The organism is Streptomyces sp. NPDC041068, from assembly GCF_040647455.1.
Lineage (GTDB): Bacteria > Actinomycetota > Actinomycetes > Streptomycetales > Streptomycetaceae > Streptomyces.
This window is the reverse complement of record NZ_JBEZCG010000001.1, coordinates 858,730-916,400: the sequence shown is the minus strand read 5'-3', so window position 1 is coordinate 916,400 and position 57,671 is coordinate 858,730. Positions and strand designations below refer to the sequence as shown.

The following is a 57,671-nucleotide window of genomic DNA, read 5'->3' as shown; positions in this document are numbered from 1 at the left end:
CGGATGCGTCAGGCGGGCCAGCAGGTCGTCGAGGGTGACCATTCCGGTGAGGCGCCCCGTGTCGTCGCAGACCACGGCGAGCGAGGCGCGCCGCTGACGCAGTTGCTCGATGGCGTGGCCGACTGTGTCGTGCGCGGCCAGTTCCGGTGCGGGGCGCGCGAGTTCGCGTGCGGTGACCGTCGCCCGGCCGCGGGCGCGGGCGATCAGCGCGTCGCGCGCGTGCACGGAGCCGACGACCAGAGCGCCTTCGAACACCAGCAGACGGCTGCGGTCGTGCGCGGCCGCCGTGGCGAGGATGTCCTCGATGCCCGCCCCCGCCGTGACCGAGGTGATCCGGTCTGCGGGCGTCTGGAGGTCGCCGACCGGCATGTGCGGCTCGGTGAGCGAGTTGGTGATCAGCTCGGAGTCGGCCTCGCTGATCAGTCCGAGGCGCTCGGACTCCTCGACGAGATGGGTCAGTTGCTCGCGGTTGTGCACCGAGGCGAGCTCGTCGCGCGGGGTGACCCTGCACAGGCGTACGAGTCCGTTGCTGACCTTGTTGAGCACCCAGATCACCGGGCGCACGACCTTCACCACCGCGCGGAAGGGCGGTGAGAGCAGCATCGCCGAGCGCTCCGGGTGGGCGATGGCCCAGGACTTGGGCGCCATCTCACCGACCACCATGTGCAGGAACACCACCACGATCATCGCGAAGGCGAAGGCGACGCCGTAGCTCAGCCCGCTGGGCAGGCCCCACTGGTGCAGCAGGGGGTCGAGTTCGTGCGAGATCGCGGGCTTGGAGATCGAGCCGAGGCCCAGGGTGCAGACGGTGATGCCGAGTTGGGCGCCCGCGAGCATCAGCGACAGCTCGCGCATGCCGGCAAGCGCCGCCTTGGCGCCGCGCTGTCCGTCGGCCGCAGCCTTCTCCATGCGATGCCGCTTGGCGGCGACCAGTGCGAACTCGGCGGCCACGAAGAATCCACTGCCGATCAGCAGCAGGACGGTGACGAAGAGCGCCATCGGGAAGCTCATGAGCTGGACTCCTCGTGCGGGTTGTCGACGCCCGGGGTGACGGCGCTCGGGGTGACGGTGCCCGGAGTGGCGGCACCCGGGGTGGCGGCACCCGGGGTGGCGGCACCCGGGGTGGCGGCGTCCGGGGTGGCGGCGTCCGGGTCATCGGCGTCAGAAAGCCGCTCCAGGCGCACGCGCTCCGCGACATGGCGCTCCAGAGTGCGTACGTCGATGACCGCGCCGCTCCCGTCGGACAGCCGGATCGTGACGCGGTCACCCACGGTGGGGAAGCGGCCGAGCCGGTCGACGATCAGGCCGGAGACGGTGTCGTAGTCGTCCTCCTCGGGCAGCTCGATGCCGGTGGCCTCGGCCACCTCGTCCAGGCGCCGGCCCGCGTCCACGAGCCATCCCCTGCCGTCGGCGACGGCCAGTTCGACGACGGTGTCGCTCTCGTCGGCGATGTCCCCGACCAGTTCCTCTGCGATGTCCTCGTACGTGACGACACCCGCCACCCCGCCGTGCTCGTCGAGGACCACCGCGAACTCGTCGTCCCTCTCCCGCATACGCGCCACGGCGTCCGGCAGTTCCAGGGTGTCGGGCAACAGCAGGGGCTGCCGTGCGACCGCGCCGGCCGTCGCTCCGGCCAGGCGCTCCGCGGGCAGCCTCATCAGCTCGCGGACGCCCAGCACACCTCCGATGTCGTCGGGGTGATCGCCCAGGACGGGGTAGTTCGAGTGACCGTGCTTCGCGATCAGCTCGATGGCGTCGGCCGCGCTCGCTTCCTTGCGGACGAACACGGCGTCGGCCCGCGGCACCATCACCTCGTCCAGCGTGCGCTCGGAGAATTCGAGGGCGTGGTCGAGGAGGGCGGCGGTGTCCTTGGGGAGCTCGCCCTGTTCGTGGGACTCGCCGATGAGGTGGCCGAGCTCCTCCAGGGTCGCGCCGTGGTGCAGTTCCTCGACCGGCTCGATGCCGACGCGGCGCAGCAGCCGGTTGGCGGCGCTGTCGAAGATCCGTACGACGGGGCCGACGACCTTGAGGTACGCGAGCGTGGAGGCCGCCAGGGACTTGGCGAGCCGCTCGGGCACGGCGAGCGCGAGGTTCTTCGGCGCCAGCTCGCCCAGGACCATCTGGACGACCGTGGCGAGCACGAAGGCGAGGACGACGGAGATGCCGCTCACGGCGCCGTCCGGGATGCCCATGCCGTTCAGCGCGGGCCTGAGCAGGGCGGACACGGACGGCTCCGCGATGAAGCCCACGACCAGGCCGGTCACGGTGATGCCGAGCTGCGCGCCCGACAGCATGAAGGACAGCCGCTCGAGGACCTTCAGGGCCCGGGCGGCACGCTTGTCGCCCGCTTCGGCCTCGCGGGCCAGGGCGAGGCGGTCCACGGAGACGTACGCGAATTCCTGGGCGACGAAATAGCCGGTGCCCGCGGTCAGGACGAAGACGGCGAGCAGCCCCAGTGCGGCACTCATCCGACACCACCCCGCCGCGTGCCGCGATCAGCCGGACCGTCCAGGGTCTGGCGGGGTGGTCGGGGACTGTGCCCCGGGGGGTCCGTCGGTCTGGCGGACAATGCGCTGCTCCTCATTCCGTGTGTTTCAGGACAACGGCCGTGGCAAGTGTCGAGTTCCCGTTCCCACAGGTCAGGGCACCATGTGCGGGCATCGGTCGCCACTGGGCGGGAAGTCGATCTCGGTCTCCTCCACCATGGCGGCGAAGAAGAGCCGCCCCTCGGACGACTGGCGTGAGGTGGACCAGGTGTACCCCGTGCAGGGGGCCAGGACCGTGTGGACGGCGTGCCGGCCGAGTCCCTGGCCCTGCCAGTGCGTGGCGACGGCGATGTTGCCGATGTAGCCGCGCCGGCAGAGATGGCACACCTGGTACTCCAGGCAGCCGACCGGCCGGTCGCAGGGGTCCAGCATCGTGAGGGCCTGGCGGCCCGCGGGCAGCGTCTCGGCGGCGCGCTCGAAGTGGACGGCGGGCGGCCGGGCCGGAGGGGTCACTCGGATCTGCCGCCTTGTCAGCCTTCGCCTTGCCCGGCCCGACCGGCCTCACTGCGCCGGGCGCCCTGTCCGGCCCGACCGGCCTCCCTGCCTCGGGCGCCCTGTCCGGCCCGGCCGCGGCCCTTGGCCAGGGCGGTCGTGTCCTGCTTGAAGGCTCACTCCATTTTCGGCTCCATCGCGAAGCGGAACACGCGTTGCACCGGTGGCGTGCACAGGAGGGTGATCACCGCTCCGGCAACGAGGGTGACCGTGATCGCGCCGAGCGGCCGGTGGACCCAGTCGTGCTCGTACCAGTCCCAGAAGCGGGATCCCTTGGCGAGGAAGCCGTGCAGGAGGTAGCCGTAGAGGGTGCCGGCGCCCAGCGCCGTGAACCACAGTTTGCGCCCCGGCACCCAGGCGAAGAAGCAGGCCACGAGGACGAGGGAGCAGCCGAACATCGCCACCGTCATGACGCCGCCCGCCCAGCCGGGCGCGGCCAGTTCCTGGGCGCTGTCACGGCGGTAGAACCAGGCCGCGTTCATCCGCGGGGCCGCCCAGTACGCGAAGAGCAGGGCCGCAGCGACGACCGGCAGGGCAAGGAGACGCGCCTCCTTGCGGCGTACCAGCTGGAAGTGCTCGGGCTTCAGGACGAGTCCGAGGACGAAGAAGGGCAGGAACTGCAGGACGCGCTGCAGGTCGAGGTCGTCGCCGATGTCGGGTGACACGGAGGCCAGGACCGCGATGGCGAGTGCGAGCGGCAGCGGCCGGCGCACGATCTTCCACAGCGGGGTGGTCAGCCGCCAGATGAACAGGGCGGCCAGGAACCAGGTCAGGTACCAGGGGTCAAGGAGGCTGATGGGGTAGGTCAGGTCGTCGTCCGCCCACCGCTTGAACAAGGTGTACGCGACTTCGAAGATCACGTACGGCACGGCGACGCCGGTGACCAGGCGTTTGATCCGGTTCGGGCTCGCGTCGAAGCTGCGGGAGAAATAGCCGGAGATCACGATGAACGCCGGCATGTGGAAGGTGTAGACGGTGATGTACAGCGCGGCGGCGGCCCTGCTGTCGCCGCGCAGCGGCTCCCATGCGTGGCCCATGGCCACCAGCACGATCGCCAGGTACTTGGCGTTGTCGAAGAACGAGTCCCGCTTCTTGACCGGCCGCGCGGTCCGGGCCGCTTCCCCGCCCTGGGACGCCCCGCGCCCGGAGGCACTCCCGGCCCCGTTCTCGGTCCCACTCCCGGCCCCGATCCCGGGGGCGCTCTCGCGGGCGCCGGAGGGTCGCTGGGGCGGGAGCGGCATCGCGCGGCGACCCGTCGGCCGCACCGTCTCGCTCAACATGCCTCCCGCAGTGAACCCAAGCCTGCGAAATCGCGTCTTAGCTCCAATGCGAGTACCACGCCGTCGCAGAACATTCCGGCACCCTAGCCACACATCTACAGTGGTGTAAAACCCCACTGGTGACGGGCTCGACGGCCGCGCCCCCGCATCAGCGCAGGCCGTCGTAGTCCTTGCCGACGACCAGAGTCACGGTGCCGCTCGCCGCGGCGGCGTCCTGTTCGGCCCGGACTCCGGGCAGCCGGGAGGCCAGCACCTTGCCCTGCCGGTCCTGCCCCTGGGCGTAGGTGACCTCGGTGGTCCGCTGCTCATCGGGGGCGTTGCCCGTCCCCACGACGATGTAGCCCTCGGCACGCAGTTCTTCGGCGACGGCCGCGGCCCGCCCGGTGACACCGGATCCGTTGAGGACCTGAACGCGCACCTTCGACGCGTACACCGGGTCCTTGACGCTCGCCTCCAGCTCCTTCTTGTCGACCTCCTTGTCCCTGGCCAGTGCGGAGAACAGGTCGGCCGCCTGCGGGAACTGCCACACCACGTTGGCCTTGTCGGTAGGAACGTCGGCCTCGCGCGGGTAGTTCGGCACGGTCAGGAAGCCGAGGCGGTCGCTCGGGATGCCCTTGAGCTCGGATGCGAGGTCGTACAGCGGCTTGATCCCCGCCAACTCCTCGTCCGTGGTCAGCGACTTGGTGGCCGACTGCAGGAATCCGTACAGCGACTTGGGGCTGGTGAGCTTGGAGTGCGCCTTCTCCGTCAGCGCCTCCATGAACTCCTGCTGCCGCCCGATGCGTCCGATGTCGGAGCCGTCGCCGACGCTGTAGCGGGTGCGTACGTAGCCGAGCGCCTTCTCCCCCTTGACCGTCTGGCAGCCGGCCTCCATGTCGAGATGGGCCTTCTTGTCGTGGATCGCGGACTTCGGGCAGACCTCGATGCCGTCCAGGGCGTCGACCATGCCTTTGAAGCCCTGGAAGTCGACGGACATGAAGTGATCGATGCGCAGCCCGGTGTTCGCCTCGATCGTCCTGATGGTGCAGGCCGCGGCTCCGGCGACCTCGCCGCTCGTGCCGCCGATCGCGAACGCCTCGTTGATCTTGAAGTGGTGCGCGGAGGACTTGGTGCCGTCCCCCTTGTCGCAGGCCGGGATCTCCACCCGGGAGTCGCGCGGGAAGGAGACGACCGAGGCCCATTTCCGGTCGGCGGCGACGTGCACCACCATCAGCGTGTCCGACTGCATCGTCGTCAGGCCCTTGCCGTACTCGGCGTTGGCGCCGTCCCGGCTGTCCGAACCGACGACGAGGATGTTCTGCGAACCCGGGCTGAGGTTGGCGGGACGGTCCCCGCCCAACTTGTCGTCGACGTCCGCCCCGTGGATGTTCCCGTTCAGGTCGGTGTAGACCCACGCACCGACTCCGGCCACCGCGAGGATGAGGGCGGAGAACGTACCCGCGATCCAGAGCAGGACCCTGCCCCGCCTGGTCAGCCTGGTCGCTTTGCCGGCCGCCCCGCCGCGCCCTCGCCTTCTCGTACCGCTCACCGGCGCTCGCTCCTCCGCCCGCATGGTCATGAAATGGGTCACGAATGCGTGAACTCTACAGCCATGTAGAAGAAGTGCGCCCGCAGGGAACGATCTCGGTCAGGAGGGAAAGATTCCGGTCAGCGGCGGCCGGGCCTGACGCCGGCCGGAGAAACATGGCGGCGGCCGCCCCTGTGTTGGCCGGGACGGCCGCCGCGTCCTCCCCCGTTCCCCCCCGTTTCCCCCGTGCTCCCCGTTCCCACGTTCCCCCGTGCTCCCCCGTTTCCCCCGTCCTCCCCCGGCCCGTGGTCATGCCGCGGGAAGTTATGTGGAGGGCAGAACTCCCAGACCCGCTTCAGGACTTGGTCGCGTCGCCCTCGGTGCAGTGGTAGAGCGTCGGTACCGCGGCCCTCTTACCTCCCTTGCCTCCCTCGCCCCTCTTACCTCCCTTACCTTCCTTACCTCCCTCGTCTCCGCCACGTCGGTCACTCTCGGCATCGGGCCCGGAACCGGCACCGTAGACCCCTGGATCGACCTTGGCGCAGGCCGACTTCACCCAGGCGCTTATCTCCGACTTCCTGAACTCCACCTTGGTGACCAGCGCGAACCTGACGTCACCGGATGCGACGAGCTCCCGGTACTCGGTGAGACTCCTTCCTGTGAGCGGAAGGACGGGCAGGGCCTCGGCGTATATGTACGGGGCCAGGTCCATCCACGTCTCGGCGGACATCGCGTACTTGGCGGAGCCGTTGCGCTTCTGGACGTAGGCGAGGAGCTTGCTCTGGTCGGCGGTCATCGAAGTGTCGGCATTCCGGGCGACGCGGCCCGCAACCCCTGCGGGAGCCGGGCCCGCAGACGCATCGAACGCCGATCCTCCGTGCCGCTCGTCCAGCACGGACAGAGACCACGCCGTAGGTGCGGCGAACATCGCGAGGCATCCGGCGAGCAGCCCGACCAGCCCGAGGCGCCGTGCGGGGAGGCTGGGGCGTGAGGTCGCCGAACGCATGACGAACACGGCGATTGCCACGAGCGCCGTCACGACGACCACGGGGACGAGCCAGGGCGCGAATGCCGTGTAATCGGAGGCGAGATGGACCGTCCAGCCCGCCTCGACGGCGATGACGGCGGGCAGCCCCCAGGCCCGCCAACCACCGGTCGCGGCGCGGTGGGCACGCCACAGGGCGACGGTCCCCGCGGCGGACAGTGCGGCGAGCGGAGGAGCGAGGGAAGCCACATAGGCGGTATGCGGGATGAATACGGCGCTGAGCACACCGGCCGCCGAGGCCAGCCATACGCCCCACATCAGATAGCCGGTGCGGGCCTGGTCGGTGCGAGGGCCTGCACGGTGCCGTACGAGGCCGAAGGCCAGGGCGAACAGCGCGAGGGGGTACAGCCAGCCGATCTGCGGGGTGAACCTGGAGTCGAGGAGGAGCTTGAACCAGTCCGAGGAGCCGGGCTTCCCTGGCGGCTGTTGACCACCGTCCGGCCCGTACCAGCCCGGTTTATCGGCCTCTCCCTTGTCCTGGCCTTCGGAGGCCGTGCTCTCGGCTCGGCCGGGAGACGTGCCGGACGGTCGGTCTGCCGTCGGCTGCCGTCCGGCACCTCCCTTCTCGGCGGCCCTCGTCTCCTGACCGCTCCCGAGCTGCCCCGGCCCGCTGCTCCCGGGCGGGGCCGTCGGCGCGCTCCGTGCGCCGTCCTTGTTTTCGCTTCCGTGCGTGTTCTTGCGCGCCTTCCCCTTCCCGCCTCCGTCACCGGGAGGGAACCCCCCACCGTCGATCAGACCGGGAAGCAGGCGGTCGAAGCCGTTGTACCCGAAGACCATGGAGAAGGCGCTGTTGTTGGTCGAAGCATCGACGTAGGGACGGTCGTCCTTCGGAGTGAAGGTGAGCAGGGCCACCCATGACAGCGACACCGAGAAGAGCACCACGCCCGCCACCGCGAGCTGACCGAGGCGCTTCCGCAGCCGGACCGGAGCCGCCACGAGATAGCCGACGGCAAGGGCGGGGACGATGACCCAGGCCTGCATCATCTTCATCTGGAAGCCGACACCGATCCACAGGGCGCTCAGCAGCAGCGCCCGCAGTCGGGCGCTGCCGACTGCCTTCTGGTACTGGTCAGCAGCCAGCACGAGGCACATGGTGAGCGAGCCGTCCATCATCGAGTGGCCGAACGCCGAGGCCGCGATGGGCGTGACCGTCAGCAGACCCGCGGCGAGCAGCCCGGCGGCGGGCCCCTGCCAGCGGCGCACCACCCGGTACATCACCAGGACGGAGATCACGCCCATCACGCACTGCGGCAGGGTCAACGACCAGTCGTGGAAGCCGAAGACGCGCGCCGACAGGGCCTGCGGCCACAGAAAGCCGCCGATCTTGTCCAGGGTGAGGGTGGCCGACGGGTCGACGGTGGTGAACAGGAACGCCTTCCAGCTCTCCGTCATGCTGCGGGCGGCCACCGAGTAGTACGGGGCGAACCCGCTGCTGGTGATGTTCCAGGCATAGAGCAGGGCGGCGAGGCCCGCGATCCCCAGGAGCGAGGGCCTCGCCCAGCGCGGCTGGTCGTCCGGGGAACGCCAGAACTCCCTGCGGCGCCGCGGCCGTCGGACCTCCGCGGGCACGGCCGTACTGGAAGTGCTGGACGTGCTGGTCAGAGACGTCATGATCGCAGCAGGCTCCTTGTCCCCGGATGGTGCCCGGACACGGTCGCCAAGTGGTCGACACCTCGCTTCTACCGGTCCTTGGTTGTCCGGCGCCGATGCCCCGGCGCCGGACAACAACCTCCGGACAACGCACTCCGGACAACAAACCCGGACAACAGCCTCCGACAACAACCCCCGGACGACGTCTCACGAGGGATGCGTCAGCGCGCGCATGCCCGCCGGGGTGACTGCTGGTACGGGTCGTGCAGATACCGGGCGCGTTCCTGCGGACTGAGGTCCCTGCGCAGCGACCGGCAGATCCTGCTGATCGCCTCGTCGGCGCTGAGGAGCACGTTCCACAGCCGCAGCGAGCCGTCGTCGCCGCCACCGGCGAGGGTGCGCCCGTCCGGGCTGAACGCCACCGACCACACGGGGCCTTCCCTGCCGGGCAGCACAGCCTTCTGCAGACCTGTGGCCACGTCCCACAGGCGTACCGCACTCTCACGCCCGCCCCCGGCCAGCGTCCGTCCGTCGGGGCTGAAGGCCACCGACTGCGCACCGCGTCGGCCTGCGGTCAGCACTCCTCGGGACCGCCCCATGTCGGTGTCCCACAGCCGCACCGTCTCGTCGTCGCCACCACCGGCGACGGTCTTCCCGTCCGGGGCGAACGCCACCGAGCGGACAGGGGACTTGGCGCCCGTGCGGACGGTCCGCGCCTTGCCGGTGGTCGTGTCCCACAGGCGCACCGTGCCGTCGTGTCCGCCACTGGCGAGGATGCGCCCGTCGGGGCTGAAGGCCACCGAGTACACGCTGCCCCGATGCCCCTTCAGTACGTCCCGCTGCTTGCCGCTGTCCGGGTCCCACAGGCGTACGGTGCCGTCATGCCCGGCACTCGCGACCGTGCGGCCGTCCGGGCCGAACGCCACCGAGTGCACGCTTCCCTGATGCTCGGTCAGTACGGCCCGCTGCTCGCCCGTGGCCGCGTTCCACAGGCGCACGGTGTCGTCCTCCCCGCCGCTCACGACCGTGCGGCCGTCCGGAGCGAACGCCACCGAGTTCACGGCCCCCTTGTGTCCCTTCAGCGTGGTCCGCGTCCTGCCGGTGACCGCGTCCCGTACCCGTACCGTTCCGTCCTTCGCCGCGCTGGCGACCGTGCGGCCGTCCGGGCCGAACGCCACGGACAGCACGGCTTCTCGATGCCCGGCCGCCGTGATGCGCGCCTTGCCGGTGGCCACGGACCACAGCCGTACGGTGCCGTCGCGTCCGCCGCTGACCACCGTGTTGCCGTCCCGGCTGAACGCCACGGACCACACGGCGCTCCCGTGCCCGCTCAGCACGGCACGCCGCGCCCCGCCGTCCGTGTCCCACAGCCGCACCGTCCCGTCCCGGGCGCCGCTGACCACCATGCCGCCGTCGGGGCTGAACGCCACCGACTCCACGTCACTCCGGTGTTCGGTGAGCGTGATGCGCTCCTTGCCTGTGGCCGCGTTCCACAGACGTACGGTGCCGTCCTTGCCCCCGCTGACAGCCATGCGGCCGTCCGGGCTGAACGCGACCGAGTTCACGGCCCCTTCGTGTCCTTCGAGCGTGGTGCGTTCCTTGCCGGTCACCGCGTCACGTACCCGTACCGTTCCGTCCTCGCCCGCGCTCGCGAGCGTACGGCCGTCGGGGCTGAACGCGACCGACCGCACCGCACCCCGGTGCCCGCTCAGCGCGCGCCGCTGCTTGCCGGTGCCCGTGTTCCACAGACGTACGGTGCCGTCGTGGCCGCCGCTCGCGACCGTGCGGCCGTCGGGGCTCAACACCGCTGAATTCACCGGGCCCTGATGCCCCTTCAGCACGCTCTGCCGCTTGCCGGTTGCCGTGTTCCACAGGCGCACCGTGCCGTCGTGCCCGGCGCTCACGACCGAGCGCCCGTCCGGGCTGAACGCCACGGCGTTCACCGCACCCCGATGTCCCTTCAGCGCGCGCCTCTGTTTGTCGGTCGCCGCTTCCCACAGCCGTACGGTGCCGTCGTGGCCCGCGCCCGCGACAAGCCGTCCGTCCGGGCTGATGGCCACCGATTCCACTTCCCCCGCGTGTCCGGTGAGCCGCTGCTGGAGAGGGCGCGAGGCCGCGGCCAGGAGGCTGGCGGTGGCCTCGGGGGTGGGGAGGACCCGGTAGGCGTAGACGGCGAGGAGCAGGGCCAGGTCGGACTCGTCGGCAAGGAGGTTGGCCGCCTGCGCGGCGAGTTGCCGGGACAGGGTGCCGCGCTGCTCGGCCACGGCCTCGCGCCGACGGCTCTCGCTGGTCTGGTACTGGTCCCACGCGATCAGCCCCAGCAGGAGGGCGACCACCAGCAGCACGGACAGGGTGACGGTGAACCGTCGCAGGCGCCGTGTCGTGCGGACGGAGGTGCGCCGCTCGCGGTCCCTGGCGGCGGTGCTCGCGGTCAGGAAGTCCCGTTCCAGCGGGGTCAGAGCGCTGTCGGGGGCGGCGAAGGACTCCTCGGCCGCCGCGAGGCGCGTGCCGCGGTAGAGCGCCCCCGGGTCGCGGCGCTCGCGGTCCCAGGCCGTGGCCGCCTCGCTCAGCCGCTGGTGCAGCAGCAGCCCCACCCGGTCCTCGTCGATCCACTGCCGCAGCCGTGGCCAGGCGTGCAGGAGCGCCTCGTGGGTGAGTTCGACGGTGTCGGTGTCCAGGGTGATGAGCCGGGCGCCGGCCAGTGCGTCCAGGACCGCCCCGATGCCTGCCCGGTCCTCGCTCAGGGAGTCCAGGTCGGCGCGGGCCAGGCGGCGTCGGGTGGCGTCCGTCCCGTCGTTGATCGCGACAAGGCGCAGCAGGACGGTGCGGGCCAGGTCGCGCTGCCCGCCGGCGAGCCCCGCGTAGACGGCCTCGGCGGTCTGGGCCAGGGCGTGGTGGATGCCGCCCGCGGCCTCGTAACCGGACAGGGTGAGGGCGCTGCCGCTGCGACGCCGCCAGGTCTCGCGCAGCGCGTGGGAGACGAGTGGCAGCACCGTGGCCCTGCCGGTGGCGTCGGCGATCACACGGGCGAGGAGCGCCCCCTCCACGGTGCAGGCGGCGCGGGCGGCGGGCCTGCTGATCGCGCGGCGCAGTTCGTCGGTGGTCATCGGCCCGACGAGGAACTGGGCGTCGCGCAGCGCCTCGACGAGATCGGGGTGCTGCGCGCACCGCGCGTAGAAGTCGGCCCGCACGCCGAGGACGGCCCTCGTCCTGCTGTTGGCGGCCCCGGCGGCGGTGAGCAGCGCGGTGATGAACCGTGTGCGCTCCTCGGCGTCGGAGCAGAGGGCGAACACCTCCTCGAACTGGTCGACCACCAGGAGGAGTTCGGCGTCCGGCGGCTGGTCGACGAGGGCCTTGAGCACGGTGAGGTGCAGGGCCCGGGGGTCCGTCGCGAGGTCCCTGCGCAGGGCGGTGGCCGAGCCGCCGCTGACGGCGGCAAGCCGCGCCGCGCACTCCTCCAGGGGATGCGCGCCCGGCGCAAACAGGACGGTGAGCCCCTTGGCGTCGGGCGCGTCGTGGACACGCGGCAGCAGACCGGCCCGCAGCAGCGAGGACTTTCCCGATCCGGAGGCGCCGAAGACGGCGAGGAAGCGGCGGGCGCGCACCCGGTGGACCAGGTCGTCGGTGAGCTGCTCCCGCCCGAAGAACCAGGCCGAGTCCTCCGGTTGGAACGCGGCGAGTCCCACGTAGGGTCCACGCTCCTCGGGCTCCTCGACACCGGCGCTCTCCTCGGCGGCTTCGCTGGCGGCGAGTCGGGCGCTGAGCGTACGCCATCGCTCCTCCCACGAGGTCACGTCCCCACCGCAGGCCCGCACATAGGCGAGCGTGACCGGCAGGCTCGGCAGCCTGCGGCCGCCCGCCGCGTCGGCCAGCGTCGTCGACGAGTAGTGGGCGTCACGCGCCAGCTGCCGGTACGGCGGGCTGCCCGCCTTCTCCCTCAACTGCCGCAGATCGCCTGCGAACTCGGTGAGCACGCCACCGTCGTCCTCAAGCGGACGCTCGCCCCGTGGCACCACTACCACCCCCGGCCCACCGATGCCCCGGGAGTCATTGTCCAATCCGTTCGTCCGGAGTTCAGCCACCGGTTCCGGACAACCGGATTCCGCCCCGCGCCACCGCATCGGCGAAGTCCCGCCGCTCGCGGTGGCCCGGCTGGTGTTCTGGTTCCTGCGCGGATGAGGGTGGACGCGTCCACGAAGCCGAGGGGCGGGCCCGGCGCCGCCCCGACCGGCCGGTACCGACGATGGCCGGTGCCGCCGCGGTCGGGGCGTTCGCGTGTCAGTCGGACCTCACTTCAGGTGGCGGGTGAAGAACTGGGCCGCCGCTTCCCCCGCGGACTGCGGGACCCCGGTGTGCCCGCCCATGTTGGCGTGCAGGGTCTTCTCCTTGGAGCCGAAGGTGTCGAACAGGTCCAGAGCCGCCTGCCGGTCGTTCCCTTCGTCGTCCCACTGCAGCAGGACGTGCAGCGGAATGGTGACCCGGCGGGCCTCCTCGAACATGGCGCGAGGCACGAAGCTCCCGGCGAAGAGACCGGCGGCCACGATGCGGGGCTCGACCACCGCGAGGCGGATGCCGATGGAGATCACTCCCCCCGAGTACCCGACCGGGCCGCCGATCCCGGGCAGCGACAGGAGGGCGTCCAGGGTGGCCTGCCATTCCGGGACCGCCCTGTCGACCAGCGGGAGGACGACGGCGTCGACGATCTCGTCGCTCACCGGCTCGCCGGCCTCCAGCACCCGCCGCAGATCGGCGCGGGCCTGCTCGGCGGCGGCCCAGCGGGGCCGGTCGCCGCTTCCGGGGAGCTCGATGGTGGCCGTGGCGAAGCCCTCCGCCGCGGAGTGCCGGGCCCGCTCCTCCAGCCGGGGGTACATCTTGCGCAGCCCGAGGGGAGGGTGGCCGAGCAGGATCAGTGGTACCGGTGCGGATGCGGATGCGGGCGTCCACAGGATGCCGGGAATCTCGCCGAGGGTGAATGCGCGCTCGATGACGTTGCCGTCGAGGCGCTGTTCGGAAGTGAAGTGCATGGTCGTGCCTTTCGGGAGTGCGCTCGAACGGCGCTCCCGGGCGACCTATCGCCCGACCGTGACCCCGGAGGGGAGCACCCATGTCGATACTGCGTTCACGGGTACCACCTCCTCGTTCTCTCGCACGGCCTCCGGGACATTAGCAGTGGCCGCCACCTCCACCCAACGGGTTTTCGCCCGGCCACGGCGGGACGATCGCCGCCCTCAGGGGTGCGAGGAGTCGGTTGGCTTCCGTGACGCCCGCGGGTGAGCCCAGGTCCGGTATGCCGCCGCCCCGCTCCTCCGCCAGGGCGTCCTCGGCGCAGCGGTCACCGAAGAGCACCAGGGCGAGACGTGGCCGGTTGCGCCGGGACTGCCAGATGAGGCCCGCGGTGTCGGGGGCCTGGACACGGATCTCGCTGGCCCAGCGGCGGGTCTTCGCGTAGCGCTCCCCCTCCGCCTCCAGGAGCCAGGAATCCTGGCAGACGGCTGCCAGATCCGCCTCGGTGGTGAGGGAGACCAGGGTCAGCTCGCAGCGCGTCCGCAGCAGGCTCAGCGACTTGTCCTTCACGGCGGCGTAGGGGATCAGACGCATCCCGGTCCCGACGTCGAACTCCAGGGAGCGCAGCAGCGTTTCGGCGAGTGCGGTGGCGGCGTCGTCGGCGACGTACAGATACGGGTACGGGTCGTAGGACGTGCCGTCGAAGCGGTTGCCGCCGAAGTGCGGGTCCACGGACACCGGGTTGAACTGCCCGGGCCGCCGCTTCGCCTTGTGCGTCCGCCACAGCCGCGTCCCCCTCGGAAGCGCCTGGCGGCGCGGCGTCATCTCGTACGAGGAAGGCGGCACGGTGCCGGTCATCCGTCCCCCTCCACCAGTGCGCGGGCCGCGCCGGTCAACCGCTCGTCCGGAAGTCGGCCGAGGAAGGAGGCGGGCGGGCCGCCGAGCCAGGTGTTGCCGGTGAGCCACCATTCGGCGGCGCCCCAGGGGTCGATGTCCGCGAGGAGGAGGCGGTTGACCTCGAGGACGACGGCGTACGGGCTGCCGTCGCGGACGAACTGAAACTCGGGGTAGCGCGGGCCCCGTTCGGGGTCCTGGAGGCGGATCAGTTCGGACGGCACGGGGTCTCCGCAGCGGGTGCGTGCCTCGTCCTGCGAGAGGGAGGGGGACGTGAGCAGTCTGCGCCGCGCGGAGGTGACGATCGTCGTCCAGTCGTCGGGGGCGGGTGGCGGGTCCGCGAGCCGGACGAGGAGCGTGTGCGCCTCCGCCACCACGGGCGGCCCGAGCGGCGCCCCCGCCAGACGCTCGGAGTCGAGGGCGAGCCGCACCGGATGGTCGAAGGGCAGCGGGAGCAGTGCGAGCCGGACGCCCTGAAAGGCCCTGCGTACGGCCTTGTTGTCGTCCTGTGGCGTATCGGCGAGGACGCGCACCCGAGCGACCAGCAGCTCGTGCTGTGTGTCGTCGAGGCATGCGCGGATGCTCTCGCGGTGCTCGCCGACCAGGTCGAGGAGCCTCTCTTCGGGATTCACACCGCCTCCGTTCCCTGGCCCGGATGCCCCTGGTGGATGAACGCCGCCCAGACCGGCAGCCGGTCCAGGCCCGGCCGCCCCATCTCGCGCAGGAGCTCGCCGCTCAGCGAACCCGGGTTCTCGCGGTCGGGGTCGAGCATCCACATCTGGGCCGCCCTGAGCGCGTCGGCCGGGCTGTGCCTCTCGACGCTGAGGTAGTGGTGGAACACGGCCATCATCAGCGCCGACGCGCCGTCCTGGGTGGTCCACCGCGATCCGACCACGTCGCGCGCGCCACCGGACACGAACGCCGTGGTGAGGGTCAGTGCCTCGTCGTGGTCGCGGGTGCTCAGGTCGGTCTCGCAGGCGCTGAGGACCACCAACGGGCCGTCCGGGGCGGCCTGTTCACCGTTGGCTCCGTCGAGCAACCGGGCCACCGTCAGCATGCCGAGATCCGCTGCGGCGCCAGGGCCGCCCTCTTCGGCGGGCAGGGCGTCGCTGCCGTCGGGGAAGGCGAGGTGCAGGGCCGAGACGGTGGGGCGGATTCCGGCCGAACCGTGGGAGGCCACGTGGAGCAGGGCCGGGGACTCCCCCAGGAACGCGAGGAGTTCGTCCGGCGTGCCGGTGGCCTCCGGCTCGGCGGGCGGTTCGTAGAACTCCCCGTACAGGCGCGCCTGCGGGTAGTACGCCTCGTACAGGGCGGTGGCCTCCTGCTCGGCGCGGGTCAGGTCCTGACGCGGGTCCGCCACGAGCGCGGTCGGCGCGGTGGCGGGGTCGCGCCGTGCCCTGCGGACGGTGCGCAGGAACTGGCCGCCGCACGCCGCATAGCTGATGACCATGATCTGGCAGGCGTGGTCGGCGGGCGAGGCGGCGGGCAGGCGCGCGGCATGCCAGGGGACTGCGCCGAGACGGCCGCACGGGACGAACACGATGCGGGGCGGCCCCGGCCGGTCCTTGCGGCGGTCCTCGTCGGCGGCGAGCCGTTCGGTGACGCCGGTCAGTACGGGGGTGAGCACCGCGCGGAACGCCCAGTCGCACAGCTCCGAGAGGGCTTCCTCCCAGGCCTTGGTGGCGGCGGGGTCGCGCGGGTGCTCGGACCGCGCGGCGGCCGCGCCGAAGTAGTGCTCCAAGGGCCCGCTCTCGGTCTCGGAGAGGAGCGGCAGCGCGCGGACCCCGGTGCCGGTGTCCGGCCCCACGATGATCGCCATGCCGGGGGTCTCGCCCTCGCCGGCCAGCAGATACACCAGGGCGTCCGCGTCGCCCTCGCGGACACCTGCCTGCAGCTCGCTGACGGTGGGTGTGGTGAACAGGCCCTGTTGCCGGTACCCGAGTGCCTCCAGGGCGCGGCGACGAAGGGTGCTGGGCAACTCCGCCGGGAGGGAGCCTAGTTCGGTGTCCGTGGCGCGCGAGGTCCGCCATGCCTCCGCGAGCTCGTGGTGTCCACGGGCCGCCAGGAGTTCCGGTACGGCGCGGGACGCGGAAGCCGCCTGGAGCACCAGGGCCCGGCCCAGCTCCAGCGCGGCCACCGCCTCCTCGACCTGTCCGCGCGATGCGGCCCAGATGGCGGCCTGCACACCGCGCGTCGCGCCGGAGCGTGCCGCCACCAGGCCGTGCTCGGCGCCCAGTTGGAGCACCACGTCTGCGGCAAGCGCCTGCAGGGCCTCCGTGGCGGCGGCCGTGGCCGCGGTGAGGTCCGCCGCGTTCTCGCTGCGGGACCAGCGGGTCCGGTAGCCCTCCGCCAGCTTCCACAGGGCGTCGGCCGCGAAGTGCGGGATGTCACCCCTTCGTACGCCGTCGCGGACCCGCTCCAACTCGGCGAGGGCGGTGTCCAGATCGGCGGGGTTCCGAGTCAGGCCGTAGCGTGTGACCAGCGACAGTGCGAACGTCCAGTGGTCGCCCGTCGCGGCGTCCGGCGGCGGAGGGCTGTCCTGGATGAGGGACGGGTCCTCGGCGAGGGCGGCCCGGATGGCGGTGCAGCTCGTGCTGAGCGAGGTGAGCCACTCCTTGGCGAACGAGGCGCCGGTGCCGCCCGTCGCCACGGCCTGTTCCTGGTGGGCGACGCCGCGCAGCAGCATGTCCTCGTCGCCGGTGAGCCTGCCGAGTGTCGTGCACGCCTGGCCGACGGCCAGCAGGAGTTGGAACCGGAAGTCGTGATCGGGCGGGGTGGTCGCGACGAGCGCTTCGAGTTCGTCGACGAGTTCACGCGCCCGTGCGGCGTCGCCCGCCTCGTCCGCCTGCCGCACCTGGTCGAGGAGCCCGAACAGGTCGGTCATCAGGCCGAATTCGGCGGTCGCGGGGTCGGGGTCCGGCGAGTCGGTGAGGGCGGCGAGCTTCCCGGCCATGTCCTGTGTGTAGGCGCGGGCCACGGTCTGGTCCTGCAGGTTGCCGCCGACCCCCTGTGCCAGGTGCAGCAGAGAGCCGATGAGAGCCTCCGAGAGGGCGGCCATCTCGTGGTCCCGCGGCAGCCGTTGACGGGCGGCACGCAGGCGTGCGATGGCCTGGTTGAGGATCTCGGGGTCGCCGCCTCGGGCGGCCTCCATGGCGGAGAACGCGGCGGGCAGGATGGCGTTGAGGGCGGCGGAGACGGCGGCGCCTTCGGTGTCATCGGCGGCTTCGGTGTCATCAGCGGCTTCGGCGTCGTCAGCTTCCGGGGCGAGGGCGGCTTCGGTCCGGGCAGGGGTGGGGGCGGGCACCGAAGCAGTTCCCGCCGCACCACTTGCTCCGGCGACCCCGGCACCCCCTGCGACCCCGGCGGCCTCGCCAGGCCCACCAGGCCCACCAGGCCCACCAGGCCCACCAGGCCCACCAGGCCCACCAGGCCCCGACATCATGCTCATCATCATCCGCATCTCGTCCATGTACGGAAAACCGTCCGGAAGGCTGTCGACGAGACGGCTCATCCCGGCAGGTGTCTCGTTGCCGGAGAAGGCGGACATCAACCCGCCCACCTGCTGGATCTGCCGCGTCATCTCCGGCGGCAGGGGCAGCCCGGCGACCTCGGCCGTGAGCTCCCGCATCTCCACGGCGGCGTCGGCGATGCCGACCGGACCCTGCCGTGTGTTCCAGTCGAACACGGTGGAGAAAGCGGGCGCCTTGTTGATCCCGCCGCCCATCTCGCGTACGGGTATGACCAGCAGCAACAGGAAGAGCGCGGCCCACTGCCGGTCCTCGGGCCCTGTCCCCGCCCCGACGGCGGTGCCCTGATCCCGCGCTCCCCGCAGCAGCAGCTGCGCGCGCTGCCTGTCCTCGGTCGCGCCGTCCCCCGCGAGATACCGCATGGTCAACACGGAGCCGAGCCGCACGGTCACCGCGCCGCGCAATGCCGGATCATGGCCCAACAGCTCGACCAGTGCGGTCAGTTCTGCCACGGAGCTGTCGTAATCCGCGGGGGCCGCCGCAGACCCTTCCGTGAACGGGAACAGCCGTACCGCCCGCTCCGTCGCGGCGGCCACCCAGGCACGCAGCCCGAGGATGCCCCCGCTCTCCCCACACTCCGCGTCGCTCACGCATCCCCCTCGGACCTTCATGCGCCTCGCAGGCCCCAACTACACCTGGACGGATTCATGATGACGTTCCATCAGAGAATTCGGAGGGCGAAGGACGCCGAAATCCAGTCAACGCCCGGGATCCGCCCTGGACGCGCCCAGATCGGCCCGCGAGGCCGGGCCTCTGCCTTCGGCAGCGTCGCGCCAGCAGACCTCCCCAGCAGACACGCAGGTCCGAGTCATGGATCACCCCGAGCGGCGAACCGGACCGCCCTCCCACCTGCGCCCCACGTTCCGCCTTCTCGACCGGCCCTGCCGACACTCCTGAAGAAAACCTGACGGCACTTGTCAAGTTATGGCGTGATGCTCTCTCCGGAAACGCGGATCACCCATCGCAGGACCGCCGAACCCCTGAATCGCCGCACCACCGCACCACCGCACCGCCGAACCACCGATGAACCGATTGAGGAGCCACCCCACATGACCACCACCGCCACGGACCCCCGCCCCCTGCTGCGCCGCACCGCCGATCAGTTCGCCGCGCTCGTCGCCACCGTCGAACCCGAGCGGCTCGGCGACCCCACCCCCTGCAGCGAGTTCGACGTCCGCGCTCTCATCAGTCATGTCCTGGGCAACACCCTCGCCTACGCGATCATCACCGAAGGCGGCCCCCTGGAGCAGGCGACGGGCGGGGCGGGCGAGATCGCGGACGAGGGCTGGGCCGCGGCCTACGCCGCTGCCGCGGAGCGTCTCGTCGCCGCCGGGGAAGGACTCGACGATCCCGCCCTTGAGCACGTGGTCGATCTCGGATTCGCGAAGATGCCGCTGCGTGGCACCCTGAGCGCCGTCGTCATGGAAATCGCCGCGCACTCCTGGGACTTGCGGACCGCTCTCGACAGTGCGATCGAACTCGCCCCCGACGTCGCCGAGTTCTCCCTGGCGTTCGCGCGGCAGGCCATCGCGCAGGATCGGCGTGGCGGGCCCGTCCCCTTCGCGCCGGTCCGGCCCGCCCCCGAAGGAGCGGACGCGTACGGGCAGTTGGCCGCCTGGCTGGGGCGCGAGGTGCCTTCCGCGTCCTGATGGAACCGCTCGGGACCGCTCGGGCCGACCACCGGGGTACGCCCGGCAGCCATGCGGAAGAATCTCCTCCATGCATGTTGTGATCTTGTGCGGTGGAGAGAGCCCCGAGCGGGACGTCTCGCTGGCCTCGGGGCGGTCGGTCACCCAGGCCCTGCTGGAGCGGGGCCACGAGGTGGTGCTGGTCGATCCTGCCGCGGTGGTGCCGGTCCTCGCAGGACCGCTGCGCCCCGGCGACACGGTCGAGGCGCTCGGCGTCGCGAAGGCACCCCCTTCCCTCGCCGATCAACAGCAGTGGCGGCGGCGCATGTACGCGGCCCTGACCGGCGGCCCGGTCCTCGACCACCTGCGCGCCGCCGAGGTCGTGTTCCTCGCCCTGCACGGCGGCTGGGGCGAGGACGGGCACGTCCAGGCGCTCCTTGAGATGGCGGGCATCCCGTTCACCGGGGCGGGCAGCGCGCCGTGCGCCGCGGCCTGGCACAAGGGACGGACCCAGGCGGTGCTCGCCGCGGCGGGGCTGCCGGTCGTCGAGCGGGCCTTGTGGCGCCCCGGGATCGTCGACGTACCCGAGAGCGTGAAACGGCTGCTCGCCGCGGGCCCGGTGGTGGCGAAGCCCGCGGCGGACGGGTCGAGAGTGTCGGTCCACCGGGTCGACTCGCTGCCGCGGCTGGCCCAGGTCGCCGCGGAGGTGCACTCGGGCGGCGTCGAGCTCATGGTGGAACCGTTCCTGCCGGGGCGCGAGTTCACCGTGGCCGTCCTCGGCGACCAGGTGCTTCCGGTGGTCGAGATCGAGCTGACGACACCGGTCTTCGACTACGCGGCCAAGTACCAGCCCGGAGCCACCAGCGAGGTGTGCCCCGCACGCGTCCCGGACGACTTCGCCTCCCGGCTGCAGGAGTCGGCCCTCCACGCGCACCGTGCGCTGGGCTTCGGCAGCGACTCCTACTCGCGCACCGACTTCCGTTGCGACGCGGACGGCGAGCCGATGTGCATCGAGGTGAACGCGCTGCCGGGCATGACGGCCACGAGCCTGTTGCCGCTCGCGGCGTCCGGAGCGGGCTGGACCTACCCCGACCTGGTCCAGCGCATTCTCGACCTCGCAGGGAGCTAGGAGGCGGGCACGCGCCGGGCCAGCACCTGTCCCGGCCACCCGTCCTCGACGAAACGGTCGGTGGGGACGAAGCCGTTGCGCTCGTAGAACGCGACCAGTTCGCCCCCGCCGCCCGCCCAGCAGTCGACCCGCAGCAGCTCCACCCCGGCCCGCCGCGTCTCCTCGACGGCATGGGCCAGCAGCGCCGCTCCGATGCCCCGGCCCGCGTATGTCCGGTCGGTGACCAGCAGCCGCACATACCGCTCGGGTTCCTCGGCCTCGGGGATCGGCATCTGCGGGCTCGGTCCGTCGTCCAGCACCAGGGCCCCGACGGGCGTTCCGGCCAACTCCGCGATGTACGGGGTGTTCTCGATCGTGTACCGCTCGACCCGCTCCACCCGGTCGGGCCGCTGCGAGAACGGTGTCGTGCCCCACTGCTCGGTGTTGCCGCGGGCGTTCATCCAGGCGACCGCCGAGTCGAGCATGCCCAGCACGGCGGGCGCGTCCTGCGGGCTGCCCGGTCTGATCCGGATGGTCTTGACGGTGCCGGTGATGTCGTTCATCGCAGCAGCCTAGAACTCGAGGCTCACGTTCCCCTACTTGTACGCCTCCTGACGTATGCAGCTCCGCGAGATCAGCTAGTAAAAGGTAGAGGGGGACAAAGCAGAGGGGACAAAGGGGGCCGCCGGCACCCGCCGTACCTTCCGGAGGGGTCAGCCATGGCGCTCTCTCACGTGTCGGCCGCCGCCCGGCCCGGTCCCGACTGGGCCGAGCAGGACAGCTGGTCGTACCACGATCTCGAACAGGCTCCGCTGTCCGGCGAGTGCCGCGACGAACTCGAGACGCTGCGGGCCCTGGCGAGCGGCCGGCAACCGGCGGGTGGCTGGCCACCGGGGTGGCCGGCGCCGCCCTCGGACGTACGGAACGTCCTCTTCCAGTGCCTGTTCCGTGCCGCCCTGGCCCGGGGCGAGGGCCGGTACGGGTGGTTCGTCTGGCAGGACCTCGACAGTGAACTGGGCATCCACCACCGCGAGAGTCGCACGGCACTCCTGGAAGGCGTCGTCCTGGTGGGGCTGCGCACGCAATGCGACCAGATCTCCGGCAGTGACGCGGAACAGGTGGAGCTCGTCGTTCCGATGGCCGTGGGCACTCCGCAGGCACCGGCCGGCCTGGTCGTGGCGGCCGAGACGACCGCGCGGGGACCCCAGCTCCTCGTGGACGTCTGGGGCGAGACCGCCGTGGCGGCGAGCTGGCAGGCACTGATCGCGGTGTGCCGCTACGTCGCTTCGCTGGCCGGTGAGGACCAGCACTGCCGGCCGCTCGTCCCCGGGGCCGTCCACGCCTCCGACGGCGTCCTCACCGTCGTGCCCCAGGCCCTGCACGCCATCGACCCTCCGAGGCGGCGATGACTCTTCCGAGCCTGCCCGTGGAACTGCTGCGCCTCGCCGTCGCGCTCGGGGTCCTCAAGGGCGATCCGGAAAGCGGCGCGGCGAGCGGCCTCGAGGTGAACGAGGACTTCTTCAAGGATCCCGCCGAGCAGTTGTCCGGCGTACTCCGGAATCCGGTACGGCGTGCGGCCGCGCTGAAACTCGCCACCGCGCTGCTCGGCAGCGCGAAGAGCGCCGCCCTCGAAACGGAGGGCGCGGAACCCGGCAGGACCTGGATCCCCCTGCCCACGGGCAGCGGCGCCGGGGCGGGGCGCCTGTTTCTGGTGGTGGACGAATCCGGCGACGCGGTGACGCTGTCGCTGGCCGCCCGCGCCACACTGCGGGTCGCCGAGGTGGAGTGCGCCGCCTCGCTCGTCGTACCGATCCTGGGGACCGGTCCCGAGGGCACGCAGTTCCTGCCGGGCACGGCGGAGGGCGACATCCGTGTCGCGGTGAACCTCCAACTCCCGCCCGCACCGGGTGACTTCGGTCTGGGGCGCCTGCGTGTGGGAGCGGACGTCCCGACCCACTCCGACAGCCGCCCCCGGCTGCGGCTCGGCCTGATGGGTCTGCGGATACCGGGCAGGCCTCCGCGCGATCTGGACATCGACGACGGGTCGCTGCCCGATGAGTTGGGTGAACTGATTCCCCTGCTCACCGACCTGCTGACCCAACTGCTCCGGTCGCGGGGGGCGATCGACCCCGACAGCGCCGACCGGATGTGGCTGCTGCTCACACTGTTCGGGCTGGGTGACACCTCCGTCATTCCGCCGCTCCCGCTGGCCGAACTCCCGGCCTCCGGACCGCTGGTGCTCGCCGACTGGGTCCGTGCGGTGTTCCTCCCCAGGCCGGGCCAACCGGTGCCGCCGCCTGCGGCGCGGGCGTGGCTTGAGACGCTCGCCGAGCTGATCGGGCTCTCACCGGAGCTCCCTGTGCGGGGCGACGGGACCAAGTCATCTCCGTATCTGCTCTGCGTCAGTCCGCTGCCCGGCGTGCTGGTCTGCGTACGGCTCGTCGCCCAAGCGGCGGACGACGGGCTGGAGTTCAAGCTGGGACTGGCGGCCGCCGCCGAGTGGGGCGAGGCGGTCTCCGCCCATGCCTCGGCGGATCTGCTGGCCGTGCGGCTCGGCGGCGGGGCCGATGTGCTCTGGCTGCCCGAAGTACGCGTACACGTCGAGGTCTCCGGCGCCGATGGGCACCTGGTACGCCGCCCCGCCCCTCCCGAGGAGGCCGTCCTGAGCGTGGGGACGCTGTCGGCGGGCTTCTCGGTCGGCGTGGACCGCGACGTGCGGCTGTTGTTGGAGGCGGTCGACGTCGTCCTCGACGGGCATCCGTACGCACGTCTGGACCTCTCCAGCGTCGAGGCGCTGGCCGAGGCCGCCGCTCGGATGGGCGTGGACGCCCTGGCCGACGCGCTGGAAACCCTGTTCTCCGACGACGAGGACGGCGGCGCCCGGCGTGCCACGGCCCTGCTCGTGCTGCTGGCCCTGCGCGAACCGACGGCCGACTGGCCGGTGGAGCTGCCGCCCCTCACCGAGATCGTCGGCGACCCGGCGGGCGCCCTGTTGCGCTATCACGCGCGGGTCCTCGCCGGTGCCCCGGGCCGATGGGGCGCGATCGCGGAGCAGTTGACCGTGCTCGTGCGCGCTCCCGCCCCGACCGGCGCGGGCAGCGCCGAAGACCCCTGGGTCGTTCCCGTGGACGGCCCAGGACTCCCCGTCCGCATGTCCGTGCTGTTGTGGCAGGACGAGGCCGGCGCCTCCCCCCGGCTGACCGTCGGGATCAGGATGGACGCGGCGCCGCTGCCCGTCGCGGGCGGAGCGGTGCGGGTGTCCGCCGCCCTGGAGGCCGTACGGCTGACGCTGCCCCTTGCGGCCCCGCCCTCCGTCGTCGCGCTGATCGCCGCCGAGGTGCGTCTTGCCTGGGGGGACGATCTCGTGTTCGACGCCGGGCCCGTGCGGCTCAAGGCGCGCTCAATCCTGCTGGCGGGCGGGTGGCGGCAGGGGGCCGGCTGGGTGGCCGGCGCCCGGATCTCCGGGGCCTCGGTCCTGGTCGGCGAGGACGAGGTGGCACTGCCTGATCCGCTCGAACTCGCCACGGGCGCCGAGCCGTTGCCGCCCGGTACCGGCTCGGAGCTGTGGCCCGCGCTCACGCGGCTCGCCGGTCTCGCACTGCTGCGCACGACGCCGCCGGACGGACTCGACCCCCGGGAGGTCATGGCCGCGCTGCTCGGCTGGCTGCCCGCACGCGGACGACTGCGGGTGCCCGGCGAGGAGGACTCGGGCCTCGACCTGGGCGAGCTGCTCACCGACTGGCCCCCACTGCCACTGGAGGGGCTGGTCGCCGACCCGGTGGACGCGCTCCGCTCCTGGCTCGGCGACGTCCTGGCGGGCGCCGGGGGGACGGATCGCAGCGTGGCCGCCGTGGCGCTGGTCCGCGAACTCCTCTCCCGGGGCGGGCCGGAGCAGGTCCGCGAGGTGGCGGTCGCGGGAGACGGGACGTACGACCGACCCTGGCGGCTCCCGCTCGGCGCCTCGCGGAGCGAACACGCCTCGCGGAACGAACCGGCCTCAGGGTCCGATTCAGCTTCGCGGCGCGAGCCGGCCTCGGGCCCCGAACTCCTCGTATGGCTCGATCCTGACGGTCCCGGGCTGCAGGGTCTCGGCGACGTGCTCGACCAGCTCGTCCCCGCCGATCTCACCGCGGCGCTGGACCGCACGGCCCCGCTCCCCGGCATCGACCGGCTCACGTCGGTCCTCGCCGGAGCCGCCCGCTTCGACGACCCCCTGGCCGAACTCCTCGACGGCCGACCGGACTTGGCGTCCGGCCTGGCGACGCTGCTGGAGAACGCCGCGGGCAGCGACGGACTGCTGCCCTCCTCCGCGCAGGTACTGTCCGGAGCGACGCTCGCCACCACCGCGGTGCCGCACGGTCACCTCTGCGCGCCGGAGACGTACAAGCTGACCGACCATCTGCCCGCCGCCGACGCCTCCCGCACGGTGTACGTCTCCAGCGACCTGCCCGGCATACGGCCCTGGCCCGGCCAGCCGGGGGCACCCGGTGCCCGCCTGATCGATCTGCGGACGCCCGGCCTCGCGGCCGAGTCCTTCGACCTCGGCGGGCTCGCCGCGAGCGGCCCGTGGTACGTGCTGCTTCCGCCGACGCAGGAGTCGACGGCGCGTCTGCGCAGGGTCGTTGCCGAACTCCGGCGCCTGGCCGGGGCCCCTGTCGTGCTCGTCGCGCATTCCCTGGCGGCCCGTCCCGCCGCCCAGGTCTGGTCGGAGGGCGGCCTCGCGCACCTCGTCACGCTGGGCGGGGCACTGTCCGACACCGCACGGCCGGGCCCCCTGGACGGGCTCGAACTGCCGGGCGTACGCGATGCCTTCCGGCTGCTCCAGTCCCTGGTGGACCTGCTGCCCGCGGGGCTTCCGGCCAGTGCCGCACCGCTGGCCGAACTCCTGGCCACCTGGGCCGCCGTGAGCGGGGACGCGCCCGCGGGCCGGCGCTCCCTGCCGTTCCCGGTGTCGGCGTTCACGCCCATGGCCATGCCGTCGCAGGCGCCCGCTCCCCTGTTGAACGTCGTCACGGAGTTCACCCTGGAGGAACTGCACGGCGCGCTCACCGCCCTCGTCACCGAGGTGGCGGCGCAGGTCCGTCGACGGCTGCCCGGCGGCGGGGCCGCACAGAGCCGCGCCCGCGCCACCCATCTCGGCCTAGGCCTGGCCTTCCGCACGGAGGCGACCACGGCAGGAGGCCTCACCTGCCGCGGTGAACTGCGCCTGGACGCATGGCGTTTGGCGCTGACCACCACACAGGGACAGGCGGCGCGGACCACGCCCCGGCTGCGGGTGCGGGTGACGCTGCGGCGGCCCGGCGGCTGGCTCGTCGAGGGGCCGCCGCAGGCCGGTGCGCAGGCGGGGCCGCCGCCGCGACTGCGCGGCGCGGAGCTCCTGGTCGCCGTCGGCCCGCGCCTCGCGGACTCCTCGGTGTCGGCCGTGCTCCATGACGCGGCGCTCGACGGAGTGGGGCACGGCCGGCTGGCGATCACCCCGCACACCCTGGACGCGGCGGCCCGCCGGCTCCTGGGGCTGCTGGCGGACCAGTTGTCGCCGCGACCGTCGGCCGGGCCCGTCCGTGACCTCGTGGACCTCCTCGTACGCACGGATGTGGCCGCCCTGACGACCGACGAGCGGGTGGAGATCCGGCCGGACGCCCTGGAGCGCGTGATCGCCGATCCCGCAGGGCTCATACGGGTCGTCCTGTCGGACCCCGCTGTGCTCGACACACTGCGCCGACTGACCGGACTGCCGGACGGCGGCGCGGAGTCGCCCTCCACCGGCGGCCTGGTCGTGACCGTCGGCCCCGATGGCGTGATCACGGTCAGCACGCCGTCGCGCGGGCTGCCGCTCGCCGACGTCGCGACCCTGCACGGCACGCTCGTCACCGCTCCGCGGCGCGCCCCGGCCCTCACCCTCGGGCTGCGCTCCGGAGACGCCGAGGCAGCCCTTCTTCCCGAACCCGATCTGCCGGCGCTGGCCCGTCTGCTGATGCTCACCACCGGCGGTGAGTTCGTCCGCCGGGCGCTGCAGTCCCTGCGCGAGCGAGGCATCGTCCTCGACCCGCTCCTCGATGTGCTCGGCCTCCTGGCGCACGATCCTCGGCGCCCCGAAGCTCCGTCGTCGGTCCGCTCCCCCGTTCCTCTCCTCACCGCGCCCGCGCGACAGTTCGCGGAGGTCCTCGGCGCGGACCGGCAGCCGGGCGAGCCCTTCCGGCTCGCGCCGGGGCGCATGGTGCGGCTGTTGGACGCGGTGGCCCAACTGATCGGCGTACCCGGTGGGTTGACTGTCCTGCCGCTGCCGGGGCGGGGTTCGATCGGCGTCGCCGAGGTCGGCGCGGACCTGGAGATCACTCTGCGGCTGCGGGACGGGGCCGGGCCCTCGGCTCTGGAGTCCGCGGTGCGCTGGCGGGTGCGGCCGGGTCCCGTCGTCACCGCCTGGCTGACGCTGTCAGCCGAGCGGTCCGGGCCCGATGGGTTCGCCGTCGGTCTGGAGCTGGAGGCCGGGCCCGAGGTGCGGGTGTCCGCCCGGCTCACGCCACGGGCCGGGGCGCCCCGGATCGACATACCGCTGTATCCGCAGACGCCGGGGCTCGGCGCGCTCGCGGAGCTCGGCGAGCAGGCGGCGCGGTACGCCCTTCCGATGCTTCTGGACGCGCTGCGGGACCTGGCACGACCGGGCGAACCGGGTGAACCGGGCGGCCCGGTCGATCCGCGGCTCGCGCGCATCGCCACGGCGCTCGCCGAGCTCCTGTCGGCCCTGGGGCTGACCGAGACCGACGGCTCGGCCTCGACAGACCAGTTGAAGCTGCTGGCGTCCGCTCCCGCCGACGAGCTCGGTGCGCGGTTCCGGCGGCGCCCGGCCGAGGTGACGGGAGCCTTGAAGGGGCTCGCCCGCGCCCTGATCGGGGATGCGTCCGAGGACCCGCCCGTTCTGTGGCGCAGTCCCGGCGGTCGCCTCGTCGTCGACCTGGACACGGCGCCCGGCGGCGAGCCGCGCCTCACCGTCTCAGCGGGCGGGCTGCGCCCCGTGCCCGGCACGGACGCCGAGGTGTCGTTCACCGCCACGACGGCCGGGCTCGGCCCCTGCCATGTGTCGTGGTCCGTCGTCGATCCCGACGCCCTGTTCCCGGGCCCGGTCGACCTCATGCCGTTCGTGCGGATCGCGCTGGACGGTGTCGAGGGCCGATTCGAAACGGGGCTGTGGCTTGATCCGCCCGCAACGACGGACCGCGAGGCGCTGGTCGTACGCGTGCCGGGCAGCCCTCTGCTCGTACACCGTCGTGGAGGCGACGACTCCGCCGATGTCGCGGGAGCCGTGCCCAAGCTGATGCGCCGTGTGGCCGTGCCCCTGGCCGCCGATCTGGCCCTCACCCCGGACCCCGTCACGGAGTTGCTCAAGACTCCCGTGGGCAGCGAAACCGTGGGGGAGATCCTGCACACCGCGCAGGTCCTGAGCGGAACCGGCAGCCCGCCCGGCGCGCCGTGGCGGCTGGCCGACGGGCTGCTCGACACACCGACCCCGCGTGTGCTGAGCGCTCTGGCGGGCTTCCTGCTCGCGGTGACGCCACGGCTCGGGCCGGTGCGGCTGTCCGTGCTCAGGGCCGAGGAGGGACAGGGGGCGAGCCGGTACGGCCTCGGTCTCGAACTCGTCGAAACGCCTTATCCGCTCCTTGAGTTGGGGGATGTCGTCATCGCCCTCTCCGCCGACGGTTCCTGGGAGCCACCGGCCGCCGGGGCGGGCTCGGCGCACGTGGAGCTGTGGCTCGCCAGCCTGCCGGACGCGCTGCCGGGACCTGACCCGCGGTTCTCCCCCGCGCTGCGGGTGCGCGGGCTCGGGTTCACGGCGGGCGGCGCGAAGGGCCCGTTGCTCGACCAGGGGCTGCGGATCGACGCCCTGGAGCTGCACGGCTCGTACGCGCACGACACGGCGGGATTCCGCCACGCGGGTGCGCGCCTTGCGCTGAAGGGAATGGCCGTGCCGCTCGGCTCCGCCGGGGGCGGCACCAATCCGGTCGCCGCGAAGATCCTGCAGCCGGATGCCGCGGGCGGCGACGCCACCCCGGCCGCGCCCGGCTTCCATCCGGCGCTCGCCCTGTGGAAGCAGGGTCAGGAGGCCGTGACGCTGCGGCTGAGCGCGGGCGAGGGTTCCGGCCCGTGGTGGCTGGTGGTGGAGAAGCAGCTCGGCCCGATCCACCTCGCGCAGGTCGGCCTCGACATCACCTACGAGGGCGAAGAGCCGCGGAAGGTCGGCGTGCTCGTCGACGGCGGCGTGGCGCTCGGCGGCCTTGCCGTCGACGTCGACGACCTCGGGCTCTACATCCCCTGGGCGACACCGGCCGATCCGAGGACCTGGAGCCTCGGCCTCGCCGGTCTCGCCGTCTCCTACGACGGCCCGAGCGTCAAGGTGGCCGGCGGGCTGCGCAAGCGCGAACGCGACGGCGGGGTGGAGTACGCGGGCATGCTCAAGGTCGAGGCGGCGGGCTTCGGTCTCACCGCCGTCGGCGCGTACGGCACCTACCCCGTCGCCGGCTCGGCCGAGCGCTACACCTCGATGTTCGGCATCGCCGCGATCGCCGCGCCGATCGGCGGACCGCCCGCGTTCTTCATCACGGGCATCGGTGCCGGACTCGGCCTCAACCGGGGACTCGAACTCCCCGCGAAGGTGACCGACGTCGGGCAGTTCCCGCTCGTGGCGGCCATGGATCCGGGCAGCGAGGTGGTCCGCGAGCCGATGAAGGCACTGGACTCGATGGGCCGTACGTTCCCGCCGCGGCGCGGGGCGTTCTGGCTGGCCGCGGGGGTCCGGTTCACCAGCTTCACCGTCGTGGAGTCCGTGGCCGTGCTGGCCGTGGCCTTCGACAAGGACGTCGAGGTGGTCCTGCTCGGGCTGTCCCGGATGGGGCTGCCCAACCCCGCCGAACCCATCGCCTCCATCGAACTGGCCCTGCGCGCCCGCTTCTCCACGCGCGAGGCACTCCTGTCCGTCGAGGCCCAACTGACCGACAACTCCTGGCTGCTGAGCCGCGACTGCCGGCTCAGCGGCGGATTCGCCATGGTGATCTGGTTCCGCACCGGCGAGTTCCTCCTGTCCCTGGGCGGCTACCATCCGCGTTTCGCGAAACCCGCCCACTATCCCGACGTGCCCCGTCTGGGCATCCACTGGCGGGTCAGCGAGGCCATCGCGATCAAGGGCGAGTCCTACTTCACGCTCACCTCCAGCTGTGTCATGGCCGGCGCCCGTGTGGAGGCGGCCTTCGACGGCGGCTTCGTCCAGGCGTCGTTCGCCGCGGGCCTGGACGCGCTGGTCTCCTGGGATCCCTTCTTCTACGACGTCGGGGTGTTCGTCCGGGTCAGCGCCCGCCTGGAGATCGACATCCGGGTCTGGTTCGTCCACATCCGGATCACGATCGGCTTCTCCCTCTCGGCGGAACTCATCGTGCAGGGCCCGGACCTGCGCGGGGTGGCTCTCCTGGACCTCGACGTGGCCAAGGTCGAGGTCGCCTTCGGCGCCGTCGGCACACCCGACTCCCCGCCGCCCCTGGGCTGGGCCGCGTTCCACGACAAGTACCTGGTCGCAGGCGACCCGCACGGCGAGACGATGAGTCTCACCGTACGAGCAGGTGGCGTGGCCCTCGATCCGGGCAGCCCGAGCGGCACCCCGGAGGACGGCAGCCTGGCGCACCCACTGCGGCTCACCTCGGAGTTCACCCTCGTCTCCACCACGCGTACGGCGAGCAACCGGGCCGGGGACGCGGTCCTTGGCGGGGCCGCGCTCGACCTCGGCCCGATGAAACACCTCGACGTGGTCTCCGAGCACCGCGTGGAGATGGTCCGCCTCGACGCGGGCGGCACTCCGGTGGGCACCGCGGTGGCACTGGCGACGACGCCCGTGCGCGGCAATGTCCCGGACGGCGTGTGGCGTTGCTTCGACGACGTGGAGCTGGACGAGGGCGGCGTGCGCGAGGCGTTCACCGGGCTCGTCCTCGCCGCGGTCACCCGCCTCGGCGGAGGACTCGCCACCGGCACCGTCGACGAGGTCGAACCCGGTGTGCGCAAGTCCTTGCCGCTGAGCGAGGACCGCGATCCGGCGGGCGCCTGGTCCGCAGCGATGGAGGCCGCCGTGCGGTGGTCACGCGCGCAGTCCGGCTCCGACACGCTGGCCAGGACGGCCGAGTTCCTGGCGCGCGGCGCGGGGCTCGCGGCGTTCGGCCGGTGTCTGAGGGGCAGTCCAAACAGGCCGAGCGGCTTCGCCCTCGCGCTGCTGGCCGCCGACCGGATCTCGCCTCCCCGGCTGTCAAGGGTCACGGAGGGTCTGGTGGCTCCGGTCCTGCCGCCGCTGCAGCTCGTCCCGCGGCGGCCGCCGCAGAAGCCGGACCCCCAGCCGCCGTACGTCGCGCCTCCGGTGCTCCTCGCGTCCCTGCGGCCGCCGGTCGGCCCGGTCCGTCGTGACGGGCGCACCACCGTGCGGACACGGGAGTGGCCGCGCCGGGCCGCGCCCACCCTGGCCGAGGCCCGTGTGCAGGCGCTGCCCACGGCCGCCCGGCTGCACACCGTGCCCGCACTCGCGGATGCCGTCGCTACCACCGGGGCGACCGCGCGCGACCGCGGGCGGCGCTTCTCGCGCGGCGGCGAGGAACGGGAGGTGCTGCGCGGCCTGTTGAGCGTGGACCACTCGGCTCCGTGGCTGCGTTCGGGGCAGCGGGACATCGTGGACGGCACGGTGCAGCTCGGCGCGGGTCAGGTCCAGGTGTGGCGGCTGCTCCGCGCCGCCGACGACGTGCGCACCGAGCGGCCGCGCCTCGCCCTCACCGGCGATCAGCGGGTCCGGGTCGTGGCGCTCGACCGGGCGGGGGCCGCTCTCCTGGACGCCGAGGTGGCGGCCACGACGGAGCTGCCGGTTCCCCGGGGCGCGCACATCCTCGCCCTGATCGGGCTGGGGACGACGCCGGCGGCGAACCGGCCCCGGCGCGCCGGTCTCTCCGGCTGGCATCCGTCGACGTTCGGGGCGCAGGTGCGGCCCGGCACCGTGCTCGTGCCCGGCGCCCGGGTCAACACTCACGCGCCCGGCGCCAAGCGCGGGCTGCGTCCGGCGCGGGTCGCCCTCGTCACGGGCGGCGAACTGGTCGGCCGGCAGGGCCTGATCACCACTGAACTGCCCGCCTCCACGCGGTGCGTCGTCCTCGTGGTGTCCGCCGCGGAACCCGTCAAGGACACCGACGGACTGCTCCTCGGCCTCGACGGCGCCCAGCGGGTCCGCGGCGCCACGGAGCCGACGCCTCCGCTCGCGGTCGAGCAGGGCGGACAGAGCCTGCTGCTCTACCCGGTGACGCCGACAGGGGGAACCTCGGTGTCGGTCACCACCGGGTACGACGAACGGTGGTGCCCCGCAGGGGTGTTGGGCAGCGCGCAGCCCGCGGAGCGGGTGGCCCGCGCGATCCTCCGGTACGGCCTGCCCGCCCTCGCGGGTGATCTGGCGGGCGAGGGCTCGGGACAGTCGGCCGTGACATGGATCGGAGTGGCGCGATGAGTGATCTCGGCCCGGGGCAGTACCGTCTGCACGGCTTCGCCCGCCCACCGGTGACGGCGGGGCCGCACCTGGTCCGCATGACGCAGACGATCGCCCCGGACGGCCCCCTTGCCCCCTCGATCACCCCGGTGGAGCGTCACGCACTCGTCACCGCTCCCCAATTCGCCCTGACTCCCGGCGAGTTGCGCAGCGTCTTCCCTCCCCCGGAGGCGGTCGGCTCCTTCGACACCCGCTTCGCCCAGGTCGTGCTGCGCCGCCGCACCCTGCCCTGGGAACGGCTGGTCACCGTCGACGCGGATCCGCAGCGTCGGCCGTGGCTCGCCCTCGTCCTGCTCACCGAGAGCGAGGGCGCCGTCGCCCTCGACAAGCCGGTGAGCACCGCCGTCCCCGCCGCCCTGCACGGCGCGCTCGGCATCACCGGGGCCTCGGGCACCTGCGACCGTCTGGACACCACCCTCGACGTCGTCCACGCCCTGTTCCCGCGCCCCGACGAGCTGGAACTGCTGTGCCACGTACGGGAGGTGTCGCTCGGCGACTCGGAGCTCTCACTCGGCGACGACGACGGATTCCTGGCGGTCGTCATCTGCGCCCGGCTGCCGCGCCCGGGGCTCGCGTACCAGGCGTGTCTGGTCTCCCTGGAGGGCCGGATCTCCGAACTGCCCACCGCCACCGGCGCTCCGGGCGGCAGTCCCGGCGGCGCGGAGGCCGCGCCCGGCGGCCCGGCCGTCAGTTTCCCGGTCCTCACCCACTGGCGGTTCCGCTGCGCCCCGGAGGCCGGCGACTTCGGCTCCCTCATGAAGCACCTCCACGTGGGAGCGCTCGGCACCGTGCGGGACAAGTGCCCTGCCGTCGCGCCCAGCGGGCACACCGTCATCGGTCACACGACGCGGCGCGGCGAGGAGACGGCCGCCTGGTACCGCGGGCCGCTGACGCCGCGCGAGGTGCCACGACGTACGGCGGGCTCCCCGTTCCTGACGGCGGACCAGGGGCGTGCCGTCGCCACCGACGGCCTGGAAGACCTCAGCCTGGCCGCCGCGCACGAGGTCGGCCGGCTGCTCGCCCTGTCGTCCCCACGCTTCCTGGCCTCGCTGCGCGACTGGCGCAGGCGCACCCTGGCTCTCGACCTCACCGCCGCGGCCCTCGAACTCGTACCGGAGGTACGGGACTTGGGGCTCACCCGGCTCACGGTCGGCCAGGGGCTCGGCCTGGCCCTGATCGGCACGCTCGTCGACGGCCGCGATCCACTGGGCGCACCGGTGCCGCTCGCCGACGCGGTGTGGGCGCTGCCGCGGTTCCCGACCGATCTCATCGTCTCCGGCACGGGACTGCGGCCGGAGGTCGTACGGCACATCCTCGGGGACCTGCCGGTGAGCACCGACACCGACCCCGCGCCGCCCGCCACACCGCTCCTCCAGACCTTCGACGGGCTGCGGGACGACCCCGGCCACCTCGACCCGCTCCGCCACGCCCTGCACGAGCGGGTGCGCGAGATCGCCCGGCAGGCCGGGCTCGACCCCGATGCCACGCTGTTCGACCCCAACCACGCGCCGACCACGCTGGAGGAGCTCTTCCCATGAGCGCCCGATACCGCTCCGAGGCCGCCGTCGAGCAGGTGCTCACCGCCGCCGCAGGCAAGGTCAGCGCGGCGCAGCCGCCCCCGGACGACGTCCTGGACTGGCTCGCCCGGCTGCGTCTGCTGGAGGGGGTCCCCTTCACCTATCTCGTCACCGACGAACGGCTCCTGCCGCTGGAATCCGCGCGGTTCTTCTTCCTCGACCGGAACTGGACGGACGCGGCCGTGGACGGCGCGCTCTCGGCGGGGGCCTCCACCACGCGGGACCGGGCCCATCTCGTGGCCAGGCACCAGCGGATCCGCGACGCCGTGGACGCCACCGAACGCAATGTGTGGATCAAGGCGGCGGAGCCCGGTCTGTCCTACGACGCGGAACCGGTCGGCACGGTCACGGGTTTCCTGCTCCGTTCCCGTGCCGTCTCGGGCTGGCCGGGGCTGCGCGCGCAGGCCTTCCACGACGGGCAGCCGCTGCGGCCGCTGCGCATCGAACGCCTGGCGCCCGCCGTGCTGTTGGCGCTCTTCGACGGCCCGGCCACGCGTGTCCTGATCGAGGAGCCGCACCAGGGGCTGCAGTTCGGTGTGGAGGCGCCGGACGGCGGCGGGTTCACCGTCGCGCGCCGCCCGCCGCTGCCCGTCGGCACCACCACCGTCCTGTTCCGTTCCACGGGCGCCGGCGTCGTCGACGTACGCAGACTCCACACCGACCTCGGGCACACGGACTCCGACGGCTCGGCGGGCCTGGCGCTGCAGCTCGTACAGAACCCGTTCCAGCAGGAGTTCTCCGGAACGGAAGGGGGACCGCTGTTCAGCCCGTCCATCTCCCTGGAGGACCTCGCCGAGGTGTTCGAGGAACCGTCGGACGACGCGATTGATCCGTCATGAGCGAGGCCTTCGAGGAGCCGTCATGAGCGAGCCCTTTCCCCTGCACCCCGCGTTCGCGGTCACCGCGCGCACCGGACTGACCGCCGCGGCCTCCCGCTCCTGGTCGGCAGGGCTGCACCGCGGGCCCCGGCTCCTGGTGCCGGTCGACGTGCAGGCCCTGGTCGTGCACGAGGGCGTCGAGGAGGCCAGGGCCGATGTCGCGCTGCGGCTGTTCGACGGTCTTGCCCGGGACCCGTCCGCGCCGGGACCGTACGCGCCCGATCCCTTCACCCCGGCCGCGCCGCTGCCCCCTGGCGTCCATCTGCACTGGGCGCTGCCCGACGCACTGACCCACGCGGTCGCGGACGGGCCGGGTGCGGAGCCGGTCTGGCCCGCGCTGCCCGACCGCTGGGTGGTGGTCCGGCTCGACCACAGCACGGGCACGCCCCGCACCCTGCAGGCGTGGGCTCTGGAGGCCGAGAAGGGCGGCAGTGCGGAGCTCGACGGCTGGCGGCCGGGCGGCGCCCGCGCCTATCGGACCCCGCTGCTGCGCCCGGACCAACTCACCGCGGTCTGCGGCGGAGACCCTGCCTGGGCCGCCTCCTACGACAACGTCGCCGAGCGGTTCGCCCACCACGACGACTGGTCGACGGTTCCCGCCCAGCACCGCACCGCGCTGGCGTACGTCGTTGTCGGCTGGTACTCCCGCCCCGAACTCGACCCGCTCGCGGCGGCCGACACACCCGGCGCGTTCCATGCCGCCCTGGACCGGCTCGGCTGGCAGGTGGACACCGCCCGGCTGGTCCGCGCGCAGGCCGATGCCGAACGCTCCGCCGCCGGGGCCGAGGCGCTCGGCCGGGGTTCGGCCGACCTGCCGCCCCCGGCCTCCGTTCCCCTCGCCGGGCTCTTCGGGGCGGGGCGGCCCGCAGCCGACCCGCAGGCCTGGTGGCCACGGCAGTCCTTCTTCCACGGAGTGGTGTACGGGGTGCACGCGGACCCCAGGACGACCGAGGACCCGCGGCCCGAGCCCGGTACACCGCGGGTGGCGATCGGGGCGACCTCGGCGGAGGCGCTCGCCGCGCTGGTCGCCGGCGAACTGCGGCAGCCGGACGCCGAGATCCTGTACCAGGCCTTCGCGCACGGGCTCGCCACGGCGCTGGGCGAGCCCGACGGCCTCGCGCGGATCGAGGAGGAGTCGCACGCCAGGAGCTTCGTCGCCCGCCCCGGAGCGAGCCGCGTGGAACGCGTCGCCACCGGGGACCCGTTTACCGATCTCAGGCCCACCACGCCGCCGACCCCTGCCCTGGACCGGATCCGCAGGGACACCGCGGCCGGTGTCCCCGACTTCGCGGTGGGCCGCGACACCCTCGCGGACCTGCACCTGCTCAGGACCCGGCCCGAGCACGTGGCGCCGCCCGCCGACCCGCGCCGCACCGAGCCGGTGCCGCGGCCGCTGCCCCGGCGGTTCCACCCCCAGGACCCCGTGCTCGTGATGCGGGGCCTGCGCCGGTCGCTGCGGCACGGCCACGACGGCGCCCGCACGCCCGGCGAACGCCTCGCCTGCCGGCTGACCGGGGACACGGTGACGCGCCTTGCGGGTGTCATCGACGGCAGGGACCTGCTGGCGCGCGGCCTCGACCACGGCTCGCTCCCGCCGGAGGCCGACGCGCTGCTCGTCGAGGCGGCCGTCGAGGATCCGTACGCCGACTACACGGAGATGCTCGGCCGACTCTCCCGGTACGGGCTGCCGTTGGCGGAAGTCGTGCGGCGGCTTCGGGCCGAGGGCGCCATGATGGTCTGGTCCCTCGCCTTCCCCAGCCGTGCCGCGCCGCTCACCCATCTGTCCCTCAAGGACGGCAAGGGGTCGTCGCCGGTGGGGATCACGCTGTGGCGGCAGGCGTGGGTGCCGCTGTGGTGCGAGTGGGAGATCGAGTGGAACCCCCATCCGGACGCCGGGGACTGGGAGTTGGGCGAGCTCGACTTCGCCCCGCGCCCCCATGCCGGATTCTCCCGGGCCGGCGCCGTCGTACTGCGGGGCAGGTCCTCTCTCGTGTCGGCGCCCTCCCACTCGCTCGGCGACGACATCTCCCGGTTCCTGGCCGAGGAGGACCGCCTCGATCTGCGCGGCGAGGGCAGGGTCGACGACGCGCTGGAGAACCGGTTGCGTCGCATCGCGGCCTCGGAGGGGGTGCCCGACCTGGTGTCGGCGGGCTTCGACCGGCTGCGCGAGCGCATGCTCGGCTTCACCGACGACATGGCGACCACCCCCGGCGTCCCACCGGCGCCGACCGGGCCTCCCCATCCGCTGCGGGCCGGGTTCGTCCGGCTGCGACAGCTGCGGATCGTGGACGCGTACGGCAGGACCGTGGACCTGCTGGATCCGGCGACCCCGCTCGCCTACGTCGGGGCGGGGCTGCGCGGTCCCGCCCGGGACATCCTCGCGCTGCCTCCGCGCGTCAACCAGCCCGCGACGCTGTCCTTCCGCCTCGTCGACGCCGCCGACGACGGGCGCGAGGCGGCCGTCGACCAGCAGGACGGCGCGGTGAGTCCGGTGGCGGGCTGGCTGCTCGCCGACCACGCGGACGGGGCGGTGGAGTTCTTCGCCCCCGGCGGCCGGGCGCTCGGCCAGCTCGCGCACGACGCGCTGTCCGGCGCCGTCGTCTGGGAGGGCCCGCCGGGCGACCGCGCGCCCTGGGGAGCTCCGGCGTCGGCGGCCTTCGCCGGGGAGCCGCGCCTACGGCATCTCCTCGGTCTGGCCGAGGGGTTGATCGACCGCGACGGCCGGGAACGCGCCGCCGGTGTCCCTCGGTCCGACACTCCGCTGGACGCGCTCCTGCGCATCGTCGACACCACCGCGACGACGGTCGGAGCGGGCGGTTCGACAGGCAGCGAACACACCGCGCAGCTCGTGGGAAAGCCGATCGCGGTGGTCCGCGCCCGTCTTGTCCTGGACATCGAACCGGAGGACGACCATCCCGCGCTCTCCCCAGCGGAGCGCGCCCAACGGGCCGCGGCCTGGGCGTGGTTGGCCGGTCGCCCCTTCCCGGTGCGGCTCGGCGCGCTGACCCGGCTCGACGACGGGCTCCTGGCCTACTTCGTCGACGACGACTACGGCCTGATCCGTCCCGTCCACGCCGAGGTGGCCCGCCTCGCCACGCCCTCGGGCAGGCACCGCGGCGACTTCGCCGCCCTCGGCCGGCGCAGCACGGCCGCCCGGCCGGTCCGCACCCCGTCCGTGGCCGACGCCTCCGCGCTCTCCCTGCTGCCCGGCCGGGCGCTGCGGCTCACGCTGCTCATGGACCCGGCCGCCAAGGTGCACGCCACCTCCGGTGTGCTGCCGCGCAAGAGCGTGGATCTGCTGCGCGACTGGTTCGCGGAGGATCTGGCCCGCCTCGTTCCGTCGGTGCGGGTCGGCCCCGTCCTCGTCGATCCGGGCACCATCCGCATGCCGCTGATGCCGGCGCCGGACGGCGACCGCCTGTGGACCCGCCGCACCGCGCCCCTGTCGTGGCGGGACGACCCCGTCGTGGCCGCGAGCCAACAGGCCCTGTTGCCCGAGGTCTCCGCGCGGGCGCAGGAGGGCTGTCTGCGCCTCGCGCCGGAGGCGCGGGAGGCGCCTGAGGACGGAGGTGCGGGATGAGTTCCGCCCTCGCCCGGCTCTCGGCGGTGTCGCTCGGCCGGCCTCCGGCCCGGCCGCCGCGGATCGGCATCGAGATCGACCAGGTGCTGATCCGGCCGCGCGCACCGCTCCCGGACACCCCGCTCCTGTTGCAGGTCCGTCAGTACGGCGACCTGGAGGGGCTCCTCGTCGAGCCCCTGCCCGCCGACTTCACGCTGGTGACCATCGGCCGCGTGACCGTGGACGGCCGGGGCACGGACGCCTTCCGCGTGGCCGCCGACGTGGACCGGGCCCACCTCACCGGTGAGACGTCCTGGGTGCTGCCCACCGCGGCGGACGGCTACTTCCGGCAGGAGACCCGCGTCAACCTGCGGACGGACCTGCCGCCCCCGCGCCATCTGGACTACCGGGTCCTGGTCGGCACGCCCCGGCGTGTGTGCGCCGAGCAGCGGGTCCGGGTGGAGACGGCGACGCTCGACGGCTTCCTCGAACTCGCCGAGGAGGGCGAGGACCAACGCCCCGCGGGCAGGACCCGCCTCGAGTACCTCACCTCCGTACGCAAGCTCCGGGTCGAGCCCGAACTGATCCTGTACCGGCACCGGATGGTCAACAACCGGCGGAACGTCCCGCCCTACGGCCGGACTTCGGACTCCCCGAATCCGCCGCGCGGCCCGGCCGCCGCCCGTCTCGCCGCCCTGCTGCGGGTCCGGAACGGCTTCGAGCGGATCGACCTGGCCCAGGTGCTGGCCGGGATCGACGGTGCCGACCGGCAGACGCCCGGCCCTCTGTACCCGAAGCCGCGAGCCGACCTCGCCCTCACCTGGAGCGGCGACCTCGGACTCGCGCTCGCGGCGTACGTCCGCGCCCGCCACGCGCCCGGAGCGCCCTCGGCGGACCGGGACCGGGCGCTGGACCACTGGATCGCCCGCCATGCGTCGGTGCCCCGGCTGCTCGGCGACATCGACGGGGTGAACCTCGGTGCGTCGTACGACCCGCATCGCTCATTGGCGACACAGCTGCGCGCGTACTACGACGGTGCGGTGCGACGGCGTTGCACCGCCTTCGTCGCCGCGACCAGGACCCCGGCCGGTGCGCCCGCGCTGCCCCTGGTGCCGGGGTTCGGTCCTCCTCGCTTCGCCGACGCCGCGGTCGAATTCGTCGCCGGGGAGATCGTCGACTTCGCCGAGGACTTCCTGCGCTTCGCGCTCGGCGGCACGTACGAGCGGGTGCGTGACCGCGCCAAGGACGTGCTCGCGCCGGGCTCCCCCGAGGCAGGCCGACTCGCGCACCGCCTGCTGGACTTGGTCGAGGAGGGGCTCGTCGCCGAGCTCTCGCCGCCGTCGGACACGTCCCTGGTGATTCTGCGCCGCGACGGCACCCCGATCCCGGAGTTCACCGTGCGGCTCATCGAGCCCTCGGGAGGACGGCACGCGGGGATCGACGCGACGACCGACGTGCGGGGCACCATCACGGTTCCCGACGCCGGGACCCGGGCCTGGACCGTCACCTGCGCCGACCACGAGCTGGTGCCCGTCGCCGAGGCCACCGACCCGGTGGCCGTGACCGAACTGCGGCCCGGCCGCACGCCGCTCGATCCGGGCCGCCACCACCGGCTCCCGCCCGGCGCGACGACGGAGCTGGTGGCCCGTGAGGTGCTCCTCCTCGTCTGCCCGCGGTGCGACGCGGCGATCAGGGTCGTGGAACCGCCGCCCCGCTCCCTCGGCTGTCCCAACGACGGCTACGACCTGTCGGACCTGCGCACCACCGTCCTCACCGACATCGGCCGGTTCATCGCCCCGGTCTCGGGGCAGCGCCCGGAGCGCACTCCCCTGGACCTGAGGTCCTGCGGCACCCGGCCGATCCCCACCGCGCACGGCACCGTCGCCGCCTGCTGGGACGAGTCACGCTTCCTGCATCCGACGCGCGGCGACTACGAGTTGTGGGCCTCCACGCCGAGGGGGGCGCTGTCCGTCTCCGTCGTCGGCAGGACCACCTGGGGAGCTGCTCCGCCGCGGATCGAACCACCGCAGCGCGCCTGGGAGTTCCACCAGGCCGCGTCGGGCCCCGCGGCACCGCCGCCCTACCGCGACGCCCCCGTACCGCTCAGCGAGAACTGGCCCCTCGCCTCCGTCTACCGCTGGATCACCGTCCACCACTCGGCCGACTCCATGACGTTCACGCGCGAGGGCGTGCGGGAGGTCCAGAGGAAACAGATCGACACGAGCAAGTCCGACATCGCGTACCACTACGTGATCGACGGCACCGGCACCATCTACGAGGGCCGACCGCTGGGCATCGAGGGTGACCACGCGGAACTCTTCAACGCCGCCAACCTCGGCATCCTGCTCACGGGCGACTTCCAGCGGCGCTGGCAGAACGGCTGGGTGGGCCACGACAGCGGCCCGACGCCCGAGCAGCTCCGGAGCCTCGACGACCTCGTGGACGTCCTGGCCGTCCGCTTCGGCATCCGCAGCGTCTGGTCCCACCAGCAGCGCAAGAAGCAGGCGGGGTCCCGGAATTACACCGAGTGCCCAGGCCAGTTCCTGAGCCCCCACGTCGAAGCGCTGCACCGGGCGTATCCGGGGACGCCATTCTGAAGGTCTCGAAGGTCGCTTCAGATGTCAGATGTATGAAGGCGTTCACACCTGAGAGGTGAAGAACGCGCCCACGCGGTGGCGTACTTCGGGCACCGATCGCGCCGGGTCGATGGCGCCGACCAGTTTGATCCGGTCGTCGGCGGTCATCAGGCCCGCGTCCTGCAGCTGGGGCGCCATGGCGGCGTAGTCGGTGAACACCCAGTGCGTGGCGTCGTCGATCTGTCGTCGGCGGGTGCGCCCTCCCGGGTGGGCCAGCACGGCCGACCAGGAACGCTCGAACCTGGCGTCGCGGAATCCGTCGGTCCCGAGCAGCAGCAGCGGCCGGTCCACGCCGTGCCGGGCGACCGGGAGCAGTTCGCCTTCCTCGCCGGGGCTGTCGGGCGGATAGTCCAGGTAGCCCTCCAGGTCGACCGCCGCGTCGATGCGCCGGTCCTCGTACAGGGCCTGGGCCGCGGCCGTGCCGCCCGCCGAGTGGCCGTAGACGCCCACGCGCCGCGGGTCCAGGGCGCGGCCGAGGTTCTCGGGCAGTGTGCGTGCTGCCGCGTCGGGGTTCCGGCCGGCCGCCAGGGCCGTCAACTCGTCCAGTACGAAGCGTGTGTCCGCGAGCCGGGTGTCGATCATCGTGCGGAAGACCCGCGGGTCCCTGGGGGTGCCGGGCAGTGCGTACTCTCGTACGCCGCCGTCGGGGAACTCGACCGCACTGGGTTCGCCGGGATGGTCGATGGTCACCACCACGAAGCCGCGGCTTGCCAGTTCCTCGGCGAGCCCGGTGCCGAGGGTGCGCGGGTCGCCTCCTCCCGGGGTGTACAGCAGGACCGGCCGCCGGACGGGTTGCGCAGGTGCGCCCGTGTGGGAGTGAGTCGTCGTGGCCGCCCAGTCCACACCGCTCTTCGGCAGCTCCGAATGCAGGTAGAGGGGGTCGAACGCCGCGAACGTCCGCGCCGCGGCGGGGGTCATCTGCGGTGCGAGCGGGTATCCGCGAACGGTGCGGGCCTGGTAGAACACGGAGACCATCAACTCCCGCGCGGGGAGGGCGCTGTCCCACGGGTCTGGCCTGTGCCGATCGACCAGGTGCAGGGTGGTCACCCCGATCCGGTGCGGGCCGGTCGGCGCGGGCAGCCGCAGTGAGACGTCACCCGCAACGCGTGCCGGTTCCTGCGACCGGCCCGGTACCTGCGCGCGTGCCCGTACCTGCGCGCGTGCCTGTACCTGCGCGCGTGACCGCGCCTCCGCCCGTGCCTGTGCGACGCCGCCGCCCGTGAGCACCGTCGCGGCGGCCAGCGCTCCCGAGGTGGTGACGATCCGTCGGGTGACTCCGGCGGCACGCCGGTCCCCGGGGCCGGTCTTCCTTCGGAACACGGCTGACATGGCTGACATGGCTGTCTCCTTACGCCCCTGGCGGCGCCTCTGTGACGCCGGTCCTTGTGCCTGCTGACGCCCGCCTGAGTGAATGGACGCAGGGGGCACGTCCTGAATGCTGGCGCCCGGCGCAGGCCGCGGACGAGGCTTTAGGACCTGCCCGAAAAGGTGGCGCGGCACGGCCAGGGAGCGTAGTGATCCGGATCCATTTCTCGGCCGCCGACTTCGCGCGGGTCCGATTCGCGCCCCGCCCCGCGCCGCTGCAGGCACTCAACACGGCGCTACTGATGATGAGTCGCCCTGACGGCGGCCTGCTCTTCGACCGGTGGAGACTCCGAGTCCTCCGTGCCCTTCCGGCCTCCGTCGCCCCCCTGAGGGATCTGGTCCCTGCCGACCAGGCACCCCGTTTCTTCGACGTGTTCAGCGACACCCTCGATGAGGGCCTCGACACCGTCCGCGCCGCGCACCCGGACCTGGTCCGCTGCGAACTCGAGCGCGTCTACGCCACCCAGGCGCCCCCGCCACCGCCGTGGATCCGCGACCTGCGCCAGGGCGATGCCGCCGCCTGGCAGATCGTGCGTCGGGCGCAGCACGCGGCCTTCGAGACCGTCGTACGTCCTGTGTGGGACTCGGTACAGGACCTGCACCAGAAGGAGTTCACCCGCCATGCCCTGGCGGTGGCCGAACACGGCGTCGGTGCCGCGCTCGCCGGACTCGTTCCCGGCTCCCGACTGCGTGAGGACGTCTGGGAGTTGGCCGGTCCGGAGCGGCACATCACGCTGAAGGGCCGAGGCCTGCTGCTCCTGCCCACCTTCCACTGGACGGGACATCCCCTCCTCGCCGACCTGCCCGACCACCCCCTGGTCGTGACCTACTCGGCGGGTCCGGGCCTGCCGCTCACGCAGGCCGACGCGGACGGCACGCACGACGCGCTGGCCGGGGTGCTCGGGCGGACCCGCCTCGACATCCTGCTCCGGCTCACGGAGGAGCACACCACCAGCGACCTCGCCCGGCTCCTCGGCGTCAGCAATGCCACCGCCTCGGCCCACGCCACGATGCTGCGCGGCGCGGGCCTGATCACCACGGTGCGCGCGGGTCGGGCGGTCCTGCACCAGCGCACCGCGCTGGGGAGCCTGTTGATTCAGCGCCATGGGGGAGAGCGGCGCGCGAGCGGCTGAGCCATGCGGGTGCGGCACGGCGGCCCCTCACTTCGCGGGAACGCCCCACGCCCTGATGAGCTGAGCGAGTTCCGCCCGGAAGAGCTTGTCCGGGCTGACCGTCTGGGTGCGCAGGTGGCCGTAGACCTCCAGTGACACGAGACCGTGCAGATGCCCCCAGATGCGCAGGGCGAGGGCGACGGCCGCGGGCGGCAGCTCCGGGAAGGCGGGGCGCACCTTGTCGAGGAGTCCCGCGTCGAAGTCGGACCACGTGAACTCGTCGTCCTCGTAGAGGTGTCCGGCATGGGGCCAGGCGGCCGCCGCGAGACCGGCGAGGCCCGTGCAGACGCGGCGCGCGGCGTCCGGAGCGGCGCCGTCCTCGGGCGCGCGGTAGCCGGGAACCGGGTCGCCGTAGATGAGCCGGAACCCCTCGGGGTTCGCCAGCGCCCACGTACGGAAGGCATCGGCCCAGGCCCTGATACGGGCGGCCGCGTCCTTGTCGGGGGCGTCCCGCCAGGCGGCGTCCACGGCGTCGGCCAGTGCGGTGTAGACGTCGTTGATGAGGGCGGTGACGAGGTCGTCACGGGTGGCGAAGTAGCCGTACAGGGCGTTGGCGGTCATGCCCATCTCGCGGGCGATGGCCCGCAGGGTGATGGCGTCGGGGCCTTTGGAGGCCATCAACTCCAGTGCCACGTCCTTGATTTCGGCCGTCGTCTCGGCCCGCAGCCGCTCGCGCCGCCCTCTGTTCCCGTTGCCTGCCACCCGAGCACTCTACAGCGTCACCTTCGCGAGTCGCCGTATAGAAACTTTACGGCGTGCAGTTCACTTCACGGCGTATAGTCCTCGTCTGGCGCCGCCGCTTCGGCGGCGCCGCCCATGCCTGCATGACCAGGGGAGAACCATGCACATCGGAGTCATCGGAGCCACCGGAACGATCGGCAGCAGGGTCGTCACCGAGGCGCTCGAACGGGGCCACCGCGTCACGGCGTTCAGCCGCGACGCCGCGCGGTCCACCGCGGGCGAGAGTCGCGACAACATCACCTGGACCGACATCGACGTCTTCGACCCCGCGAGCATCGCCGCCGCCCTGCCCGGCCTCGACGTGCTCATCAGCGGATATCAACCGGGCAATGCCGCCAAGGACTTCACGGACACCGTGCGGCGCTCGATCGACGACCCCACCGTCTACGCCACCGCCGCGCGGTCCCTCCTCAAGGCGCTGGAGAGCCGTCCCAGGACCCGGCTGATCGTGATCGGCGGCGCGGGCAGCCTGGAGGTCTCCCCCGGCGTCGTCCACGCCGACCACGACGAACTCATCCACCGGAGCCTCGACCAGCTCGGGCTGCCCCGCGAGTACGCGGCGGCCGTGCGCGGCCACCGTGACGCCCTGAACGTCCTGCGCACATCGAACCGGCTGTGGACCTACTTCAGCCCGGCCGAGGACATCGCCCCGGGCGAGCGGACCGGCCGCTTCCGGATCGGTGGTGACCAGCCGGTCCTGGACACGGAGGGACGCAGCCGCATCTCGGCGGAGGACGCCGCCGTGGCCCTGATCGACGAAGTGGAACTGCCGCGCTTCGTGCAGCGCCGCTTCACGATCGGCTACTGACAGCCACGCGCGGCGCACCTCCGGGCACCGTCACGCGGCACCCGGTTCCGCTCAGCTCTCCAGAGCCTCGATCGCCTCCGCCAGCCACGCCTTCTCCTCGACGGCGGTGGCGCGCGCGACGCGCAGCATGCCCTGCCGGAAGAGGTCCGAGGCCTCTTCGGCCCGCACCGGTTCGCCGTCGCGGTAGAAGAAGCTCGTCGGGGCGTCGAGGAAGCTCTGCCTGCGGCGCAGGACTTCGGCCTGCTCCGCAGGGTCCGGGAGGTGCCGCAGGAACGCGAGCAGCGTGAAGAAGCGCTGTCCGTCGGTGATTTCGGCGTCCTTGGGGTGGCGGAGCCTGGCCTCCAGGTCGGCACGGCCCGCCGCGGTGAGCGACAAGGTCCTGCGGGGTGCCGCACTGCTCCCTGGTCGGGTGCGCTGCTCGACCAGGCCGGCCTTCACCAGCCGGGTGATGGCTGGGTACAGCGCGCCGTCACTGACGGGGCGGATGTGACCGCTGAGGCTCTGGATGCGGGCCTTCAACTCGTAGCCATGCAAGGGCTCCTCATGGAGAAACCCCAGAATCGACAGCTCCAGCATCTGCCGGACCCCCTTCCCGCGCGCCCGCCCCGGACCCTTGCCCGGCACGTGCCGCCATGCTATCTCTTTTCGCGGTACCTCGATTAGAGGTACCGCGAAAAGAGGGGGCTCTGCAGTGAGAGCAGGGAAAGACACAAGAACAAGAACAAGAACAAGAACAAGAACGAGAACAGGAACAGGGGCCGACGGGCATCGGCGAAGGCTGGTGTCGCTCGCGTATCCGGTCTACTTCGAGCTTCTCTCCGGGGTGGCGGCCGGGATCATCAACATGGTCTGGGTGGCACGGCTGGGCGGCGAGGCCGTCGCCGCCGTGGCCGTCGCCACCAATGTCGAGAACCTGCTGCTCGGCGTCATCCTCGTCGCGGGCTCCGGCACGACCGTGCTGGTGGCGCGGGCCAGAGGCGCACGGGATCACAGGGCGATGCGCTCGGCCGTGCGCGGCGGCTGGGCCCTGTGGGCGATCCTCACGCCGCTCGTCGCCGTCGGCGGATACCTCTGCCGCGAGCCGCTCGCCCGCCTGGTCCTCGGAGGCGGCGACAGCGCCGCGCTCCCCCTCGCCACCGACTACTTCGCGATCGCTCTGCCGGGGATCGCGGTGTACTTCGCGACCAACGTCGTCGACGGCATCCTCAAGGGCCTGGGCGACACGCGTACGCCGATGAGGCTCGCGATGCTCGCGAACGGGCTGATCCTCGTCCTGGACCCCTTGCTCATCCTGGGGTTCGACCTCGGTGTGCGGGGTGCGGCGATCGCCACGGTCCTCGGCCGGACGGCCGCGCTGGCCTGCGGGTGTGTGGCGCTGCACCGAAATGACGTACTGCGCCGAACAGTTACGAGACCCATGAGCCGGGCGCGGTCACTCGGCACCGACGCCCGCAGGACGGCCGCGACCGGGCTGCCCATGTCGGCCGACTTCGTCGCACGGATGGCCGGCTCGCTCGCACTGGTCGCCGTCGTCGCCCGGATCGGCGTCGACGAGGTCGCCGCCTACGGAATCGCGACAAAGGCCACGTACGTCGCGACCATGGCCTTCTACTCCGTACGGCAGGCGGCCGCCATCCACACCGCCCATCTGCTCGGCACAGGGCGCGACGAACGACGGGCCATCGGCCGCCAAGCCCTGCTCCTCGCCGGGGCGTTGGGCCTCGCGGCCGCGCTGGCCCTGCTCGCCACCGCTCCGTGGATCATGCGGGCCTTCGGCAGCGGAGGCGAGGCCGCCGAAGCGGGGGCACTCCACCTGCGCTGCCTCGGCCCCTACTTGATGCTCCTCGCCTGCTACATCGCGCTGGGCGGAGTGTTCGAGGCCGGCGGCGCAGCCCCCGCCCTGGCCCGCATCACGACATGCGGGGTGGCGACCCAACTCGCCCTCGCGTACGCCCTGTCGGGGTCGGGACTGCCGGGCGTCTGCGGCGCCATGGCGGCTTCCATGGCGCTGCAGTGCGCGGCCGTCGCCAGGATGTACCGGCGTACGGGGCCGGGGACCGGGACGAAGGCGAAGCGGGCAGTCGACGTCGTCAGCCGGGGATCATCGACAGGTTGTCCGGCTTCACGGTCACGACCGCCCGGGGCCGGGGCGCCGAACCGGGAGCGAGGGTGAGACCGGGCCAACGTCGGCTGACCGTGGCGAGGACGACCAGGAGCTCCGTCCAGGCGAAGGCCTCGCCGATGCAGTTGCGCCGCCCCGCGCCGAAGGCCAGGAACGAGCCGCGCGCGGCCGCGTCGGGCCGTTCGGTCCAGCGGTCGGGGTCGAAGCGGTCCGGGTCGGGGAAGACCGCGGGGTCGTGCTGGTGGAGGTAGGGGCTGTAGACGACGTCGGCGCCCTCGGGGATGCGGTGACCGCCGAGGGTGACGGTACGGGTCGCCGTCCGGGTGACCAGCCAGGCCGGTCCGTACTGGCGCATCGCCTCCTGCAGGATCGCGCGGGTGTAGGTGAGTCGGTCCAGGTGCTCGTGGCGGACAGGGCCTTCGCCGCCGCAGACGGTCGCGAGCTCGTCCTGCAAACGCTGCCGGATCTCCGGGTTCCTGTCGATCTCGTACAGAGCCCAGGCCAGTGTGGTGCCGGTGGTCTCGATGGCGCCGGTGAGCAGAGTGATCGCCTCGTCCTGGAGCTGGCGGCGCGAGAGGGACTCGGGTGCCGTGAGGAGGGTGTCGAAGAGCCCGGTCTCCGTGCCGCCGACGCCTGTCCGACCGGTGTCCGCGGCATCGGCGTGCGGGCACCGGGGTTCGAGCGCCGCATCGCCCCGAGGATCCGTCGACCGTTCGGCCAGCGCCGCGCTGCGGTGCTCGATGGCCTGGTCGATGAGGCGCCGCAGGCGCGCGACGCGTTCGGCGTGGGCGCGGTTGGCCGGCAGCGGAAGCCCGTTGATCCAACCGGGGAGGATGGTCTGCCGGATGGTCCCCCTCATGATGGGCGGCATGAGCGCGATGAACTCGCGTTGCAGATGGCCGGGCAGGTCCGAGCCGAACAGGGCACCGAGGAAGGCCGCGAGAGTCAGCTCCGTCATGTCGGCGAGCGTGTCCCGGGGAACACCTTGCCCCCAGCCGTCGACGAGCTCCCGCACCTGCTCGATCATGGCGTCGCCGCGGGTGGCGATGTGGGCGCGGTTGAACATGGGCTGCATCAGGCGGCGGTTCTTCATGTGGACGTCGCCGTCGGCCACCGTCGCGAGACCGTCGCCGAAGAAGACACGGAGCGCGTCGATGATCCGCCCGCCCTTGGCGAAGCTCGCCGCGTCGGTGACCAGCACCTCCTTCGTCAGGGCCGGATCGGTCACCACATAGGCCGAGGTGTGGGCCAGCCGTATGCGCACCACGGGCCCGTGCTCGCGCAGCGAGTCCACGAACTGCAGGGGCCGCCGCTTCAGTTGGAGTGCGTGTCCGAGCAGCGGGAGGGCTCCCGGTGCGGCAGGGGTCGGAGCGGGGCTGGACGAGGTCGCGATGGGGGCGGGGGCAGCGGACATGTCGGGCGTCGTACTCCTTGATCGATGATCATCAGCGCCCGATGCATGCCCATGTCCATGATCACGTATCCGTCGATCGGTGATCACTGCGTCACACTGTTCCGGAATCCCGCCACAGTAGGCTCTTCGGCCCTGTCGGGCCTAAGCGGAACCCCTTCCGTCTCCCTCGGCAGGCGCGAGCAACCCCACCTCCAGGTCGGCCACGACGCCGAAGTGATCACTCGCCCAGACGCCGTCGACCGGCTTGTCGAAGGCGAGTTCGGCCGCGCGGATGCGGGCGAAGGCCTTCGGGTGGGCGTGCGGTGAACCGACGAAGACGTAGTCGAGGCGGCGGCGGTGGCCGGGCTGGCGGACCAGGCCTTCGATGTCCTCGGTCGCGTTGGGGTTGTCGGCGGACCAGGTGTGGCCCGGACCGGAGCCCGCGACCTCCCATGCGTCGTGGAAGTGCGCGCTGCGCCCCGAGAGCGACTGCCGGCCGGTCAGATACCGGATGCTCGCCGCGTCGGGCCCCGCGTTGAAATCGCCGGCCATGACCGTGGGCAGGACCGTCCTGTGCCGGGCGTCCAGGTCGCTCAGGGCGAGGACTTGGCGCTCCCGCTGCGCTTCCATGTCGAGCCGGAAGGACGTGGTCGACGCGATGAACAGCACGTCGTCGAGATCAGGCAGCGGCACCAGCGCCGCCAGGGTGAGCCAGGGGAGGTCCGGCGCGTCCGTTGCGCGCTGGTCGAGGACCTCGGTGACGCGGTGCGGCCACCGCGTCGCGATAGCCGTCCCGCCGTACCGGTCCGCGTGGGGCGGTTGGCGCGCGGCCGTCTGCGACTGGTGGGTGCCGTGCAGCCCCGTCCCCTCGATCAGGGCGGGCAGTTGGTGCGGCAGGACCTCCTGCAAGGCGACGAGGTCCGGGGCGAGCCGCCGCAGTTCGGCGTTGACGAGCGCCGTGCGGGCGGCGGCGTCTCCCCGGATGTTCCATACGTTCAGTGTCACGACGCGCAGGCGCGAATTCGTCATCGCAAGGCTTCTGTTCTCGTCTCTCACCGTTGTCAGGACGTGGTCGTCAGGGGCTTGGGGGCTCGGTCGTCAGGGTTTGCGGGTCAAGGTGACGTCGAGCTCCAGCAGCACCTTGGGGCCGACCATGAGCGCGGTCGCGGCGTTCCAATTGACGTGCCAGTCCTGGCGGTTGACCACGGCCCCGCCCTTGAACCCGACGCTCACCCCACCCTGCGGGTCCTCCTCGGCGCGGGTCAACTCCACGTCCAGCGTGATCGGTCTGCCCACGCCGCGGACGGTCAGGTCGCCGGTGACCTTGAAGGACGTCTCGCCGACCTGCTCGACCGAGGCCGTGGCGAAGGTGAGGGCAGGGTGGTTGTCCGCGTCCAGGAACTTGCCACGCAGCATGTCGTCGCGCTGCGGGTTGCCGGTGCGGATGCTCGCCGTACGGAGGCTGAGCAGGGCGCCGGACTTCGACGGGTCGTCGCCGTCCAGGTGCACGCTGCCCTCGAACTCGTCGAACCGGCCGGACACTTTCGTGCCCATCGTGTGCCGGGCGACGAGCCCGATCCGGGTGCGGGCGGTGTCGATGACGTAGTCGCCCGTCAGTTCGCCGAGCTTGATCATGGTTGCCATGCCTGGTCACTCCTGGAAGGAAAGCACTGACTGAAGGGAAGCGCTGGAGGAAAAGCTGGAGGAAAGCGCTGGAGGAAAGCACCGAAGGTGTCACGGCGGCGTCGGCCGGGGCCCCGAACCCCGGTACCGGGGCCCCGGCCGACGCCGCTTCGGTCACGCCCCGTCCCAGGGGCCCGTCCTCAGCCGAACTGGCCGGGCTGGTAGTCGCCCGCGGGCTTCTGGACGATGACGTTGATGCGGTTGAGCGCGTTGATGAGGGCGATGGTCGACACCAGGGCGGCGAGCTGGTCCTCGTCGTAGTGCTTGGCCGCGTTGGCCCACACCTCGTCGGGGACGCCGCCGGCCGCGTCGGCGATGCGGGTGCCCTGCTCCGCCAGTTCAAGCGCGGCCCGCTCGGCGTCCGTGAACACCGTGGCCTCCCGCCAGGCCGCGACCAGATGGAGGCGCTGAGCACTCTCCCCCTCGTGCGCGGCGTCCTTGGTGTGCATGTCGACGCAGTACCCGCAGCCGTTGATCTGGCTGGCACGCAGCACGACCAGTTGCTGCGTCGGTCCCGGCAGCGTCGACTCCAGGACCGGCCTGCTCACCGAGACGAGGTGCTTCATGGCCTTGGCGCCGACCGGGTTCGCCATGAAGTCGAAACGGGCGTCCATAGTGATCTCCTTTGTGTACGGGGCGTGTTCGTGCGCGACCGTCTTCGTGCGCGATGGTCTTCGTACGGGATCGCTTTCGTACGGATTCGCTTTCGTACGGGATCGCGTTCGTCCCAGCAGTACGACGGGACAGCCCCGCAGAATGTGAGGTCAGCGCGTCGCCTCACATTTCGCGGAGCTGTGTCGTCGTACGAGTGACGTCCCGTCGTACGACTGACGACAGATCCGGCCAAGGGAGCAGCGACACCATGAGGACATCGACCGAGCCAGGAGAGGGCCCGCTCGATCCGGGCCTTGACGCGATCATGAGCGAGCGGCGTCAGCTCCTCAATCTCGCGTACCGCCTCCTCGGCTCCCTGGCCGACGCCGAGGACGTCGTGCAAGAGGCCTACACACGCTGGTACGCGATGTCGGCGAAGCAGCAGGAGGCCATCGCTTCGCCCGGCGGCTGGCTGATGAAGGTCGCCAGCCGCATCTGCCTGGACCAGCTCCGCTCCGCGCGGGTCCGGCGCGAGAACTACGTGGGCGAATGGATCCCCGAGCCGCTGCCGGACCGGACGGAGTGGATCGACGTGCGGCCGAGCGGCAGTACGGCCGACCCTGCCGACCGTGTCACGCTCGACGAGTCGATCAACATGGCGTTCCTCGTCGTGCTCGAATCGATGACGCCCGCCGAGCGCGTGGCGTTCATCCTGCACGACGTCTTCCGCTACTCCTTCGCCGAGGTGGCCGACATCGTGGGCCGGACCCCGGCGGCGTGCCGCCAGTTGGCCTCCTCGGCCCGCCGCCGCATCCCCGCGTCGCACGGTTCACCGACTCCGGCGGACCGGCGCGCCGCCATCGTCAGGGACTTCAAGCAGGCCTGGGAGGCGAAGGACATCGAAGCCCTCATCGGCCTCCTCGACCCGGACGCCACGGGCATCGCCGACACCGGCGGCCTGGTCAACGCGGCGGCCCCCACCGCGGGCAGCGAGCACATCGCGCGGCACCTGATCGGCATCCTGGGCATGGCCCCCGACCTGACGCTCCTGGAGCGCACGGTCAACGGCCAGCCCGGCCTCGTCGTCCAACAGGGCAGCGTCACCGTGACGGTCATGGCGTTCGACATCGCGGACGACCGGATCACGCGCTGCTGGGCGGTACGGAACCCGGAGAAGCTGGGGCCTTGGAGGACACGCTGACCTCCCCCGGCGCCGCCGCGAGAGGTCAGATGATCAACTGCCGCTCCGCACCGGGGAGATGCGAGCGAGGGCGCCGATCTCCAGAGCGGCCCACAGCGCGCCGTCGGGACCGAGAGCGATGCCGTGCGGTTCCGACTCGGGGGTGGGCAGGTCGTGTACGGCGATGGAGCCGTCGGGCGTGATGGATCCGATGCGGTTCGCGCCCCACTCGGTGAACCACGCCGTGCCGCTGTCGTCCACGGTGACGGCGTGCGGGCGAGCGGCACGATCCGGCAGCGGGAACTCGGTGACCTCCCCGTCGGGGGTGATCCGCCCGATCTGCCCCGCGGCGATCTCGACGAACCACAGGGCACCGTCGCGAGCCGCGGCGATGCCCACCGGCGCGGCGTTCTCCGTAGGCAGCGGGTGCAGGGTGACCGTGCCGTCCATGCCGATCCGGCCGATGGCGTTGGCCTGGTTGAGGGTGAACCACATGCCGCCGTCGCCCCCGGCGGTGATCGCGGAGGGGAACGCGCCGGAGACCGGCAGCGCGAACTCCGTGACGTCGCCGTCGGAGGTGATGCGCCCGATGCGGTCGGCGGTGGTCTCGGTGAACCAGAGCGCGCCGTCCGGCCCTTCCGCTATGCCGAACGGCCCGCAGTCGGGGGTCGGCAGCGCGAACTCGTCGACGACACCGTCGGTGGTGATCCGCCCGATCCGGTGCGCCTGGTACTCGGTGAACCACAGGGCACCGTCGGGCCCGGGGACGATCACGGTCGGCCCGCTGCCGGGATCGAGCGCGTGGCTCGTCGCCTCACCACCCGGCACCAGCCTGCCGATCCGGCCGCCGTGGACGAGCGTGAACCACAGGGCGCCGTCCGGGCCGGTGGTCAGGGCGTACGGACCGGCCTTGCCGTCGGACACGGCGTACTCGTCGATGGACACCTCGGCCATGGGGCTCGCCTCGCTCACTGCGCTTCCTCTCCACCGCGCTCGGCGGCGATGCGTTCGATGTCGGCCGGGGTGCCGGTCATGATGGTGCGCGCGTGTTCGGTGACCAGCTCGCTCGGCCAGTCCCACCACGCGGCCTTCTGGAGCCGTTCGACGTCGGCGTCTTCGTACCGCTGCCGGATCGGCCTCGCCGGGTTGCCGCCGACGATCGTGTACGGCGGAACATCCGCGGTGACCAGGGCACCGGCCGCGATGATCGCGCCGTCGCCGATGCGCACCCCGGGCATGACGGTGGCCTGGCGTCCGAACCAGACGTCGTTGCCGACGACGGTGTCGCCGCGGCTGGGCATGGAGGTGACGACGTCGAGCGTCTGCTCGGCCCAGCGTCCGCCGAACATGGTGAACGGGTACGTGGACACACCCATGGTCGGATGCTCCGCGCCCGCCATCAGGAAGCAGGTGCCGGTGGCGATCGCGCAGTACTTGCCGATGATCAGGCGCTCCGGCCCATAGGCGTACAGCACGTTCTGACGCTCGAACTCCGTCGCACCCGCGGGGTCGTCGTAGTACGTGTACTCGCCGACCACGATCTGGGGTGAGGTGACCAGCGGTTTGAGGAACACCACACGGTCGTGCGCCGGCAGTGGATGAACAACGGTGGGATCAGGTGCCAAGGCAAGCTCCTTGCAGGGGTTTCCAGTCAGAGGAAGTTCGGCCAGAGGGAGCCCGGCCAGAGGGAGCCCGGTCAGAGGAAGCTCCGCTCAAAGGGAGTCCCAGCCCTTCTCCAGCAGCTCGAAGGCGCGCGTGAGGGCCCGGCGGGGATCGTCGTGACCACCCGCGGCGCGCGGTGCCTCGAGCGCGAAGTGGGCCAGCGCGGCGCAGGCGGGATCGTCCGCGGGCAGGCCGCGCTCCTCGGCGATGACCTGGGCCAGGGCCGAGGCGTGGCGCAGCCACATGCCCTGCACGTAATCGCGCAGCGCGGGGGTGTTGTTCACCAGGTCGAAGAAGGCGGTGAAGCGGGGGTCGCCGTCCGCGGCCGCCATGCGGTGGCGGAGCGCGTGCTCGCACAGCGCCGCGGGGACGGACTGCCCCTCGGGCCGTTCGCGCACGGCGGCGAGCAGGCGGGCCTCGTCATCGTCGTCCTCGTCGAAGACCAGGGCTTCCTTGACCGGGAAGTGCTTGAACAGCGTGGTGGTGGAGACGTCCGCGGCGTCCGCGATCTCCCGGATGCCCACGTCGTCGTACCCACGCTCCAGGAACAGACGCAGTGCCGCATCGGCGATGGCCCGGCGGGTGGCGGCCTTCTTGCGCTCGCGGCGCCCCACCGGCGCCGACGGAGCACCGGCGCGGGAGGCGTGGGTGTCGGATTCGGTCATGCCAAGGAGCGTACCCCCTGGGTTGTCCAACTTCAAAAGTTTAGTCGTTGCACTTATTGAGTTGGTGTGCTCTTCTGGAACGGCGGCCGTGAAGCACGCCCCGGCCCCGCCGCTCCTCGTCGAGCCGCTCCCCCAGCACCCGACACCACGCCCGCACGGCACCGCTGTGCGCACACGTACGGAGATCCACCATGACCATGACCACTCCCACGGCCACGGCCACGACCGCCGCCGCACCCCGCATCGCCGTCATCGGCGCCGGACCCGGCGGCCTGATCTGCGCCCGCGTCCTGCAACGGCACGGCATCGCCGCCTCCGTCACCGTCTACGACATGGATCCCACCCGCACCGCCCGTGACCAGGGCGGCACCCTCGACATGCACCCCGGCTCCGGCCAATCCGCCCTGCGCGCGGCCGGGTTGCTGGAGGACTTCCTCGCCCTGTCGCGCCCCGAGGGCCAGCAGATACGGCTGGTCGGCCGCGACGGCCGGACCCTGTTCGACGCCGCTCCGCCCGAGTCCGACGCCACCGAGGGCAACCCCGAGATCGACCGGGGCCAACTGCGCGACCTCCTCCTGGATTCCCTCGCGCCCGGCACCGTGCGGTGGGACAGCAAACTGACCCGCGCCGACCCGCTCCCCACCGGCACGCACCGCCTGCACTTCGCCGACGGCACGACGGCCGAAGCCGACCTCGTCGTCGGAGCCGACGGCGCCTGGTCCAGGGTCCGCCCCCTGGTGTCCGACGCGAAGCCCCTCTACACCGGTGTCACGTTCGTCGAGACCGGCCTGGACGACGCCGACACCCGCCACCCGCACCTCGCCCGGCTCACCGGCGACGGCACAATGATGGCGCTCGACGACAACCAGGGCTTCGTCGCCCAGCGCAACAGCGGCGGACACATCCGGATCTACGTAGGCATGCGTGTAGACGAGGACTGGCACCGGCAGGCCGGACTCGACCTCACCGACACCGCCGCCGTACGCGACGCCCTCCTGGCCCGGTTCACCGGCTGGAGCCCGGATCTGCTGAGGCTGATCACCGACTCCGACACGGGCTGCGCCAACCGCCCCTTGTACGCCCTTCCCGTCCCCCACACCTGGCCGCACACCCCCGGCGTCACCCTCCTCGGCGACGCCGCCCACCTCATGTCCCCGATCTCGGGAATGGGCGCCAACCTCGCCATGCTGGACGGCGCCGACCTCGCCCAGGCCCTCATCACCAACGCCACGATCGACCAAGCCATCACGGAGTACGAGAAGATCCTGCTTCCCCGCTCCGTCGAGGCCGCCGAGGGAGCGGCCGAAGGCATCGCCGGCGCCTTCTCCCCCGACAGCGCCACCGAGACCCTCGCCCACATGACCGCCCGTCACTGAGGGACTCGGCAGCAGTGTTGTCAGTGGCATCTGGTGGGATGGCGGAACCTCGTGCCGCCGACGCCGAACCGCCGGGAGGCCGTCTTGATGATGCCCGCCTACCCGTCCCTGACCCATGCGTTGGCCCAGGCCCTGGTCGACGTTCTCCGGTGCGTCGAGAGCTGCGAGGACGAGCAGATGGATCCGGACGACGCCGTCAAGGTGCTCGAGGGCGTCGCCCATCTGGTGACGCGGCTGTCGAGCGAGCAGCAGGGCGAGTTCCTCGATCTGCTGGGGACGATGACCGAGGCCGGGACGGACCCCGCCCGGCGTGAATTCCTGGAAGGGTTTCCCGAAGGCTTCGGACTCGTCGAGGAGTCGGACTGATCGGACCGGGCGGACGGCGGCCTAGGCTTCCGTCCGGCACCGGTGTCCGCGCCGGTGCCGAGACCGGCCCCACCCCGACCCAGGAGCTCACACCGTGTCCAGCCCCGCACCGCAGCAGTACCCCTTCCCCGACAGCCACAGGCCGGACCAGGCACCCGCGCCGCACGCGCTCCTCACCCCCGTGCTCGGACTCCTCGGGACCTGGCGCGGCACGGGACGCGGCGAATACCCGACCGTCGAGGACGACTTCACGTACGCGCAGGAAGTCACCTTCACCCACGACGGGCGGCCCTTCCTGCACTACGAAGCCCGCGCCTGGCTGCTCGACGCCGACGGAACTCCCCTGCGCCCCTCGGCCCGTGAGAGCGGCTGGTGGCGGCTGCAGCCCGACGGCCGGGTGGAGGCGCTGATCACCCAGCCCACCGGCATCACGGAGATCGCCGTCGGCCATGCCGCCGAAGGCACCGTCGACCTCCCCACCGATCAGGTGGCCCTCACCCCGACCGCCAAGACGGTCGACGCCACCCGCCGCCGCTACACCCTGACCGACGACGGCGCCCTCACCTTCGAGCACGACCTCGCGGCCGTCGGCCAGCCGCTGCAGCACCACCTGACCGCGCACCTGCGACGCCAGGCATAGGCAGGACCTACCAGCAGGACGCAGCTCAGGCGAAGAGCTCGTACCGCAGCGGATCGTCGGGGAGGGTGAAGTTGAAGCCCTCTTCGGCGAAGGTCAGCACGGTGATGACGGCCGCGATGACAAGCAGCAGCCACACCACCGCCTTGGACGCGACGCCGTACGCGACACCCTTCGGCATGAGGACCGGCGCGAAGACGAAGCTCAGCGCGCAGAAGACGATGACGACGAGGAACGTCACCAACGCCCAGGTGTACATGTGCAGTCCGAGCACCGCGGGCCCGTACCCCTCGGGGTGGGTGAGGTGCAGCATGACCTGGCGCGCGGACATCGCCATGCCCGCGACGGCGCCGACGGTGGCCAGGCCGTAGCCGGTCATGTAGTCGACCGTGCTGATCTCTCCCGAGCGGGAGCGGACGACGACGTACGCGGCTCCCGCGGCGCACAGCAGCATCGCCATCCGCTGGACCACGCACAGGGGGCACGGCATGTCCCCGGCGAAGATCTGGAAGCCGAGGCTGGTGAGCAGGATCGCGCAGTACGCGAGCACGAAGGCGTGCGCGAGGAGGAAGCCGACGCGGTTGCCGAGGGGTGCGGGTGCGGGGGTGGTCGAAGGGGTGCTCATGGCGTGACGCTCCCGGTCAGTAGTAGTAGCCGAGTGAATCGGTCACGTGGTGGTTGAACATCAGCAGGGCGGCGACCGTGGAGGCCAGCAGCAGACCGATGACCCATCGGCGGGGCTTGTCCCAGGCCACGGCGCACAGTGCGGTGAGGATGAGAAGGAAGATCAGGGTGTCCACGGCCGCAGGCTAGGACCGCCCTCCGACCCCGCCGGGACGGCTCGCGTGCCCTGTGCCGGCCGGTCACTCCGCCGGGGCAACACGCGCCACGTCACAGAAGCCGGGGCTATCTCGTCTATCGATCGAGAGAGGGACATCGAGAGACGGACATCGAGCACGGACGTCGCGTGACTCGAGTGACGGTTCAGGAATCCGGAAGGTGATCGGCATGCGGGTGTTCGTGGCAGGCGGGACCGGGGTCCTCGGGCGGCGGCTTGTGCCGCAGCTCCTGGCCAGGGGCCACCG

40 protein-coding genes (2 of these 40 only partly in view) are annotated in these 57,671 nt (G+C 72.4%); 16 read left to right on the top strand and 24 right to left on the bottom strand.

The window, feature by feature from the left end:
• The 11 genes from AB0B50_RS03495 to AB0B50_RS03445 all read right to left on the bottom strand — a co-directional run.
• On the bottom strand, window positions 1-1,011 hold the 5' portion of the coding sequence (locus tag AB0B50_RS03495; RefSeq protein ID WP_362324806.1) for a hemolysin family protein. Its footprint begins 12 nt before the window's first position; 1,011 of the gene's 1,023 nt are visible here — the first part of the coding sequence; its start codon is at window positions 1,009-1,011; its stop codon lies beyond the left edge, outside the window.
• Entirely contained in the window at window positions 1,008-2,468 is a 1,461-nt protein-coding gene (locus tag AB0B50_RS03490; protein WP_362324803.1) for a CNNM domain-containing protein, read from the bottom strand. Before AB0B50_RS03490 ends, AB0B50_RS03495 begins: the two co-directional genes overlap by 4 nt.
• 171 nt (window positions 2,469-2,639) lie before the next feature.
• Window positions 2,640-2,999 carry a GNAT family N-acetyltransferase gene (locus tag AB0B50_RS03485; protein WP_362324800.1) on the bottom strand — a complete coding sequence of 120 codons (360 nt, stop codon included), beginning with the start codon at window positions 2,997-2,999 and terminating at the stop codon, window positions 2,640-2,642.
• A 155-nt stretch (window positions 3,000-3,154) separates the two neighbouring features.
• Complete coding sequence (locus AB0B50_RS03480) at window positions 3,155-4,318, bottom strand: acyltransferase family protein (protein WP_362324797.1); 1,164 nt, start codon at window positions 4,316-4,318, stop codon at window positions 3,155-3,157.
• A gap of 148 nt (window positions 4,319-4,466) precedes the next feature.
• Window positions 4,467-5,846 (bottom strand): LCP family protein, encoded by a 1,380-nt coding sequence (locus AB0B50_RS03475; RefSeq protein WP_362324794.1) that lies wholly within the window; start codon window positions 5,844-5,846, stop codon window positions 4,467-4,469.
• Between the two features lie 334 nt (window positions 5,847-6,180).
• Complete coding sequence (locus AB0B50_RS03470) at window positions 6,181-8,481, bottom strand: glycosyltransferase family 39 protein (protein ID WP_362324791.1); 2,301 nt, start codon at window positions 8,479-8,481, stop codon at window positions 6,181-6,183.
• A 200-nt stretch (window positions 8,482-8,681) separates the two neighbouring features.
• Window positions 8,682-12,434, bottom strand: coding sequence for a hypothetical protein (locus AB0B50_RS03465; RefSeq protein WP_362324788.1), 3,753 nt, complete (start codon window positions 12,432-12,434; stop codon window positions 8,682-8,684).
• 315 nt (window positions 12,435-12,749) lie between these two features.
• Window positions 12,750-13,484 carry an alpha/beta hydrolase gene (locus AB0B50_RS03460; protein WP_362324785.1) on the bottom strand — a complete coding sequence of 245 codons (735 nt, stop codon included), beginning with the start codon at window positions 13,482-13,484 and terminating at the stop codon, window positions 12,750-12,752.
• A gap of 139 nt (window positions 13,485-13,623) precedes the next feature.
• A complete protein-coding gene (locus AB0B50_RS03455) occupies window positions 13,624-14,322 on the bottom strand; it encodes an RES family NAD+ phosphorylase (RefSeq protein ID WP_362324783.1) in 699 nt (232 codons plus the stop codon).
• Window positions 14,319-14,990 carry a hypothetical protein gene (locus AB0B50_RS03450; RefSeq protein ID WP_362324780.1) on the bottom strand — a complete coding sequence of 224 codons (672 nt, stop codon included), beginning with the start codon at window positions 14,988-14,990 and terminating at the stop codon, window positions 14,319-14,321. Before AB0B50_RS03450 ends, AB0B50_RS03455 begins: the two co-directional genes overlap by 4 nt.
• Window positions 14,987-18,475, bottom strand: a complete 3,489-nt coding sequence (locus tag AB0B50_RS03445) for a CHAT domain-containing protein (protein ID WP_362324777.1) — start codon at window positions 18,473-18,475, stop codon at window positions 14,987-14,989. Before AB0B50_RS03445 ends, AB0B50_RS03450 begins: the two co-directional genes overlap by 4 nt.
• Window positions 18,476-18,934: 459 nt before the next feature.
• Here AB0B50_RS03445 and AB0B50_RS03440 point away from each other — a divergent pair, with 459 nt between their 5' ends.
• Together AB0B50_RS03440 and AB0B50_RS03435 are read left to right on the top strand one after the other, a co-directional pair.
• The gene (locus AB0B50_RS03440) at window positions 18,935-19,534 is read left to right on the top strand and encodes a TIGR03086 family metal-binding protein (RefSeq protein WP_362324774.1); all 600 of its coding nucleotides are present in this window, start codon (window positions 18,935-18,937) and stop codon (window positions 19,532-19,534) included.
• Between the two features lie 70 nt (window positions 19,535-19,604).
• A complete protein-coding gene (locus AB0B50_RS03435; protein WP_362324771.1) occupies window positions 19,605-20,642 on the top strand; it encodes a D-alanine--D-alanine ligase in 1,038 nt (345 codons plus the stop codon).
• On the opposite strand, the gene AB0B50_RS03430 is transcribed toward AB0B50_RS03435, so the two are convergent.
• Window positions 20,639-21,184, bottom strand: coding sequence for a GNAT family N-acetyltransferase (locus AB0B50_RS03430; RefSeq protein WP_362324768.1), 546 nt, complete (start codon window positions 21,182-21,184; stop codon window positions 20,639-20,641). The genes AB0B50_RS03435 and AB0B50_RS03430 overlap by 4 nt on opposite strands.
• Window positions 21,185-21,340: 156 nt before the next feature.
• Between AB0B50_RS03430 and AB0B50_RS03425 the strand changes: the two genes are divergently transcribed.
• From AB0B50_RS03425 to AB0B50_RS03400, 6 genes are read left to right on the top strand one after another with little or no spacing between them, the layout of a single operon-like run.
• Window positions 21,341-22,030 carry a hypothetical protein gene (locus AB0B50_RS03425; protein WP_362324765.1) on the top strand — a complete coding sequence of 230 codons (690 nt, stop codon included), beginning with the start codon at window positions 21,341-21,343 and terminating at the stop codon, window positions 22,028-22,030.
• A complete protein-coding gene (locus tag AB0B50_RS03420; protein WP_362324762.1) occupies window positions 22,027-32,133 on the top strand; it encodes a DUF6603 domain-containing protein in 10,107 nt (3,368 codons plus the stop codon). The genes AB0B50_RS03425 and AB0B50_RS03420 overlap by 4 nt, the downstream gene beginning before the upstream one ends.
• Entirely contained in the window at window positions 32,130-33,710 is a 1,581-nt protein-coding gene (locus AB0B50_RS03415; RefSeq protein WP_362324759.1) for a hypothetical protein, read from the top strand. The genes AB0B50_RS03420 and AB0B50_RS03415 overlap by 4 nt, the downstream gene beginning before the upstream one ends.
• Complete coding sequence (locus tag AB0B50_RS03410; RefSeq protein WP_362324756.1) at window positions 33,707-34,588, top strand: hypothetical protein; 882 nt, start codon at window positions 33,707-33,709, stop codon at window positions 34,586-34,588. The genes AB0B50_RS03415 and AB0B50_RS03410 overlap by 4 nt, the downstream gene beginning before the upstream one ends.
• Before the next feature lie 22 nt (window positions 34,589-34,610).
• Window positions 34,611-38,207: a hypothetical protein gene (locus AB0B50_RS03405; protein WP_362324753.1), complete on the top strand. Its 3,597-nt coding sequence runs from the start codon at window positions 34,611-34,613 to the stop codon at window positions 38,205-38,207.
• On the top strand, window positions 38,204-40,783 hold the full coding sequence (locus AB0B50_RS03400; RefSeq protein WP_362324750.1) for a peptidoglycan recognition family protein: 2,580 nt from the start codon (window positions 38,204-38,206) through the stop codon (window positions 40,781-40,783). The genes AB0B50_RS03405 and AB0B50_RS03400 overlap by 4 nt, the downstream gene beginning before the upstream one ends.
• A gap of 42 nt (window positions 40,784-40,825) precedes the next feature.
• Here AB0B50_RS03400 and AB0B50_RS03395 read toward each other — a convergent pair whose 3' ends face one another.
• On the bottom strand, window positions 40,826-42,160 hold the full coding sequence (locus AB0B50_RS03395) for an alpha/beta hydrolase (protein WP_362324747.1): 1,335 nt from the start codon (window positions 42,158-42,160) through the stop codon (window positions 40,826-40,828).
• A 176-nt stretch (window positions 42,161-42,336) separates the two neighbouring features.
• Between AB0B50_RS03395 and AB0B50_RS03390 the strand changes: the two genes are divergently transcribed.
• Window positions 42,337-43,320 carry a helix-turn-helix domain-containing protein gene (locus AB0B50_RS03390; protein ID WP_362324745.1) on the top strand — a complete coding sequence of 328 codons (984 nt, stop codon included), beginning with the start codon at window positions 42,337-42,339 and terminating at the stop codon, window positions 43,318-43,320.
• A 27-nt stretch (window positions 43,321-43,347) separates the two neighbouring features.
• On the opposite strand, the gene AB0B50_RS03385 is transcribed toward AB0B50_RS03390, so the two are convergent.
• The gene (locus AB0B50_RS03385; RefSeq protein WP_362324742.1) at window positions 43,348-44,061 is read right to left on the bottom strand and encodes a TetR/AcrR family transcriptional regulator; all 714 of its coding nucleotides are present in this window, start codon (window positions 44,059-44,061) and stop codon (window positions 43,348-43,350) included.
• A 139-nt stretch (window positions 44,062-44,200) separates the two neighbouring features.
• Here AB0B50_RS03385 and AB0B50_RS03380 point away from each other — a divergent pair, with 139 nt between their 5' ends.
• On the top strand, window positions 44,201-44,908 hold the full coding sequence (locus AB0B50_RS03380) for an NAD(P)H-binding protein (RefSeq protein ID WP_362324739.1): 708 nt from the start codon (window positions 44,201-44,203) through the stop codon (window positions 44,906-44,908).
• 51 nt (window positions 44,909-44,959) lie between these two features.
• Here the strand turns inward: AB0B50_RS03380 and AB0B50_RS03375 are convergent, their stop codons facing one another.
• Entirely contained in the window at window positions 44,960-45,484 is a 525-nt protein-coding gene (locus tag AB0B50_RS03375; RefSeq protein WP_362324736.1) for a PadR family transcriptional regulator, read from the bottom strand.
• 205 nt (window positions 45,485-45,689) lie between these two features.
• Here AB0B50_RS03375 and AB0B50_RS03370 point away from each other — a divergent pair, with 205 nt between their 5' ends.
• A complete protein-coding gene (locus tag AB0B50_RS03370) occupies window positions 45,690-47,081 on the top strand; it encodes an MATE family efflux transporter (RefSeq protein WP_362324733.1) in 1,392 nt (463 codons plus the stop codon).
• On the opposite strand, the gene AB0B50_RS03365 is transcribed toward AB0B50_RS03370, so the two are convergent.
• The 4 genes from AB0B50_RS03365 to AB0B50_RS03350 all read right to left on the bottom strand — a co-directional run bounded on the left by AB0B50_RS03365 (window position 46,999) and on the right by AB0B50_RS03350 (window position 50,720).
• The gene (locus AB0B50_RS03365) at window positions 46,999-48,444 is read right to left on the bottom strand and encodes a cytochrome P450 (RefSeq protein ID WP_362324730.1); all 1,446 of its coding nucleotides are present in this window, start codon (window positions 48,442-48,444) and stop codon (window positions 46,999-47,001) included. The genes AB0B50_RS03370 and AB0B50_RS03365 overlap by 83 nt on opposite strands.
• Window positions 48,445-48,585: 141 nt before the next feature.
• Window positions 48,586-49,452: an endonuclease/exonuclease/phosphatase family protein gene (locus AB0B50_RS03360; RefSeq protein WP_362324727.1), complete on the bottom strand. Its 867-nt coding sequence runs from the start codon at window positions 49,450-49,452 to the stop codon at window positions 48,586-48,588.
• Window positions 49,453-49,521: 69 nt separating this feature from the next.
• On the bottom strand, window positions 49,522-50,067 hold the full coding sequence (locus AB0B50_RS03355; protein ID WP_362324724.1) for a YceI family protein: 546 nt from the start codon (window positions 50,065-50,067) through the stop codon (window positions 49,522-49,524).
• 179 nt (window positions 50,068-50,246) lie between these two features.
• Window positions 50,247-50,720: a carboxymuconolactone decarboxylase family protein gene (locus AB0B50_RS03350; protein ID WP_362324720.1), complete on the bottom strand. Its 474-nt coding sequence runs from the start codon at window positions 50,718-50,720 to the stop codon at window positions 50,247-50,249.
• 248 nt (window positions 50,721-50,968) lie between these two features.
• Here AB0B50_RS03350 and sigJ point away from each other — a divergent pair, with 248 nt between their 5' ends.
• Window positions 50,969-51,901, top strand: coding sequence for an RNA polymerase sigma factor SigJ (sigJ, locus tag AB0B50_RS03345; protein WP_362324717.1), 933 nt, complete (start codon window positions 50,969-50,971; stop codon window positions 51,899-51,901).
• Window positions 51,902-51,934: 33 nt separating this feature from the next.
• On the opposite strand, the gene AB0B50_RS03340 is transcribed toward sigJ, so the two are convergent.
• The 3 genes from AB0B50_RS03340 to AB0B50_RS03330 form a co-directional block, all read right to left on the bottom strand.
• A complete protein-coding gene (locus AB0B50_RS03340; RefSeq protein ID WP_362325077.1) occupies window positions 51,935-52,834 on the bottom strand; it encodes a virginiamycin B lyase in 900 nt (299 codons plus the stop codon).
• A 14-nt stretch (window positions 52,835-52,848) separates the two neighbouring features.
• Window positions 52,849-53,505 (bottom strand): CatB-related O-acetyltransferase, encoded by a 657-nt coding sequence (locus AB0B50_RS03335; protein WP_362324716.1) that lies wholly within the window; start codon window positions 53,503-53,505, stop codon window positions 52,849-52,851.
• 87 nt (window positions 53,506-53,592) lie between these two features.
• A complete protein-coding gene (locus AB0B50_RS03330) occupies window positions 53,593-54,207 on the bottom strand; it encodes a helix-turn-helix domain-containing protein (protein WP_362324713.1) in 615 nt (204 codons plus the stop codon).
• A gap of 191 nt (window positions 54,208-54,398) precedes the next feature.
• Here AB0B50_RS03330 and AB0B50_RS03325 point away from each other — a divergent pair, with 191 nt between their 5' ends.
• The 3 genes from AB0B50_RS03325 to AB0B50_RS03315 all read left to right on the top strand — a co-directional run bounded on the left by AB0B50_RS03325 (window position 54,399) and on the right by AB0B50_RS03315 (window position 56,589).
• Window positions 54,399-55,583 carry an NAD(P)/FAD-dependent oxidoreductase gene (locus AB0B50_RS03325; RefSeq protein WP_362324710.1) on the top strand — a complete coding sequence of 395 codons (1,185 nt, stop codon included), beginning with the start codon at window positions 54,399-54,401 and terminating at the stop codon, window positions 55,581-55,583.
• A 51-nt stretch (window positions 55,584-55,634) separates the two neighbouring features.
• A complete protein-coding gene (locus AB0B50_RS03320; RefSeq protein WP_362324707.1) occupies window positions 55,635-55,949 on the top strand; it encodes a hypothetical protein in 315 nt (104 codons plus the stop codon).
• A 94-nt stretch (window positions 55,950-56,043) separates the two neighbouring features.
• Window positions 56,044-56,589 (top strand): FABP family protein, encoded by a 546-nt coding sequence (locus AB0B50_RS03315; protein ID WP_362324705.1) that lies wholly within the window; start codon window positions 56,044-56,046, stop codon window positions 56,587-56,589.
• 25 nt (window positions 56,590-56,614) lie between these two features.
• On the opposite strand, the gene AB0B50_RS03310 is transcribed toward AB0B50_RS03315, so the two are convergent.
• Both AB0B50_RS03310 and AB0B50_RS03305 read right to left on the bottom strand, forming a co-directional pair.
• The gene (locus AB0B50_RS03310) at window positions 56,615-57,211 is read right to left on the bottom strand and encodes a disulfide bond formation protein B (protein WP_362324702.1); all 597 of its coding nucleotides are present in this window, start codon (window positions 57,209-57,211) and stop codon (window positions 56,615-56,617) included.
• A 16-nt stretch (window positions 57,212-57,227) separates the two neighbouring features.
• Complete coding sequence (locus AB0B50_RS03305; RefSeq protein ID WP_362324699.1) at window positions 57,228-57,386, bottom strand: DUF5993 family protein; 159 nt, start codon at window positions 57,384-57,386, stop codon at window positions 57,228-57,230.
• Window positions 57,387-57,594: 208 nt separating this feature from the next.
• Between AB0B50_RS03305 and AB0B50_RS03300 the strand changes: the two genes are divergently transcribed.
• Window positions 57,595-57,671, top strand: the 5' end (the start) of a protein-coding gene (locus AB0B50_RS03300; protein WP_362324697.1) for an NAD(P)-dependent oxidoreductase. The gene runs 856 nt beyond the window's last position; only the first 77 of its 933 coding nucleotides appear in the window; its start codon is at window positions 57,595-57,597; its stop codon lies off the right edge, out of view.

Excerpts from the sequence above, each read along its gene's own strand:
- AB0B50_RS03490 (WP_362324803.1), bottom strand. The coding sequence starts at position 2,468 with ATGAGTGCCGCACTGGGGCTGCTCGCCGTCTTCGTCCTGACCGCGGGC.
- AB0B50_RS03480 (WP_362324797.1), bottom strand. The coding sequence starts at position 4,318 with ATGTTGAGCGAGACGGTGCGGCCGACGGGTCGCCGCGCGATGCCGCTC.
- AB0B50_RS03470 (WP_362324791.1), bottom strand. The coding sequence starts at position 8,481 with ATGACGTCTCTGACCAGCACGTCCAGCACTTCCAGTACGGCCGTGCCC.
- AB0B50_RS03460 (WP_362324785.1), bottom strand. The coding sequence starts at position 13,484 with ATGCACTTCACTTCCGAACAGCGCCTCGACGGCAACGTCATCGAGCGC.
- AB0B50_RS03455 (WP_362324783.1), bottom strand. The coding sequence starts at position 14,322 with ATGACCGGCACCGTGCCGCCTTCCTCGTACGAGATGACGCCGCGCCGC.
- AB0B50_RS03440 (WP_362324774.1), top strand. The coding sequence starts at position 18,935 with ATGACCACCACCGCCACGGACCCCCGCCCCCTGCTGCGCCGCACCGCC.
- AB0B50_RS03435 (WP_362324771.1), top strand. The coding sequence starts at position 19,605 with ATGCATGTTGTGATCTTGTGCGGTGGAGAGAGCCCCGAGCGGGACGTC.
- AB0B50_RS03430 (WP_362324768.1), bottom strand. The coding sequence starts at position 21,184 with ATGAACGACATCACCGGCACCGTCAAGACCATCCGGATCAGACCGGGC.
- AB0B50_RS03425 (WP_362324765.1), top strand. The coding sequence starts at position 21,341 with ATGGCGCTCTCTCACGTGTCGGCCGCCGCCCGGCCCGGTCCCGACTGG.
- AB0B50_RS03420 (WP_362324762.1), top strand. The coding sequence starts at position 22,027 with ATGACTCTTCCGAGCCTGCCCGTGGAACTGCTGCGCCTCGCCGTCGCG.
- AB0B50_RS03415 (WP_362324759.1), top strand. The coding sequence starts at position 32,130 with ATGAGTGATCTCGGCCCGGGGCAGTACCGTCTGCACGGCTTCGCCCGC.
- AB0B50_RS03410 (WP_362324756.1), top strand. The coding sequence starts at position 33,707 with ATGAGCGCCCGATACCGCTCCGAGGCCGCCGTCGAGCAGGTGCTCACC.
- AB0B50_RS03405 (WP_362324753.1), top strand. The coding sequence starts at position 34,611 with ATGAGCGAGCCCTTTCCCCTGCACCCCGCGTTCGCGGTCACCGCGCGC.
- AB0B50_RS03400 (WP_362324750.1), top strand. The coding sequence starts at position 38,204 with ATGAGTTCCGCCCTCGCCCGGCTCTCGGCGGTGTCGCTCGGCCGGCCT.
- AB0B50_RS03395 (WP_362324747.1), bottom strand. The coding sequence starts at position 42,160 with ATGTCAGCCATGTCAGCCGTGTTCCGAAGGAAGACCGGCCCCGGGGAC.
- AB0B50_RS03380 (WP_362324739.1), top strand. The coding sequence starts at position 44,201 with ATGCACATCGGAGTCATCGGAGCCACCGGAACGATCGGCAGCAGGGTC.
- AB0B50_RS03375 (WP_362324736.1), bottom strand. The coding sequence starts at position 45,484 with ATGCTGGAGCTGTCGATTCTGGGGTTTCTCCATGAGGAGCCCTTGCAT.
- AB0B50_RS03365 (WP_362324730.1), bottom strand. The coding sequence starts at position 48,444 with ATGTCCGCTGCCCCCGCCCCCATCGCGACCTCGTCCAGCCCCGCTCCG.
- AB0B50_RS03360 (WP_362324727.1), bottom strand. The coding sequence starts at position 49,452 with ATGACGAATTCGCGCCTGCGCGTCGTGACACTGAACGTATGGAACATC.
- AB0B50_RS03355 (WP_362324724.1), bottom strand. The coding sequence starts at position 50,067 with ATGGCAACCATGATCAAGCTCGGCGAACTGACGGGCGACTACGTCATC.
- AB0B50_RS03350 (WP_362324720.1), bottom strand. The coding sequence starts at position 50,720 with ATGGACGCCCGTTTCGACTTCATGGCGAACCCGGTCGGCGCCAAGGCC.
- sigJ (WP_362324717.1), top strand. The coding sequence starts at position 50,969 with ATGAGGACATCGACCGAGCCAGGAGAGGGCCCGCTCGATCCGGGCCTT.
- AB0B50_RS03340 (WP_362325077.1), bottom strand. The coding sequence starts at position 52,834 with ATGGCCGAGGTGTCCATCGACGAGTACGCCGTGTCCGACGGCAAGGCC.
- AB0B50_RS03330 (WP_362324713.1), bottom strand. The coding sequence starts at position 54,207 with ATGACCGAATCCGACACCCACGCCTCCCGCGCCGGTGCTCCGTCGGCG.
- AB0B50_RS03325 (WP_362324710.1), top strand. The coding sequence starts at position 54,399 with ATGACCATGACCACTCCCACGGCCACGGCCACGACCGCCGCCGCACCC.
- AB0B50_RS03310 (WP_362324702.1), bottom strand. The coding sequence starts at position 57,211 with ATGAGCACCCCTTCGACCACCCCCGCACCCGCACCCCTCGGCAACCGC.